This is a genomic window from Bifidobacterium choloepi, assembly GCF_010667615.1.
Taxonomy (GTDB): Bacteria; Actinomycetota; Actinomycetes; order Actinomycetales; family Bifidobacteriaceae; genus Bifidobacterium; species Bifidobacterium choloepi.
Genome location: NZ_VYSG01000002.1, coordinates 57,672 through 115,342, shown reverse-complemented (window position 1 = coordinate 115,342; position 57,671 = coordinate 57,672). Strand labels below are relative to the sequence as shown.

At 66.3% G+C, this 57,671-nt stretch carries 46 protein-coding genes, 1 other RNA gene and 1 pseudogene (2 of these 48 cut by a window edge); 5 read left to right on the top strand and 43 right to left on the bottom strand.

From position 1 onward, the window contains the following. The 30 genes and pseudogenes from F6S87_RS05695 to F6S87_RS05555 form a co-directional block, all read right to left on the bottom strand. A protein-coding gene (locus tag F6S87_RS05695) for a prephenate dehydratase (protein WP_163227693.1) crosses the window boundary here: on the bottom strand, positions 1–919 show its 5' portion. 125 nt of this gene lie to the left of the window's left edge; only the first 919 of its 1,044 coding nucleotides appear in the window; it begins with the start codon at positions 917–919; the stop codon falls past the left edge of the window. 108 nt (positions 920–1,027) lie between these two features. Continuing rightward, positions 1,028–1,477 carry an alcohol dehydrogenase gene (locus F6S87_RS05690; RefSeq protein ID WP_163227692.1) on the bottom strand — a complete coding sequence of 150 codons (450 nt, stop codon included), beginning with the start codon at positions 1,475–1,477 and terminating at the stop codon, positions 1,028–1,030. Positions 1,478–1,565: 88 nt separating this feature from the next. Beyond that, positions 1,566–3,500, bottom strand: coding sequence for a translational GTPase TypA (gene typA, locus F6S87_RS05685; protein WP_163227691.1), 1,935 nt, complete (start codon positions 3,498–3,500; stop codon positions 1,566–1,568). 107 nt (positions 3,501–3,607) lie between these two features. After that, entirely contained in the window at positions 3,608–4,447 is an 840-nt protein-coding gene (locus tag F6S87_RS05680; protein ID WP_163227690.1) for a ParA family protein, read from the bottom strand. Positions 4,448–4,578: 131 nt separating this feature from the next. Then, positions 4,579–5,499, bottom strand: a complete 921-nt coding sequence (xerD, locus tag F6S87_RS05675; protein WP_163227689.1) for a site-specific tyrosine recombinase XerD — start codon at positions 5,497–5,499, stop codon at positions 4,579–4,581. 150 nt (positions 5,500–5,649) lie between these two features. After that, positions 5,650–6,033, bottom strand: coding sequence for a 50S ribosomal protein L20 (gene rplT / locus F6S87_RS05670; RefSeq protein ID WP_163227688.1), 384 nt, complete (start codon positions 6,031–6,033; stop codon positions 5,650–5,652). A 95-nt stretch (positions 6,034–6,128) separates the two neighbouring features. Then, positions 6,129–6,323 carry a 50S ribosomal protein L35 gene (gene rpmI, locus F6S87_RS05665; RefSeq protein WP_163227687.1) on the bottom strand — a complete coding sequence of 65 codons (195 nt, stop codon included), beginning with the start codon at positions 6,321–6,323 and terminating at the stop codon, positions 6,129–6,131. A 55-nt stretch (positions 6,324–6,378) separates the two neighbouring features. Then, the gene (infC, locus tag F6S87_RS05660) at positions 6,379–7,107 is read right to left on the bottom strand and encodes a translation initiation factor IF-3 (RefSeq protein ID WP_163227686.1); all 729 of its coding nucleotides are present in this window, start codon (positions 7,105–7,107) and stop codon (positions 6,379–6,381) included. Positions 7,108–7,464: 357 nt separating this feature from the next. Further along, positions 7,465–8,523: a type I glyceraldehyde-3-phosphate dehydrogenase gene (gene gap / locus F6S87_RS05655; protein WP_163227685.1), complete on the bottom strand. Its 1,059-nt coding sequence runs from the start codon at positions 8,521–8,523 to the stop codon at positions 7,465–7,467. Between the two features lie 122 nt (positions 8,524–8,645). Further along, the gene (locus F6S87_RS05650) at positions 8,646–9,506 is read right to left on the bottom strand and encodes a thiamine diphosphokinase (RefSeq protein WP_163227684.1); all 861 of its coding nucleotides are present in this window, start codon (positions 9,504–9,506) and stop codon (positions 8,646–8,648) included. A gap of 143 nt (positions 9,507–9,649) precedes the next feature. Next, positions 9,650–9,724: a 50S ribosomal protein bL37 gene (locus F6S87_RS08965; RefSeq protein ID WP_003817083.1), complete on the bottom strand. Its 75-nt coding sequence runs from the start codon at positions 9,722–9,724 to the stop codon at positions 9,650–9,652. Between the two features lie 140 nt (positions 9,725–9,864). Next, positions 9,865–10,827, bottom strand: a complete 963-nt coding sequence (locus F6S87_RS05645; protein ID WP_163227683.1) for an aldose 1-epimerase family protein — start codon at positions 10,825–10,827, stop codon at positions 9,865–9,867. Between the two features lie 166 nt (positions 10,828–10,993). After that, positions 10,994–11,500: a Cys-tRNA(Pro) deacylase gene (gene ybaK, locus F6S87_RS05640; protein ID WP_163227682.1), complete on the bottom strand. Its 507-nt coding sequence runs from the start codon at positions 11,498–11,500 to the stop codon at positions 10,994–10,996. Between the two features lie 85 nt (positions 11,501–11,585). Then, complete coding sequence (locus F6S87_RS05635; RefSeq protein WP_163227681.1) at positions 11,586–12,674, bottom strand: 4-hydroxy-3-methylbut-2-enyl diphosphate reductase; 1,089 nt, start codon at positions 12,672–12,674, stop codon at positions 11,586–11,588. Positions 12,675–12,835: 161 nt separating this feature from the next. After that, positions 12,836–13,840: pseudogene (locus F6S87_RS05630) on the bottom strand (lipid II:glycine glycyltransferase FemX); the annotation flags it as partial. A 61-nt stretch (positions 13,841–13,901) separates the two neighbouring features. Beyond that, a complete protein-coding gene (locus F6S87_RS05625; protein ID WP_163227679.1) occupies positions 13,902–15,443 on the bottom strand; it encodes a UDP-N-acetylmuramoyl-L-alanyl-D-glutamate--2,6-diaminopimelate ligase in 1,542 nt (513 codons plus the stop codon). Positions 15,444–15,602: 159 nt separating this feature from the next. Then, on the bottom strand, positions 15,603–16,022 hold the full coding sequence (locus F6S87_RS05620; protein WP_163227618.1) for a hypothetical protein: 420 nt from the start codon (positions 16,020–16,022) through the stop codon (positions 15,603–15,605). Further along, a complete protein-coding gene (locus tag F6S87_RS05615; RefSeq protein WP_231129416.1) occupies positions 16,019–16,927 on the bottom strand; it encodes a sigma-70 family RNA polymerase sigma factor in 909 nt (302 codons plus the stop codon). Before F6S87_RS05615 ends, F6S87_RS05620 begins: the two co-directional genes overlap by 4 nt. 201 nt (positions 16,928–17,128) lie before the next feature. Further along, positions 17,129–18,904 (bottom strand): bifunctional folylpolyglutamate synthase/dihydrofolate synthase, encoded by a 1,776-nt coding sequence (locus F6S87_RS05610; protein ID WP_163227852.1) that lies wholly within the window; start codon positions 18,902–18,904, stop codon positions 17,129–17,131. A 245-nt stretch (positions 18,905–19,149) separates the two neighbouring features. Next, on the bottom strand, positions 19,150–19,665 hold the full coding sequence (locus tag F6S87_RS05605; RefSeq protein WP_163227678.1) for an NUDIX hydrolase: 516 nt from the start codon (positions 19,663–19,665) through the stop codon (positions 19,150–19,152). 2 nt (positions 19,666–19,667) lie between these two features. Continuing rightward, positions 19,668–21,248, bottom strand: coding sequence for an aminopeptidase P family protein (locus F6S87_RS05600; RefSeq protein WP_163227677.1), 1,581 nt, complete (start codon positions 21,246–21,248; stop codon positions 19,668–19,670). 407 nt (positions 21,249–21,655) lie between these two features. After that, on the bottom strand, positions 21,656–22,036 hold the full coding sequence (locus tag F6S87_RS05595; protein WP_163227676.1) for a VOC family protein: 381 nt from the start codon (positions 22,034–22,036) through the stop codon (positions 21,656–21,658). Positions 22,037–22,230: 194 nt separating this feature from the next. After that, positions 22,231–22,374: a hypothetical protein gene (locus F6S87_RS05590; protein ID WP_163227675.1), complete on the bottom strand. Its 144-nt coding sequence runs from the start codon at positions 22,372–22,374 to the stop codon at positions 22,231–22,233. A gap of 373 nt (positions 22,375–22,747) precedes the next feature. Next, the gene (locus F6S87_RS05585) at positions 22,748–23,353 is read right to left on the bottom strand and encodes an NAD(P)H-binding protein (RefSeq protein WP_163227674.1); all 606 of its coding nucleotides are present in this window, start codon (positions 23,351–23,353) and stop codon (positions 22,748–22,750) included. A 131-nt stretch (positions 23,354–23,484) separates the two neighbouring features. Further along, positions 23,485–25,257, bottom strand: coding sequence for a dipeptide ABC transporter ATP-binding protein (locus F6S87_RS05580; protein WP_163227673.1), 1,773 nt, complete (start codon positions 25,255–25,257; stop codon positions 23,485–23,487). Continuing rightward, entirely contained in the window at positions 25,257–26,558 is a 1,302-nt protein-coding gene (locus tag F6S87_RS05575) for an ABC transporter permease (RefSeq protein ID WP_163227672.1), read from the bottom strand. The genes F6S87_RS05580 and F6S87_RS05575 overlap by 1 nt, the downstream gene beginning before the upstream one ends. A 1-nt stretch (position 26,559) precedes the next feature. Beyond that, on the bottom strand, positions 26,560–27,657 hold the full coding sequence (locus F6S87_RS05570) for an ABC transporter permease (RefSeq protein WP_163227671.1): 1,098 nt from the start codon (positions 27,655–27,657) through the stop codon (positions 26,560–26,562). A 184-nt stretch (positions 27,658–27,841) separates the two neighbouring features. Beyond that, positions 27,842–29,491 (bottom strand): ABC transporter substrate-binding protein, encoded by a 1,650-nt coding sequence (locus tag F6S87_RS05565; protein ID WP_163227670.1) that lies wholly within the window; start codon positions 29,489–29,491, stop codon positions 27,842–27,844. Positions 29,492–30,133: 642 nt separating this feature from the next. Continuing rightward, positions 30,134–31,405 (bottom strand): N-acetylglucosamine-6-phosphate deacetylase, encoded by a 1,272-nt coding sequence (locus F6S87_RS05560; protein WP_163227669.1) that lies wholly within the window; start codon positions 31,403–31,405, stop codon positions 30,134–30,136. A 177-nt stretch (positions 31,406–31,582) separates the two neighbouring features. After that, positions 31,583–32,395, bottom strand: a complete 813-nt coding sequence (locus tag F6S87_RS05555) for a glucosamine-6-phosphate deaminase (protein WP_163227668.1) — start codon at positions 32,393–32,395, stop codon at positions 31,583–31,585. Positions 32,396–32,753: 358 nt separating this feature from the next. Between F6S87_RS05555 and F6S87_RS05550 the strand changes: the two genes are divergently transcribed. After that, on the top strand, positions 32,754–33,893 hold the full coding sequence (locus tag F6S87_RS05550; protein ID WP_163227667.1) for an ROK family protein: 1,140 nt from the start codon (positions 32,754–32,756) through the stop codon (positions 33,891–33,893). A gap of 393 nt (positions 33,894–34,286) precedes the next feature. Here F6S87_RS05550 and F6S87_RS05545 read toward each other — a convergent pair whose 3' ends face one another. From F6S87_RS05545 to F6S87_RS05515, 7 genes are all read right to left on the bottom strand, one after another. Then, entirely contained in the window at positions 34,287–35,258 is a 972-nt protein-coding gene (locus F6S87_RS05545) for an ROK family protein (protein ID WP_163227666.1), read from the bottom strand. Further along, the gene (locus F6S87_RS05540; protein WP_231129400.1) at positions 35,255–36,988 is read right to left on the bottom strand and encodes a galactose-1-phosphate uridylyltransferase; all 1,734 of its coding nucleotides are present in this window, start codon (positions 36,986–36,988) and stop codon (positions 35,255–35,257) included. The genes F6S87_RS05545 and F6S87_RS05540 overlap by 4 nt, the downstream gene beginning before the upstream one ends. A gap of 1 nt (position 36,989) precedes the next feature. Continuing rightward, on the bottom strand, positions 36,990–38,120 hold the full coding sequence (locus F6S87_RS05535; protein WP_163227665.1) for a phosphotransferase enzyme family protein: 1,131 nt from the start codon (positions 38,118–38,120) through the stop codon (positions 36,990–36,992). A 105-nt stretch (positions 38,121–38,225) separates the two neighbouring features. Beyond that, positions 38,226–40,562, bottom strand: coding sequence for a 1,3-beta-galactosyl-N-acetylhexosamine phosphorylase (gene gnpA / locus F6S87_RS05530; RefSeq protein ID WP_163227664.1), 2,337 nt, complete (start codon positions 40,560–40,562; stop codon positions 38,226–38,228). A 74-nt stretch (positions 40,563–40,636) separates the two neighbouring features. After that, positions 40,637–41,644, bottom strand: coding sequence for a carbohydrate ABC transporter permease (locus F6S87_RS05525; RefSeq protein ID WP_163227663.1), 1,008 nt, complete (start codon positions 41,642–41,644; stop codon positions 40,637–40,639). Then, positions 41,641–42,507, bottom strand: coding sequence for a carbohydrate ABC transporter permease (locus F6S87_RS05520; RefSeq protein WP_231129415.1), 867 nt, complete (start codon positions 42,505–42,507; stop codon positions 41,641–41,643). Before F6S87_RS05520 ends, F6S87_RS05525 begins: the two co-directional genes overlap by 4 nt. A 406-nt stretch (positions 42,508–42,913) precedes the next feature. After that, the gene (locus F6S87_RS05515) at positions 42,914–44,221 is read right to left on the bottom strand and encodes an extracellular solute-binding protein (RefSeq protein WP_163227662.1); all 1,308 of its coding nucleotides are present in this window, start codon (positions 44,219–44,221) and stop codon (positions 42,914–42,916) included. Positions 44,222–44,818: 597 nt separating this feature from the next. Between F6S87_RS05515 and F6S87_RS05510 the strand changes: the two genes are divergently transcribed. From F6S87_RS05510 to dtd, 4 genes are all read left to right on the top strand, one after another. After that, positions 44,819–46,624 (top strand): right-handed parallel beta-helix repeat-containing protein, encoded by a 1,806-nt coding sequence (locus tag F6S87_RS05510; RefSeq protein ID WP_163227661.1) that lies wholly within the window; start codon positions 44,819–44,821, stop codon positions 46,622–46,624. Positions 46,625–46,864: 240 nt separating this feature from the next. Further along, positions 46,865–48,061, top strand: coding sequence for an ROK family transcriptional regulator (locus F6S87_RS05505; RefSeq protein WP_163227660.1), 1,197 nt, complete (start codon positions 46,865–46,867; stop codon positions 48,059–48,061). Positions 48,062–48,249: 188 nt separating this feature from the next. Then, a complete protein-coding gene (locus F6S87_RS05500) occupies positions 48,250–49,158 on the top strand; it encodes a carbohydrate kinase family protein (RefSeq protein WP_163227659.1) in 909 nt (302 codons plus the stop codon). A 210-nt stretch (positions 49,159–49,368) separates the two neighbouring features. Then, positions 49,369–49,830: a D-aminoacyl-tRNA deacylase gene (gene dtd, locus F6S87_RS05495; protein ID WP_163227658.1), complete on the top strand. Its 462-nt coding sequence runs from the start codon at positions 49,369–49,371 to the stop codon at positions 49,828–49,830. Between the two features lie 339 nt (positions 49,831–50,169). On the opposite strand, the gene F6S87_RS05490 is transcribed toward dtd, so the two are convergent. The 6 genes from F6S87_RS05490 to F6S87_RS05465 form a co-directional block, all read right to left on the bottom strand. Beyond that, positions 50,170–51,393: an MFS transporter gene (locus tag F6S87_RS05490; protein WP_231129414.1), complete on the bottom strand. Its 1,224-nt coding sequence runs from the start codon at positions 51,391–51,393 to the stop codon at positions 50,170–50,172. 390 nt (positions 51,394–51,783) lie between these two features. Further along, positions 51,784–52,635: a carbohydrate kinase family protein gene (locus F6S87_RS05485; protein WP_163227850.1), complete on the bottom strand. Its 852-nt coding sequence runs from the start codon at positions 52,633–52,635 to the stop codon at positions 51,784–51,786. Between the two features lie 872 nt (positions 52,636–53,507). Further along, positions 53,508–53,905, bottom strand: a transfer-messenger RNA (tmRNA) gene (ssrA, locus tag F6S87_RS05480). 106 nt (positions 53,906–54,011) lie between these two features. Continuing rightward, positions 54,012–55,520, bottom strand: a complete 1,509-nt coding sequence (locus tag F6S87_RS05475) for a cell division protein FtsQ/DivIB (protein ID WP_163227656.1) — start codon at positions 55,518–55,520, stop codon at positions 54,012–54,014. Continuing rightward, positions 55,520–57,247 carry a UDP-N-acetylmuramate--L-alanine ligase gene (locus F6S87_RS05470; protein ID WP_163227655.1) on the bottom strand — a complete coding sequence of 576 codons (1,728 nt, stop codon included), beginning with the start codon at positions 57,245–57,247 and terminating at the stop codon, positions 55,520–55,522. Before F6S87_RS05470 ends, F6S87_RS05475 begins: the two co-directional genes overlap by 1 nt. 154 nt (positions 57,248–57,401) lie before the next feature. After that, positions 57,402–57,671, bottom strand: the end of a protein-coding gene (locus F6S87_RS05465; RefSeq protein WP_163227654.1) for a UDP-N-acetylglucosamine--N-acetylmuramyl-(pentapeptide) pyrophosphoryl-undecaprenol N-acetylglucosamine transferase. 1,005 nt of this gene lie beyond the right edge of the window; the window shows 270 of its 1,275 coding nt (coding positions 1,006–1,275); its start codon lies off the right edge, out of view — the gene reads right to left on this strand; the stop codon is at positions 57,402–57,404.

Below are 57,671 nucleotides of genomic sequence, written 5' to 3'. Positions count from 1 at the left end.
CCCAGTCACCGTGGCCGAGAATCTCCCCGAGCGCGGCGCGGAACCGCGGTTCCCACGGCGCGGCGTCGAGCGTCGCCGTGAAGTTGTACGTGCCGTCGTGGCCCTTGATCGGCCGGGAGATGAAGCTCGTCATGTTGAGGCCGGCGTCGCGCAGCACGTCGAGCAGGTCGGCGAGGACGCCGGGGCCGGTGACGAGCGGAATGAACGTGACGATCGATTCGAATTCGGCGTCGGGCCTGCGGCGGATGTCGCCGAGCAGGCCGGCGACGTCGTCCCGCCGCGCGACGACGAGGAAGTCGGTCTTCGCCGAGGCGTAGTCCTGCACGCCGAGCTCGACGCGCCTGAGCCCGTAGAGTTCGCCGCAGATCGCCGGGCCGAGCGCGACGGCCATGTGGTCGAGCGTCGCGAGGTCGCGGCAGGCGGCGGCGTTCGACGCGGCCGGCACCGGCTCGAGGCCGTGGTCGCGGGCGAAGCGCCGGCACTGCGCGAGGCCGTGCGGATGGGCGTGGACGGTCGTGCAGGCGTCGATGACCATCGTGTCGACGTCGTCGTCGGAGCACGCGAGGCAGACGCCCTCGAGGTCGGGATTGCAGTCGACGACGGCGTCGTAGGTTGCCGGCGTGACGAACGCGTCGAACGCGATGTCGACGGACGTGCGGGCGAAGCCGGCGACGCCGGTCGAGTCGATCATCATGTCGAGGTTCGGCACGACGTAGCCCTCGACGTTGTTCTCCCAGGCGATGACGCCCCAGCCGTCGCCGTGCTCCGCGGCCCCGAGGATCCGGCGGACGTCGTCGCAGGCGACGTAGTCGAAGTCGTCGCCGAGGCCGGCGGCCGCCAGCCTCGCGGCGGCATCGATCGCCGCCTGGTGCGTGAACGTGCCTTCCGGCCCCAGATAATACAGTCGCTGTCGTGCCATCGTCGTCGTGCTCCCCCGCCGCGGAAGAATCGTCGAGAATACGAAAAAGCCGAACGATTCTTCCGCCGGATCGTCCAACTTTTCAGCCTATTGCGCCGGCGTCACTTGCTATTCCGCCGGCACGATCGAGAACCACCGCCGCGGCAGCACGAGCATGACGATCTGCAGCACGACGACGCCGGCAAGCCAGATCAGGCCGACTTTCTGCGAGAAGAACGGCAGCGTGTCCGTCGAGAAGCCGATCGGGACCATCGCGTCGCCCATCGGGCCGTACATCGCCATCATCCAGACGACGCCCGACGACGTGATCAGGTGGACGGCCAGTCCGATGACGCCGTCGCGCGAGCGCGCGCACCATGCCGAGCAGCCGAGCAGCACGAACGCGAGCAACAGGCCATAGGGCAGGTTCTGCCACGCGCCCATGCGGTGCGCGAGCGTGCCGACGACGCCGGCGCCGATGCCGGCCAGCGCGTCGATCAGGATGCGCACGGCCACGGGCTGCCGGTGCGACCACGGCAGCAGGCGGTCGTAGCTTTCAGTGCTCGTCGTATTCGTCATGGTGCCCAGTCTATCGGCCGGCTTGACGTGACAGACGGGAAACGCCCCGCCGGCATTGCCGGCGGGGCGTTTCATGCGGCGGGACAACTCACTTGTTGCCGTTCGCCTGGTTGTTGGCGCGGCGCTGCTTGGCGCGCCACTTGTACCAGTCCTCGCGGCCGAGGATGATCTTGCGCACGCGGATGGACTCCGGCGTGACCTCGACGCACTCGTCCTCGTTGGCGAAGTCGAGCGATTCCTCGAGGCTCATCTTGATCGGCGGCGTCAGCGTCTCGAGGACGTCGGCCGTCGACGAACGCATGTTCGTCATGTGCTTGGCGAGCGTGATGTTGACGTCGAGCTCGTCCGGCTTGTTGTTGATGCCGACGACCTGGCCTTCGTAGACCGGCGACTGCGGCTCGACGAAGAAGTTGCCGCGGGCCTGCAGGCGCTGCATCGCGTACGGCGTGGCCGTGCCCTGGCGGTCGGAGACCATCGAGCCGTTCTGGCGGGTGACGATCTGGCCGGCCCACGGCGCGTAGCCGGCGGAGATGGAGGCGGCGATGCCGGTGCCGCGCGTGGCGGACAGCAGCGCGGTGCGGAAGCCGATCAGGCCGCGGGACGGGACGGTGAACTGCAGGCGGATCCAGCCGGAGCCGTGGTTCGACATCGACTCCATGCGGCCCTTGCGGTCGGCCATCAGCTGCGTGACGGTGCCCATGTACTCTTCCGGCACGTCGATCGTCGTGGATTCCATCGGCTCGCACAGCTCGCCGTCGATCGTCTTCGTGACGACCTGCGGGCGGCCGACGGTCAGCTCGTAGCCTTCGCGGCGCATCTGCTCGGCGAGGACGGCCAGCGCCAGCTCGCCGCGGCCCTGGACTTCCCAGGCGTCCGGACGCTCGGTCGGCAGGACCTTGATCGAGACGTTGCCGATGAGCTCGCGGTCGAGGCGGTCCTTGATCATGCGGGCGGTGAGCTTGTGGTCCTTGCCCTCGGTGCCGGCCAGCGGCGAGTCGTTCGTGCCGAACGTCATCGAGATGGCCGGGTCGTCGACGTGGATGAGCGGCAGCGGGCGCGGATCATTCGGGTCGACGATCGTCTCGCCGATCATGATGTCGTTGACGCCGGCGACGGCGACGATGTCGCCGGGGCCCGCGGACTCGACGGGCGTGCGCTCGAGGCCCTGCGTGCGCAGCAGCTCGGAGACGCGGAAGTTCTCGATCGAGCCGTCGACGCGGGACAGGCCGTACGTCTTGCCCTTCTCGAGCGTGCCGTTGTAGATGCGGACGAGGCCGAGGCGGCCGAGGAAGTCGGACGAGTCGATGTTGGCGACGTGGGCCTGCAGCGGGGCGCCCTCTTCGTATTCCGGCGCCGGGATGTTCGAGATGATCGATTCGAACAGCGGCTCGAGGTCCTCGTTGTCCGGCAAGCCGCCATCGGCCGGCTGGTTGACGGACGCGTAGCCCGCCTTGGCGGCGCAGTAGATGACCGGCAGGTCGAGCAGCGAGTCGAGGTCGAGGTCGATGCCTTCCTCGATGACGTCCTGGGCCAGGCCGAGCAGCAGGTCGGAGGCCTCGCCGACGACTTCCTCGATGCGGGCGTCCGGACGGTCGACCTTGTTCACGCACAGGATGACCGGCAGCTTGGCCTCGAGGGCCTTGCGCAGCACGAAGCGGGTCTGCGGCAGCGGACCCTCGGACGCGTCGACGAGCAGGACGACGCCGTCGACCATCGAGATGCCGCGCTCGACCTCGCCGCCGAAGTCGGCGTGGCCCGGCGTGTCGATGACGTTGATCGTGATGCCCTCCGGGTGGCCGTACTTCTCGGCCAGCGGACCGGTGTACTGGACGGCGGTGTTCTTGGCGAGGATGGTGATGCCCTTCTCGCGCTCCAGATCGTTGGAATCCATCACACGATCCGGCACTTCCTCGCGCTCGTTGAAGACGTGGGACTGCTGGAGCATTGCGTTGACCAGCGTCGTCTTGCCGTGATCGACGTGCGCCACAATTGCAACATTACGGATATCGCCGCGAACCGCCATGAAAAAGCCTCTCCTGTCAGAGTTGTTGAATTTCGCGAAAGAGTTACTCGCACACAAACATTCCCATGGTACGCACTCGGCCAGACAGGGGCGGTGACCACGAAAGGTCAGGCGACAACGCCCTTGGCGACGAGTTCGCGGGCGACCTCGCGGTATTCCTTCGCCGTCTTGTGGTTCGGCGAGTAGATCGTGATCGGCGCGGCGGCGACATTGGCGTCCGGCAGCTTGATCGAGCGGGAGATGACCGAGTGGAAGACCTTGTCGCGGAACGCCTCGTAGATGCGCTGCAGCACCTCGTCGCAGTGCAGCGTGCGGGTGAACATCGTGACGAGCACGCCGTAGACCTCGAGCGACGGGTTGATGCGCATCTGCACCTTCTCGATCGACTGCATCAGCAGCGCGACGCCGCGCAGCGCGAAGAACTCGGCGGCGACCGGGATGATGACGCCGTCGGCTGCCGTCAGCGCGTTGACGGTGAGCAGGCCCAGCGACGGCTGGCAGTCGATGATGATGAGGTCGTATTCGTCCTTGATCGGCCGCAGCACGCTGGCGAGCACCTGCTCGCGCGCGACTTCGGTGACGAGCTGCACCTCGGCGGCCGACAGGTCGATGTTGGCCGGCATGATGTCGAGGTTCTCGAAATGCGTGTGCTGGATGACGTCGTGGACGTCCATGCGCGGATTGAACAGCGCCGTGTAGACGGTGTTCTCGAGCGCGTTCGCGTTGATGCCGAGGCCGACGGTGGCGGCGCCCTGCGGATCGAAGTCGACGATGAGCACCTTGCGGCCGTACTGCGTCAGCGCGCCGGCGATGTTGATGGAGCTCGTGGTCTTGCCTACGCCACCCTTCTGATTGCACATGGCGATGACCCGGGCCGGGCCGTGCTGCTGCAGCGGTTTCGGCGCCGGAAACGTCGTATATTCGCGTCCAAGCAAATCCGTAGGCATAGATCTCACTTTATCAGTTCAGTTGAGAATCGTTCGTTTTCTTCCCTATAGTGTACTGCCATTTTCCGGCAGTCTGTTCATTTTGGCATGTTCTGGTGAGGTTGGCCGTTCGATTGTGTGCGATTTTCGCGTCAACGCGCACGCGGATGGCTGAGCAGGTACGTTTCCTTGAGCGTCTCGGGGCTGACGTGCGTGTAGACCTGCGTCGTGCGCACCGACGCGTGGCCGAGCAGCTCCTGCACCGAACGCACGTCGGCGCCGCCCTGGATCAGGTGCGTGGCGAACGTGTGGCGCAGCGTGTGCGGATGGAGCGGGCTGGTCAGGTGCGCCTTCTGCCCGGCGTTCGACAATACTTCCCAGACCGACTGGCGCGAGATGCGCCGGCCGCGCTTGTTGAGGAAGACGGCACGGCGTTCCGGCGACGCCGTCTTGCGATTGACGTTCGCCTCGAGCGAAGGCCGGCCGTGGTCGAGGTACTCCCCCAGCGCCGCCGCCGCGTACTGGCCGAACGGGACGAGCCGCTGCTTGGCGCCCTTGCCGGTGAGCCGCACCACCCGTTCGTCGAAGTCGATGTCGTCGAGGTTCAGCGCGCACAGTTCGGAGACGCGGGCGCCGGTCGCATAGAGCAGTTCCAGCATCGCGGCGTCGCGATATTCGACGGGCTGGCCGGAAACCGGCCTGACGGCGTCGAGCAGTCGCGTCACCTCGTCGACGGTCAGCGCCTCGGGAAGCCGCTCGGCCGATTTCGGGGCGCGCACCTGGGCGGACGGATCGTCCGCGGCCAGCCCCTCGCCGACGAGGAAACGGTGGAACATGTGGACGGCGGCGAGCCGGCGGGAGCGCGAGCCGGACGACTGGCCGTCGTCGGCGAGGTCGGCGACGAACGACTCGACGTCATCGCGGCGGATGGCCGACGGCTCGTCGATGCCGTGCCGTTGCAGCCAGTTGCAGTACAGCTCGAGGTCGGACCGGTACGCGGCGACCGTCGCCGGCGACAGGCCGCGTTCGATGTCGATGTGCGCAATGAACCGGTCGACGAGTTTCAACAGCATACCGGCCACCTTACCGCAGTCCGGCCGAAACCGCGGACGCTACGCGACGGCGGCCCGCATGATGGCACATATGACAAGATGTCACGAACCCGGGCTCGAGGCTCGGGTTCGTGACATCAAGATAAGGTCAGGTCAGGCTTGACGCGACGCTCAGGCGTTGACCGGGGCGTTGACGTCCTCCGGGAGGGCGGCCTTGGCCTGCTCGACGATGGCCTTGAAGGTCTCCGGATCGGACACGGCGATCTCGGCGAGGGCGCGACGGTCCAGTTCGATGCCGGCGAGACGCAGGCCCTGGATGAAGCGGTTGTAGGTCATGCCTTCGGCGCGGACGGCGATGTTGATGCGCTGGATCCACAGCTTGCGGAAGTCGCCCTTGCGAGCCTTGCGGTCGCGGTAGTTGTAGTTGAAGGAGTGCAGCAGCTGTTCCTTCGCCTTGCGGTACAGGCGGGAACGCTGGCCACGGTAACCGCTCGCGCGGTCGAGGACAACACGACGCTTCTTGTGGGCATTCACTGCGCGCTTGACACGTGCCATATTTCTTTCCTACTTTCTAAAGTCTGTTTTCAAATTCCGTCCGGGAAGAGTTGCGTGGTCGGGACCGGGGATTGAACTGAAGGTCCCGTCGCGACTCAGCGACCCAGCAGGCCCTTCATCTTGCGAGCCTGCGACGTGGCGAGAGCGGTCTCTTCCTTCAGCTGACGGCGCTTGCGAGCCGACTTGTGCTCGAGGTTGTGGCGCATGGAGCAGCCTTCGTGCATCACCTTGCCAGTGGAGGTCACGCGGACGCGCTTCTTGGCGGCGGAATTGGTTTTCATCTTCGGCATTGCTGCCCTCCTTGGTTTTTCTTCTGTTCGGAAGTCTGGAAGAACGTCCGGTCGCTCAGATCCTGGCCGCGGCCTCGGCGTCCTTGACGGCCTTCTGCTCGGCCGCCGGGTTCTCGGCCTCGACGGCGCTCTTTGCCTCGGCGGCGGCCTTGGCTTCGGCTTCCTTCTTGGCGGCCAGTCGGGCGGCCTGACGGGCCTGGCGCTCGGCACGGGACTCGGCGCCGCGACGGCGCTGTTCCGACTGCGTGTGCACCTTCTTGCCCTTCGGCGCCAGCGTCATGATGATGTTGCGGCCTTCCTGCTTCGGAGCGGACTCGATGGAGCCGTACTCCTCGACTTCGTCGGCCAGGCGCTGCAGCAGTTCGACGCCGCCGATCGGGCGGGACTGCTCGCGTCCGCGCAGCATGATCGTGACCTTGACCTTGTCGCCGCCGCTCAGGAAGCGGATGACATGGCCCTTCTTCACGTCGAAGTCGTGCTCGTCGATCTTGAGGCGGAAGCGGATTTCCTTGATTTCCGCGGTGCTCTGGTTGCGACGGGCTTCGCGCTGCTTGACCTTCTCGTTGTACTTGAACTTGCCATAATCGATCAGCTTGGCGACCGGGGGCTTCGCATTGGGCGCCACCTCGACGAGATCGAGGTTCGCTTCCTTTGCCAGGTTCAGTGCGACGGAAGTCGCGATGACCCCCACCTGTTCGCCATTCGGTCCGATAAGGCGCACCTGGGAGACGCGAATCTCGTCATTGATCCTTGGTTCGTCGCTAATGATGACTCCAATCCTCAAAATGTTCGGTCGCGGGAATCGTGCCGAAAACACTTCGCGGAGCCAAGTCGCAAGGATGCCGCCGACGTCGTCGGATGACGCCGGGTTTCGTCGTCGTTCCGTTCGTTGACGACGGAACGATTCGCCCGCACAATCCGGCGCCGCTCGTCGCGACGGTCCAGCAGGGGCCGTTCAGGCATTGCCTCGGACCCGAAACCATGAAGGGTTTCCAGGTGGGTTTCCCACTTTCTTGATTTCTCAAGCCTTTGCGATAATAGCACGCCCCCTGACAATCGGCGTGTTGGATCGCAAAAGGCGGCAGTTCCGCGAACGGAACTGCCGCCTTTCCAGCGACTGTCGCCAGTTACTTCGTCAGGCTCACTCGGAGATCTCGGCGAAATACAGCAGCGTACGGATCATGTTGGAGGTGAAGCCGTACTCGTTGTCGTAGAAGGAGACGGTGCGGACCATGTTCACACCGTCGACCTCGTTGACATCGGTCTGCGTCGGATCGAAGACACCGCCGTGGGTGTCGCCGATGATGTCGGAGGACACGATGTTGTCCTCGTTGTAGCCGTAGTACTCGCAGTTCTCGAAGGCGTCCTTGAAGGCGGCGTTGATCTCGTCGACCGTGGCGGACTTCTCGAGGACCGTCGTCAGCTCGGTGACCGAGCCGTCCGGGACCTGGATGCGCTGGGCGTGGCCCTGCAGCTTGCCGTTGACGGACGGGACGACCTTGCCGATGGCCTTGGCGGCGCCGGTGGAGTGGGCGATCGTGTTGATCGCGGCGGCGCGCAGGTTGCGGCCGGTCTTGGTGCCGCGCGGGCCGTCGAGCAGCATCTGGGTGCCGGTGTAGGCGTGGATGGTGGTCATGAAGCCAGCCTTGATGCCCCACTTCTCGTCGAGCAGCTTGACCATGGCGGCCATCGAGTTCGTCGTGCAGGAGCCGGCGGAGACGATGACGTCGTCGGCCTTCAGGATCTCGTGGTTGACGCCGTAGACGACGGTCGGGGTGGTCTCGTCCTTGGCCGGGGCGGAGATCAGGACCTTCTTGGCGCCGGCGTTGATGTGAGCCATCGACTTCTCGGCGGAGGTGTAGAAGCCGGTGCACTCGAGGACGTACTCGACACCGTCGTTCTTGACCCACGGGATGTTGTTGGCGTCCTTCTCGGCGTAGACCTTGTATTCCTTGCCATCGACGATGATGGAGTCTTCGGTGGACTGGACATCGACCGCGGTGCCGTCATCGTGACGGAAGACGCCGTGGGTGCTGTCGTACTTGAGCAGGTAGGCGAGCGTGGCCGGGGTGGTCAGATCGTTGATGGCAGCGACTTCGATGCCGGCGGCTTCGCCACCGCGAGCCTGCAGCTCGAAGATGCGACGGAAGGCCAGACGACCAATGCGGCCAAAGCCGTTGATACCAATCTTAACAGTCATGTAGTTCTCCCTTACGGAAATTGGCGGTTTGTAAACCAACGGTTCCTACTCTAATTGTTCTGCGTGACGAACGGCAAGCCCTCTGGCGCGTTTCGGCGGCGATCCGACGCCGTTCTGTCGCATTAGCGCGCGTCGTTTCGTTCACGTTCACGGGCACTGGTCCGTTCCCCCGTCGTCGCCCGCGAGGACAGCGCGGCCGAGACCTCCGTGCACACGTCGCCGATCGTGCCGCCCGGTTCGCGGTGACGGCGCCAGTCCGGTCGCGGCGTGCCGACCGGATAGCTGACGAGCAGCGTGCCGTCGGCGACGTCGATGGTCGCCGGGACATGCGGCAGGAATTCGTTCGAGACGCCGTTGACCTCGCTGTTCGTCATCGTCGCGCCGGCGAGTTCGTATTTCATGCCCGGCTCGCTCACGCCGCGGGCCTCGTCGCTGTGGGCGAACACGGAGACCATGCGGTTGCCGGCGGGCTCGTGGGCCGGGAAGTCGAGCGCCGCGTCGGTGATCGCGACGACGACGGTGCCGTCGCCGTGCAGGAACACCAGGCCACCGTGCAATGACACCAGCGCCGCGCACTGCAGCGCCGAAATCGTGTGGTCGATTCTGCCGCCGAGCGCCCCGTACACGTCGAAGACGCGCGCCCCCTCGCGCCAGCCGAGCTTGAGCGCCGACAGCAGGTCCGGATCGTCCTTCTCCCTCGGCAGCACGATCGTATGCGCGTCGTCGGCGGCAACCGGCGAGGACGCGACATCCGAGACGGAATCGAAGTCGCCGACGACGAAGTCGGGAACGATGCCGGCGTCGCGCGCGTGGTCAAGGCCGCCGTCGGCCGCGACGACGAACGATTCGTCCGCCAGCACCGACCCGTCGGCCGCGACGGCGTCGCCGGTCGCGATCGCCTCGCCGTAATACTCGCCGGCCGCCAGCACGACGCAGTGGCGCGGCACGGCGGACCCGGATGGATGCACTGGAGCACTAGTCATAAGCCATCATCATATTCTCCCGGTGTCACGAACCCGGGCTGACAGCCCGGGTTCGTGACACCAGGAGAAGGAGGCGGACCGCCGGGCAACGAAAAGACCCGCCGGGATTGGCCGGCGGGTCTTCGACAGTTGTCGCGTCAGGATCAGGCGTTCGGGCGCTTGCCGTGGTTGGCAGCCTTCTTGCGACGATCCTTGCGCTTGCGTCCGCGCATACCCATGATGGTCTCCTTTACGATAACGATTGGTAAGCCTTCGGGATTATCTCACACCGACGCGACGAGCGTCCGTATCAGGCCGGTCGCCGGGGCGGTCGCGGGAGCCGTTGCGGTCCGTCGCGGGAATCGTTCCGGCAATGTCCTCAGTCGGCGACGACGCCGATCAGCAGGTCAGTCTCGCTCGACGTGCCCGGCTCGATGACGATGAGGTCGTCACCGGTCTTGAAGGCGTTCGCGTAGGCCGTCTGCGGCTCGACGGCGACGCCGGCCGGGTGCGAGTCCGGAGGGAAGCCGGTGCCGTCGCACACCTGGAACGACGTGATCGTCTCGTCGCCGACGATGCGGATCTTCAGGCCGTCGGGGCGCGTGAACAGCGCGGTGACGGTGCCGTCGGCCTCGTGCTCGACGTCGGTCAGCGCGTCGTCGTACGGCTGGTCGTCGAGCAGGCGGCCGCCGTCGGCACGGAAGTCGAACTTCGTGCCGTCGACGGGCTCGAGGCCGGTCGGAATGAGGTTCCCGTTGACGACGACATGCGTCTTCGCCGGAATCTGCAGGCGGCAGCGGGCGTTGTCGGCGTCGATGTCGTCGCCGTGCTTCCAGCCGCCGTTCGCGAGCCACGGGTGCATCGCCAGCGCCCACGGCGCCGGCTTGTCGTCGTTGTTGTAGGCGTCGAAGTGGATGTGCAGGCCGTCGTCGTCGAGGCGGTAGGTCAGCGTCACGACGACGTCGAACGGATAGCCGGCGAGGTCGGGCACGCGCCACCACAGCGTCACTTCGTCCCCGGACAGGCTGTCGAGGTTCCAGTAGCTGCGGTAGCCGTAGCCGTGGATGGCGTTGTTGCGCTCGTGCTCGTCGATCGGCAGTTCGTAGTCGACGCCGTCGAACGTGTAGGTGCCGCCCTCGATGCGGTTCGGGAACGGGATGAGCGGCTGGCCGGCGCAGCAGTTGACCAGCTCGTCGGCGCCGAACGACGCGAGGATCGGCTCGCCCTTGTACGTGAGCTCGCGCAGGATGGCGCCGAGCTGGGCGACGGTCGCCCTGTAGTCGCCGTGGACAATCGTGTACTGCTGGCCGGTGCGCGGCGGCAGGTTGCGTTTCGTGGTCATATGCACCTTCACTTCGTTGTGTCGTGGTTCAAATCGGCGGAAACCCGCGGCCGGGAACGTTCACGGCCGCCGTCGGTTTCCCTGTCGTGAACGATTCTACCGCGCCGTCGCCAGACCCCGGTGTGAGGAGTACTCCCCCGCACGCACAGGAAGAGAAAGGAAGAGGTCACCACGTCGCGATCGGGGCGCTCGTGGCGTCCAGGACGGCGAGGAGGTCGGCGGGGTTGATGCCGATGTCGAAGCCGCGCTTGCCGCCGGAGACGAGGATGACGTCGAAGTCCATCGCGCTCTCGTCGAGGACGGTGCGGTGGCGCGTGCGCTGGCCGAGCGGCGAAATGCCGCCGACGACGTAGCCGCTTTCGCGCTGCGCGACCTTCGGGTCGGCCATTGTCGCCTTCTTCGCCCCGACGGCGGCCGCCAGGGCCTTGAGGTCCATGTGCCCGGACACCGGCACGATGCCGATGACGCGCTCGGCGCCGATGTCGGCCATCAGCGTCTTGAACACCTGCCGCTCGTCGTAGCCGAGCTTCTTCGCGGCCTCGACGCCGTAGCCGTCGGCCATGTCGTCGGAGGAATGCTCGTATTCGTGGGTCGTGAACGGGATGCCGGCCTTCTCCAGCATCACCGTCGCCGGCGTGGAGCCAGCCCCCTTCTCGTGCTTCTTTTTCGCCATGCCGCCCACTATAGGACGTCATCCGCATGTCGCAAACCCGGACTGGCAGCCCGGGTTCGCGACATGCGGGACAAGCCGGAAGCAACTATGCGCCGGTCGGGCGGAATCGGCGTACGGCAGGAGGCAGGACGAAATGCATGTCCTCCTTCGTCGTCGCAATGGTCTCGACATCGGTGAAGCCGAGCGACTCGAGCTTCTCGATGACGCCGGCGACCAGCGCGTCGGGCACGCTCGCGCCCGACGAGATGCCGACGGCCTCGACCGGTGTGCCGGACTGCGCCATGTCGTGCGGATCGTGCGGGACAAACCAGTCGTCGTCGAGTTCCGACGCGTCGTCGACGCGCCAGGCGCGGCCGCGCAGGCCGCGGGCCGACAGCGCCTCGTCGGCGACTTCCATCAGCCGCACGGTGTTCGACGAGTTCGCCGAGCCGACGATGACCATGCAGTCGGCGCGCTCGGCGACGGCCTTGACGGCGGCCTGCCGGTTGCTCGTCGCGTAGCAGATGTCGGAGTTCGGCGGCAGCTCGATCCACGGGAACCGGCGGCGCAGCGCAGCGATCGTCGAGGACGTCTCGTCGACCGACAGTGTCGTCTGCGTGAGCAGCACGAGCTTCGTGTCCGGACCGAAGTCGAGCGAGTCGACGTCGCCTTCGTGCTCGATCAGGTGGACGTGCTCCGGCGACTCGCCGACGACGCCGACGGCCTCGTCGTGGCCGCGGTGGCCGATATAGACGACCTCGTAGCCGCCCTTGACAAACCGCAGCACCTCGCGGTGCACCTTGCCGACGAGCGGGCACGTCGCGTCGACGACGTCGAGGCCGCGGCGCTTCGCCTCGGCCTGGACGGCCGGCGAGACGCCGTGCGCCGAGAAGACGACGGGAACGCCGGCGGCGGCCGCCTCGTCGGGAATCTCGTCGAGCTCGTCGACGAAGACGGCGCCGCGCTCGCGCAGCTGCTCGACGACGTGCCGGTTGTGCACGATCTGCCTGCGCACGTAGACCGGCGGCAGCGCCGTGGCCGGTTGCGTCTCCTGATCCGGCGCGATTCCGGCGCCACAAGCCGCCTCGGCGTCGTCGCCGGCCGCGCCGTCGAGGATCGTCTGCACCGTCAGGATGGCGCGGTCGACGCCCGCGCAGAATCCGCGAGGATCCGCGAGCACGATTCGTTTCGTCACTTGGTGGCGTTCTCCTTGCTGTCCTTGCCGCCCTTGCCGTCGGCCCCGGACGCCTTGCCGGCGCGGTTCGGGTTGTTGTCGGGGCGCTGGCCGGCGGCTTCCTTCCAGTCCTTGTTCGTGCCGCCCTTCTCGTCGACCCTGATGTCCTTCTTCGCGTCGCCGCGCAGCCTGGCGCGCAGGTCCTTCATCAGGACGAGCGACCGGTACAGCGTCTTCTTGATCGGGAAGTCGTGGCCGGCGGCGACGGCCGTCGTCTCCTTCGTGAACTTCGTCTTGAATTCGTTGAGGGGCTTCAGCGACGGGGCGAAGTCGTTGCCGATGCCCATCAGGTCGAGCTTCTCGAGTCCCTGCTCGCCGAGCATGCAGGCGACGGTGAACAGCAGCTTGTCCGGCACGTGCAAGCGGCGGACGGCCGACAGCATCGACGCGTAGTAGTAGACGGCGGTCTTGCCGTGCATCGCGACGATCGACCACGCGACGACCTTGTCGTCGATGCGCGCCGCGAACACGCGGCAGTGATCCGGGCCGAGCGCCTTGATCATGTCGGTGTAGTCGCTCATCGGCGCCGGGTTGAAGCCGTCGCGCTGCGACGTCTCGACCATGACGTGGTAGTAGTCGGTGAAATCCTGCGTCGCCTGCGCGGTCTCGTCGGCGATGTCGGCCGGGCATTCGCGCAGCGCCTTGCGCACGTCGCGGCGGCCGCGCGACTTCATCCTGGACAGGATGCCGTCCTCGCCGCCCTCGAGGTCGAGGACGACGGTCTCGCTGTACGGCACAGTGGACAGCACCGGATACTGGTCGTCATCGTCGTGCCACGTGTCGATGCGCAGGAACGCGACCTGCTTGTCGTGGATGCGGACGAACTTGAGCAGCGCCTGCACGGCGTCGTTCTCCTGCTCCTGCGTCGGCCTGGAGGCCCAGGACGGTCCGTGGATCGAACGCAGGTAGTGGTAGCCGTGCGTCTCCATGTCGATCAGCGAGATCACCGCGACGACGTCGCCGCCGTTCGCGTTGTCGCGGATCAGCAGCGATCCCCACGGCTTGCGTCCCGGAATTCCGCTCTGGAAATCGGCCCAGACCGCGGTCTGCTCGATCGGCAGCTCGATGCCGGCCTCGGCCGCCTTCTGTTCCATCGTCGCCGGCGTCACCCGTTCGATCACCATCATCTTGTCTTCACTCCCAACATTCGTGGTTTCGTACGATTCACCCTACACGAGGCGTTGCCGATCATTCGGCGAAGACCCGCTCGACGATCCTGTCGTCGCCCTCGTACGGGACGTGGCGGTTCTCGACCTTGACCCAGCGCTCGTTGCCCTTGCCGATCGCGAGGACGACCTGCAGGTGTTCCGGATCGTTGGCGGCGCGGGCGTCGTTCAGGGCCGTCTCGAGCGCCTCGGTGCGGTTGAGGATGATGCGCGCGTCGAGGTCCTCGTTCGTCACGCTGGCAAGCATCGTCTTGCACACGTCGAGGATCGACTCGGTGTCGGTGTCCTCGTGCGTCAGGATCAGCCGCGCGATGCGGTCCTGTGCCGCCTCGACGATCTCGGCGCGGCGGTCGTACGCCTTGTTGCCGGCCGAGCCGGTGACCAGCGTGACGACCGGATGCCGGTCGCCGAACCGCTGCTCGACGAAGTCCAGCAGCGCCTTGACGGATGCGTAGTTGTGCGCGTAGTCGACGATCGCGAGCGTGTTGGAGGACGGATCGTGAAACTCCTCCATGCGGCCGGAAATCCTCACCGACCCGAGCGCCTCGAGCATCGAGTCGTCGACGGTCAGGCCGACGGCGGCGACGAGCGCGACGGCGGCCGCGGCGTTCGCGTAGTTGAAGTCGCCGTCGATGGCGAGCGAGACGTCGCCGACATGCTGACCGAACGCCGTGACGGCGAAGCGGCGGTGCGACTCGTCGACCGGCATCGCGACGACGCTCGCGTCGGCGTGTCCCTCGGCGAACGTCGTGACCGGCACGCCGTCGAGCGCGGCGTCGTCCTCGATCAGGTTGCGGTGCTCGCAGTCCTCGCCGAGCACGAGCGCGTTCGTGTTCCTGACGATCTGGCGCTTGCAGTACAGGTAGTCCTCGAACGTCGGATGTTCGATCGGGCTGATGTGGTCCGGCGAGATGTTGAGGAAGCCGGCGGCGTCGAACTGCAGGCCGAAGACGCGGCTGACCTTGTACGCCTGCGACGAGACTTCCATGACGAGGTACTGCATGCCGTTGTCGGCGGCCTCGCGCATCATGCGGAACGCGTCGAGCGATTCCGGCGTCGTCAGGTCGCTCTCGACGAACGTGTGGCCGTCGACGCAGTTGTCGACCGACGAGAACAGCGCGGCCTTGCCGCCGCTGGCCGCCGACAGCATGGCGTGCGTGAAGTATGACGTCGTCGTCTTGCCCTTCGTGCCGGTGATGCCGATGACGGTCATCTCGTCCTGCGGATAACCGTAGAAAGCGGCGGACAGCAGCGCCATCGCCTTGCTCGCGTCCTCGACGATGAGGCCGGGAGCCTTCGTGTACGCGCCCATGTCGCTCGTCGCGACGTAGGCGGCCAGGCCGTTCCCGTCGGCGCCGTCGAGATATTCCGGCTTGAATCGTCCCTTGCAGAACAGCAGCGATCCCGGCACGATTTCCTTCGTGCTGTAGGTGACGGCGGCGAACGGCACGTCGCTGCCGTCGACGTCGGCCGGATTCATTGTCCACAGGTCGCCGGCGATGATCTCGCGGAGCAGGTGGTGTTCATAGAGCAACGTGGCCGCCGACTGCAGCGTAACTGACATGGCTTTCCTCGTGTTTCTTTCTGTCGGGATTGATACTGACGAATACTGGCGGACATTCTACCGCCGTCGACCAACCTCCGGAAAAACGGCAAGATGTCGCAAACCCGGGCTTCCGGGCCCGGGTTTGCGACATCTTGCGAATTCCGTACGACTGGCAGGTCAGTACTGCCGGTGGACGATCGTCGTGCGCACGACACCGTCGTCGGTGACGGTCGTGCTCGACGTCACCGTCGTGACCGACGTCGCGCCGGTCGCCGTGACCTGCGTGACCGGCAGGCCGGGCTGGCCGGCCGCGCGGGCGACGGCGGCCTGCTCCTCGACGCAGCGGTCGAGGGCGGCCTGCAGCCGGTCGTACAGCGACGTCGGCGCGGCGAGCGGGCGCAGGTAGGCGCGCATCGCCGCGATGACGAGCCGCTCGGTCTCGTCGCAGCAGCAGCACGGGTCGAACCGGTCGCCGGCGACGACGGTGCTGCCTTCCGGCTCGTCGTCGCCGTAGTACGGCTGGTCGTCGAGCTCGTCGGTCCCGGCGGCCCCGTCGGCGAACGGCACCGCGTTCATCATCGATTCATCTCCCGTCATGCTTCCTCCCCTGTCGCGGCGGCCGTCGCGGCCTCGCCGATCCTGTCCTTCGTCGTCTTGAGATCCGGCGTCTTGATCGCCGGCGCATTGTCGGGGTCAATCCACTTGGTCGCGGCTTTATTCGGCGTCGTGTCGGCCCTGCCCGGCTTCTTCACAACCCGCGCGGCGTCCGCCTGCGACTTCGTGTTCGGCTTCGCGGCCGATTTCGCCGGCTTCTTCGGCGTCGTGGTCGCGGCGGCCTTCGTCTTCGGCGGCCGGCCGCGGCGTCGCGGCACCGGCGCACCGTCCTCGCCGATCTGCGGCTTCGGGGCCTCGTAGCCGCGTTCCCTGGCATAGTGTTCGAGTTCGTTGCGCAGCTGTGTCCTGGCACGATTCAGCCGGCTCATCACGGTGCCGATCTTGATGCTGTGTTCCTCGGCGACCTGCTTGTAGGGCTTGCCGTCGATCGCGGCGTCGATGAAGACGCGGCGGCGTTCCGGCGACAGCTTGTCGAGCGCGGCCATGATCTCGGCCGGCGCGAACGCCTCGAGGTATTCCTGCTCGGCCGACTTCAAGCCGGCGGCCGTGTGGCCGGAGGCGGCGTAGATGTCCCAGTCATCGTATTCGCCGGTGGAGCCGTTGGCGCGCTTCGGACGGCGCTTCATCTTGGCGTACTGGTTGAAGAACGCGTTCTTCTCGATCGTCGTCATCCACGCCTCGAAGTTCGATCCGGGGCGGAACGAGTCGAACGCCTTGAACCCGCGCTCGAACGTGTCCTGGACGAGGTCCTGCGCGTCGTCGGGATTGTTCGTGTATTTCATCGCGAGCCGGTACAGCGAGTCGACGGCCGGAATCGCCAGCGACTCGAACCGCTTGCGCTTCTCCTCCATCGTCTCGTTCGCGAACGGATTGACGTACTCCTCCATCGCCTCGGCCCCGTCGGCCGAGGTGGAGTCCCCGTCGATGTCCGGCGTCACGGCGTCGGCCGGCGCCCCACCGCCGGCATCCGTCTGTTCCAAAGTCTCATCATTCACAAGGCATATTCTACCGGCCACTGCCCGACCGGCAGTCATTGCGCCAACCGTAAAGCGCGGGCGACAGCACGGCGCGGGCAGCGGCCACGGCGATCAGCCCTCGTCGGTTTCGGTCTCGGCGACTTCGGGGGCGTCCTCGATGTTGTCAAGTTGCTCGTCGGACAGGCCGCTGTCGGCGTAGATGTTCTCGTCGACCTCGACGTCGCCGGCGGCGTCGGTCGAGATGTCGAGGACGTTGAAGACATCGAAATCGGTGTCGGTGTTCGTCTCGTAGTCGAGCTCCGCCTCGTCGGTCACGTCGAAGTCGTCGGGGTTGGCGCCGGCGGACGAATCGTGCGCATTGTTCCGCAGCGATTCGGCGACTTTCCTGCCGTCCGGATCGACGTTCGGCCGGTGGATGCGCTCCTCCTTCGTGAGCTTCAAGTCCGGATGCACCGACTCCTTGAGCAGCAGGCGCGCGTCGCCGGCCGTCACGAAGCTGCCGCAGATCAGCACGCCGTGGCCGTAGCCGACGCCGAGCTCGTCCTCGCTGTCCACGCGGTCGACGGCCGCCTGGATGGCGTCCGGCAGATCCGGCACGACGGTGACGCGCTCGGCACCGAAGACCTTCGCCGCGATCTTGCCGAGCTCGTCGGCCGGCATGCAACGTTCCTTCCACGAGTTTTCCGTGACGATCAGCTCGCTGACGACCGGCTCGAGCACGCCGAGATACTCCTCGACCTGCTTGTCCCCCATCATCGCGACGACGGCGACGAGCTGCTGGAAGTCGTAGTTCTCCTCGATCGCCGCGCGCAGCGCCTCGGCGGCGTTGACGTTGTGGCCGCCGTCGATGATGATCGTCGGCGACGTGCGGATCTGCTCGATGCGCCCCGGAATCTTCACCGAGCTCAGCGCCTCGGCGACCAGGTCGCCGTCGAGCGGCCCGTTAACCGGAATCACGGCCTCGGCCGCGCAGAGCGCCGCGAGCGCGTTGTGCGCCTGATGCTCGCCGAACTTGGCGACCGGCACGTCCTCGTAGGTGCCGGTCGGCGTCGAGAACGTGCACAGCTGGCCGCCGACGGCCGGCGTGCGCGTGACGACCTCGTCCTCGGCGACCCTGACGCCGCGCGACTGCAGCTCGGCGACGCCCAGACCGGTGTCGTCGGCGAGCTGCTCGAGCGACGTGACCGGCGTGCCGTCGGCGCCCGGGTCGTAGATCAGCGTGGCGCCGTGCTCGGCGACGGCCTGCTCGATGATCGGCATGACCTCGTCCTCGTGCGGCTGCGGCTCGACGACGACGGTGCAGCCGTCCTTGATGATGCCGACCTTCTCGCCGGCGATGTCCTGCACCGTCGGGCCGAGCCACGCCATGTGGTCCATGTCGATCGGGCCGAGGACGGCGGCGTCGGCGTCGAGCACGTTCGTCGCGTCCCAGCGGCCGCCCATGCCGACCTCGACGATCGCGACGTCGACCGGCGCGTCGGCGAACTTCCAGATCGCCATCGCCGTGAGCACCTCGAAGAAGCTCATGCGCGGACTGCCCTCGGCGTCCATCTTCGCGTCCACGAGCGCGACGAGATCCCTGACCTGCGTCCAGAGGTCCACGAAGTCGTCGTCGGCGATCTGCTGGCCGTCGATGGCGATGCGCTCGTTGACATGCTCGAGGTGCGGCGACGTGAACAGGCCGGTGCGCATGCCGTACGCGCGGCACAGCGCCTCGGCCATGCGGGCCGTCGAGCCCTTGCCGTTCGTGCCGGTCACGTGAATGACGCGGAACGATTCCTCCGGATGGCCGAACACGTCGAGGATCATCTTCATGCGCCGCAGGTCGAGGTTGGTCGTGTTGCGCTCGCTGGGCCGCGACATGATGTCGCGCTCCACCTCGCGCATCGTCAGGGCGCCGTCTGGACGTTCAAGGGACATGCGTTCGCTTCTTTCGCTGAGGATAAAGATATGTTGTCATTGTAGGAGGAGGGGACGCACTGGATTTTTCATCGTTTCGGATCCGGTGCGTTTTCGCACAAAACCGCACATTCGCATGTGCCGGGAAGCCTTGGAATACCAGGGTTCTGGAGAGTGGTGCGAAATGAAGAACGCACCGGATTTTTCAGGCGGAAAAATCCGGTGCGTGCTTCCTATTGCAATGCACTCGCGAAGAGCGCCCGCGGGTTGCCGGCGGCGGCGCGCCTGAGGTACTCGTCGACGATCGCCATGCGCTCGACGGTGCTCCTGGCGAGCGGCGACGGCAGCGCGTCGAGCGGGAACCAGCCGACCGACAGGCTTTCCTCGTCGCCGACGAACGGGTCCGTGTTGCCGTCGGGGTTGGCATGGGCGAGGAACAGGTGGTCCATGTACATCGTCCGGTCGCCGTTGGCGTACGTCGTCACGCGGTTGTCGGAGCGCACGTCGACGAGGTCGGTGACGATCACGTCGACGCCGGTCTCCTCCTTCGCCTCGCGGATGACGGTGTCGGCCGGCTGCTCGCCGGGCTCGTTGATGCCGTAGACGAGCGCCCATTCGCCGGTGTCGGAACGCCGGCCGAGCAGCACCTCGCCGCGGTCGTTGACGATGTAGCCGGTCACGCCGGCCAGCCACAGCAGTTCGTGGCCGATCTTTCCGCGCAGTGACAGGATGAAGTCGGGAGTGGGCATGGTCAGCGGGCGCCTTCCGCGGCCATCGCGGCCATCCAGGCCTCGACGTCGTCGATTTCCTTCGGGATGGCCTTCGAGATCCATTCCGGACCGTCCTCGGTCATCAGCACGTCGTCCTCGATGCGGATGCCGATGCCGCGGTATTCCGGCGGAATCAGCAGGTCGTCCTCGCGGAAATACAGGCCCGGCTCGATCGTGAAGATCATGCCCGGCTTGATCTCGGCGCCCTGGTAGCTCTCGTAGCGGGCCTGCGCGCAGTCGTGCACGTCGAGGCCGAGATGGTGGGCCACGCCGCAGGCGTGCCAGCGGCGCAGCTGCTGGCCTTCCGGCGACAGCGCCTCCTCGATGTCGACGGTGAGGATGCCCCAGTCGTGCAGCGAGTTCGCGAGCGAGCGCATGCAGGCGTGGTGGATGTCGGAGTAGGTGCGGCCCGGCTGCGCGGCCTCGAAGCCGGCCTTCTGCGCGTCGAGCACGGCCTGGTAGAGCTTCTTCTGGAAACCGGTGAACTTGCCGCCGGTCGGGAACGTGCGCGTGATGTCGGCCGTGTACAGGCTGTCGACTTCCACGCCGGCATCGATGAGCAGCAGCTCGCCGTCCTCGACGGTGCCGGTGTTGCGCATCCAGTGCAGGATCGGCGCGTGGGCGCCGGACGCGATGATCGTGTCGTAGCCGACCTCGTTGCCTTCCTCGCGGGAAACCGAGTTGAAGGCGCCCTCGAGCATGCGTTCGGAACGCGGCTTGCCGATGACTGACGGCAGGCGGCGCAGGATGTTGTCGAAGCCGAGCTTCGTGGCGGCGACGGCCTTGCGGACCTCGTTGATCTCGTAGTCGTCCTTGATCATGCGCTGCTCCGACGCGAACTCCTTGAACTTGTCGTCGGCGGCGCCGTTGGCGGCCGGGTCGCCGTGGCCGGCGGCCTGGCGGACCGTCTCGACCATCGCGGTGACCTGCGGGTCGGTGTCGGCGATGACGCGCACCTGCACGCCGTCCTTGCCGATCGCGTCGGCGAGCTGGGCGATGTCGGCGGTCTCGATGCCGGTCATCGCCTCCATCTCCTTGACGCCGGCGCGCGGACCGACCCAGTACTCGCCGTAGTGGGCGTCCTTGAAGAAGTCCTGCGTGTAGTGGTTGGCACGCGGCGCGACGAACAGCTGCGGCGTGTGCGTGGCGCCGCCGGCGGCTTCCGGCGACTCGGGGTCGACGGGGTTGAGCACGAGCACGGCGCCGGCTTCGTAGTCCTGGCCGAGGCCGGTGTAGTAGACGAACGCCGAGTCGGGACGGAACATGTAGTCGCAGTCGTTGTTGCGCACCTTCGGCTGGCCGGCCGGGATGACCAGGCGCTCGCCGGGGAACGCCTTGCCGAGCGCCTCGAGTCGCGCCGGCGTGTACGCGGCCGACTCGAGCCGCTCGGCTTCCGGCTCGTTGTCGTCCCAGCCCTGCGACATGAACTCGACGAACGCCGCCGACCGCGGGCTCAGCGTGCGGTTGTTGACGCGGTCGCCCATCGCCTGATCATTCCCCGGCGCGGCGGCCTCCTCTTCCTTCTGGTATTCGCGGTCGCGTTCCGTAACGACATCACTCATGATGAACGATCCTTCCCCTCAAGACAGTGTTGCAAGCCATCATAGTTTCTCCCTGCCCCCGACCGTGGCGGGGGCAGGGAGAATCACCTCCTAACTCCCTCTTTAGAGGCTGAGCCGTGAAGCAAACAGCCCTGTGGGCTGTTTGTAGGCGAAGGCGAGCGATAGCGAGCAAATGATGAGTCTCGCCAAAGGCGAGTCCATACTTACAGGAAGGTCGGCGAGAGCGAAGCTCGAGCCGGTGGGAGTCCGCGAGCGGCGAAGCCGCGAAGCGGTACGGAGCGCAAGGAAATCCATAGAACTTGAGTTCTACGGGGGAATCTTGCGTTCCTACCAGCTCCGCGACTTCGTCGCAGGTCCGTGCTGTTTGCGGGCAGCCTTTTTATCTTGGCGAAGGGCAGACAGCCGGATCACACGGTGATTTCGACGTGGTTGCCGTCGGCGTCGAGGACGACGGATTCGTAGTAGCCGTCGCCGGTGACGCGCGGACCGCTGGCAACCACATACCCATCGGAACGCAGACGCTCCGTCAGCTCGTCGACGGCGTGGCGGGAGCCGACGGAGAAGGCGACATGGGCGTAGCCCAACGCACTGTCGTCAACGGCGCCATTCACGGCGTCATTGTGCGAAACCTCCAGCCGCGCCCCGGAATCGAACGTCAGGAAGTATGACGAGAATCCCGTGCGGGGATTCTCGTACCGTTCCCCGCGCACGCCGCCGAAATACGTCTCGAAGAACCGGGTTCCCCGTTCCAGATCACCGACAAAGACACCAACATGTTCAATATGCATGGTCGCCATTCTCCCCTCCTCACATGACCGTGCCTTCATCTCAAGAAGAAAACCAGTACGCTTCACCCCCGCCTAGGGCGGGGGCAGGATGAGGCCGCGTCCCGATCCGCTCCGCGACTTCGTCGCTCCGCGGACTCCCACCAAAAGCCGCTTCGCGGTTTTTGACTCCCTCTGAAGTAGGGAGTCGGGGAGGTCTACTCCTGTTCGTATGGCGCCAGATCCACCGGCTGGCGGCGCTGAATGTAGTTGGTCATTCCCGGGACCGTGAAGGAGACCACGCCATATTCGCTTTCGTAGACCAGGCCGGAGGCGATGAGTTCGTTCTTGACGGCGCTCACCCTCGAGCCGCTCAGCCCCGTTCTTCATAGATGTTCTGGGTCTTTCACCCATCTTCGCCCATCTTCATATATCTTTTGGCACTTTCACCCTTCTTCACCCATATTCACACTTCTAAACAGTTGAGTGTCCAAGAAAGAAGACCACCTCCTAACTCCCTCTTCAGAGGGAGCCGGCGAGAGACGCGAAGCGTCTCGAGCCGGTGGGAGTCCACCGCTGGAACGTAAGAAGTCCCGTAGAACTTGAGTTCTACGGGACCTCATGCGTTCCGTACCGCTTCGCGACGAAGCCGCTCGCGGACTCCCACCAAAAACCGCTCCGCGGTTTTTTACTCCCTCTGAAGAGGGAGTCAAGGGGCACTCCCCTTAGGAGGTTCTACTTCGTGATCGTCAGCGTCTCGCCCTTGTGGGAGTCGTTGGTCAGGATGTCGGTGACGATCGTGGCGACGGACGGGACGGAGACTTCGGTCTCGTCGGACGGCGCGGCGGACGTCGACAGCTCGTACTCGACCGAGTCCTCCTCGTTGACCCACACCGGCTGGATGATCGTGTAGTCGAGATCGGACTCGCGCACGACCTTGGCGGCCTCGGCGTGGTCGACGAGGATCTTGCCCAGGTCCTTGTCGTTCCAGACGGCGAACTCGTCGGGCGCCTTCGAGTACTTCGACAGCGTCGACGTCCACAGCAGGCGCTTGACGCCGTTGGCGTCCATCGACTTGACGAGGACCTGCGCCATCTCCTTGATGTCGTCGCCGCCGAGGTCCGCCCAGACCTTGTCGACGCCGAGCTTGAGCGCGGCGTTCACGGTCTCGATGTCCTTCTTGTCGCCCTCGACGATGGTGACGCGCTCGTTTTCGCGGATGTCGCGGTCGACCTTGTGCGGCTCGCCGGTGACGAGCACGATTTCCGCGCCCTTGGCGAGCAGCAGCGGCTCGGCGAGCTGGACAAGCTTCATGCCGGAACCAAGAATGGCAACCTTCATCACAATCCCCCTTGCATGGTGGTTCAACTGTTTGCCGCCATCGTACCCAGCACGAGCTGGAAGCAATCCCCGTTCACGCTTTTGGCGCAACGGAAGCGCACCGGGCAAGCTCCCCGGAAGGGAGCCCGCGATTACGCTTCCTCGGCGAGGATGGCCTTCAGTTCCTCGCGGTGGAGGCGCTGCTCGATCGGATCGGGAACGGGCAGGGACGCCAGCAGCTTCCTCGTGTAGGGGTTGCGTGGATGCTCCATGATGTCGGCGGTGTCGCCGTGCTCGACGATCTGGCCCTTGTGCATGACCATGACGCGGTCGGCGAGCATGTCGACGACGGCCAGGTCGTGCGTGATGAACAGGCAGGCGAAGCCGATCTCGGCCTGCAGGCGCCTGAACAGTTCCAGCACCCTGGCCTGCACCGAGACGTCCAGCGCCGACGTCGGCTCGTCGGCGATGAGCAGCTTCGGGTCGAGCGCCAGGCCGCGCGCCAGCGACGCGCGCTGCCGCTGGCCGCCGGACAGCTCATGCGGATAGCGGTCCATGTAGGCGCGCGGCAGCTGCACCATCTCGAGCAGCTCGGCGACGCGCTGCTTCGCGTCGGCCATCGACGAGGCGCGCCTGTGGACGAGCAGCGGCTCGGCGACGTTCTCGGCGATCGTCATCAGCGGATCGAACGACGAGCCCGGATCCTGAAACACGAAGCCGATGTCGGCGCGCTTCTTCTTGAACACGCGCTCGCGCACGCCATGCATCTCGACGCCGAGTACTTCCAGCGAGCCGCCGGACACCTTCTCGAGTCCGGCGATCGCGCGGCCGGTCGTCGACTTGCCGGAGCCGGATTCGCCGACGAGGCCGAGCACCTCGCCTTCGTGGATCTCGAAGTCGATGCCGTTGACGGCCTTGAACGCCGGCTGCAGCATGTGCCCGGGATACGTCACCGTCAGTCCCCGCGCGCGGACGGCGACCGGCGCGTTGCGCCAGTCCGGCACCTTGCGCGGAATTTCGGCGCCGGTCGCCGGATCGCGGACGACCAGTTTCTGGCCGATCCTCGGCACGGCGGCGAGCAGCCTCTTCGTGTAGTCGGCGCTTGGCCGGTGGAAGATCTGCTCCACGCTCCCCTGCTCGACGACGTGTCTGCGGTACATGACGACGACCTCGTCGGCGACGTCGGCGACGACGCCCATGTTGTGCGTGATGATCAGCACGGAGGCGCCGAATTCGTCACGCGCGTAGCGCAGCAGGTCGAGGATCTCGGCCTGGACGGTGACATCGAGTGCCGTCGTCGGCTCGTCGGCGAGGATCAGTCCGGGATTGAGCACGAGGGCCATCGCGATGACGATACGCTGCTTCTGGCCGCCGGAGAACTGGTGCGGATAGTAGTCGACGCGGGTCGCCGCGTCGGGGATGCCGACTTTCCCGAGGATCTCGATCGCCTTCGCGCGGCGTTCCTTCTTGTCGGTCACGCCGTGGGCGCGCAGGCCCTCCTCGATTTGCCAGCCGATCGTGTAGACCGGGTTGAGCACCGAGCCGGGCTCCTGGAACACCATCGCCGCCTCGCCGCCGCGCAGTTCGCGCAGCTGCGCGCCGGAGACGGACAGCATGTCGACGTCGGCGGTTTCGCGGGCGGAATCGTTCGGGCCGGTGGAATCGTTGCCGCCGCGGGCCGACAGGATGACGGCACCGTGCGCCGTCGCCGTCTCCGGCAGCAGCTTGATGATCGAGCGAGCCGTCACCGACTTGCCGGAGCCGGACTCGCCGACGACGGCGACGATGCCGCGGCGCGGAATCGTGAACGAGACACCGTCGACGGCCTTGATCGGGCCGGCGTCGGTCATGAACGAGACGCCGAGATCGTCGATCGTGACGAGCGGGCGCTCCGCTTCGACATTGGTGTTGTTGTCGTCGGACATCAGCGTTCCTCTCCTTCCGTATCGTCCGGAACATTCCTCGAGACGACGGCGATTTCCGGGTCCTGCTGCGTTTCGAATTCCTCCGCCGCGAACCCGTCGGTCGCCGGCCGCTCGGTCGCGTCGGTCTCGGCGGCGTCGACGGCCTCGGCGAGCGCCGCGTCGTTGCCGGTGGCCAGCGCAATCGCGACGTCGGGCGTCGCCTCGGCTTCCTCGGACGCGGAGATTTTCGACGATTCGTCCGCGTCGACCGACGTGTCCTCGATCGAGCCGACGACTTCGCCGGCGGACTTGCGGGCGCGCAGGCGCGGGTCGGCGAGATCGTTCAACGATTCGCCCACCAGCGTGATGCCGAGCACGATCAGCACGATCGCGAGGCCCGGGAACACGGCCGTCCACCAGATGCCGGCCGTGACGTCGGAGACCGAGCGGTTGAGGTCGTAGCCCCATTCGGCGGCGGCCGTCGGCTCGATGCCGAAGCCGAGGAAGCCGAGGCCGGCCAATGTCAAGATCGCTTCCGACGAATTCAATGTCAAGATGACCGGCAACGTGCGGGTCGAGTTGCGCAGCAGGTGGCGGAACATGATCCGCCACGACGAGGCACCGACGACCTTGGAGCTCTCGATGAACGCCGAGTCCTTCATGCGCACGACTTCGGAGCGGATCGTGCGGAAATACTGCGGAATGTAGACGACGGTGATCGAGATGCCGGACGCGAGCAGGCCGCCCCACAGCGATGACTGGCCGCCCGAGATCATGATGGCCATCAGGATGGCGAGCAGCAGCGACGGGAACGCGTAGATGGCGTCGCAGATGACGACGAGCACGCGGTCGAGCCAGCCGCCGAAGTATCCCGACACCAGCCCGAGGAAGACGCCGGCGAACAGCGACAGCACGACGGCGACGACGATGGCGATGACGGCGGTGCGGGCGCCCCAGACGACGCGCGAGAACACGTCGAAGCCGCCGACCGTCGTGCCCCAGATGTGCTCGGCGGACGGCGCGGCCTGCGTCGGGAACGCGACGCCGTCGGCGGACTTGGTCTGCGCGTAGCCGTACGGCGCGATGAGCGGCGCGAAGATCGCGACGAGAATGAAGAAGGCGCACAGCACGAGGCCGACGACCAGCATCGTCTTCTGCCAGCCGACGGCGATCTTGAGGTCGCGGACGATCGGCAGCCTGGCGAAGCGGCCCGGCTTCTTGTCGAGCTGGCCCTGGATGTTGGCGAGCCGTTCGTCGTGCGAATCGTTCGCATTGGAACGATTCGGCGATGCGACGGGAGTTTCCAGCGTGGCGTCGCTCATGTCAGTACCTCACTCTCGGGTCGACGAGCGCGCTGACGACGTCGACGATGAAGTTGACGACGGACACGATCAGCGCGATCAGGATGACAATGCCCTGGACGGCGACGAAGTCGCGGGCCTTCAGGTAGTTTGACAGCATGAAGCCGAGGCCCTTCCACTCGAATGTCGTCTCGGTGAGCACGGCGCCGGCGAGCAGCATTGCGACCTGCATGCCCATGACGGTGATGATCGGGATCAGCGACGGCTTCCACGCGTGCTTCTTCATCAGCCGCTTCTCCGAAACGCCGCGCGAGCGCGCCGCCTCGATGTAGCCAGTGTTGAACGTCGAGATGACGTTGGTGCGCACCAGGCGGACGAAGACGCCGGCCGTCAGCAATCCCAGCGCCAGTGCCGGCAGGATGGCGTGCTTGAGCACGTCGAGCAGCACGGACATGTCGCCGAGCTGGATGGCGTCGACGATGTACAGGCCGGTCGGGTCGTTGAGGTTCGAGAACTTGAGTTCCGAGACGAGCGACGCGCGGCCGGAGCTCGGCAGCCAGTCGAGCAGCACCGAGAAGACGAGTTTGAGGACGAGACCGAGGAAGAAGACCGGCGTGGCGTAGCACAGGATGGCGAAGCAGCGGATGCCGGCGTCGGCGGCGTGGTCGCGGTGGCGGGCTGCCACGCGTCCGAGGCCGATGCCGACAATCAGCGCGACGATCAGCGCGAGAATGGCGAGCTCGAGCGTCGCGGCGCCGTAGTGCAGCAGGATGTTGACGACGGGCTGGTTGTCGGTCAGCGTCGTGCCGAGGTCGCCGTGCAGCAGGCCCTTGAGATATTCCCAGTACTGCACGATCAGCGGTCGGTCGTAGCCGGCCGCGTGGATGCGCTTCTGCAGTTCGGCCTGCGTCAGGCGGCCGCCCATCGCCGCCGAGATCGGGTCGCCGGTCGCGCGCATGACGAAGAACACGACGGTGACGAGAATGAACACGGTCGGAATGATGAGCAGGAACCTGCACAGCACGAACTTGAAGAAGCCGGCGGAGAGGTGGTTTTTCCTGGCCTTCGGAATGGCCGTTTGTCCGGAGTCTGCCGGACTGACAGGGACAGCAGCACTCACTGTGGTCTCCTTAGTTTTTACAAAATAAAGAAAATAAAAGATTGACGAAAAGCGAGATAAAGACGTTCTCTGCGGCCGGAGCGGATGTCGAACTCGAGCGTAGGCTTGGCCGAACGGCCTCGAGTGTCTCGAGTTCGACATCCGCTCCGGCCGCCCACGCTGGAAGCGGGCGCCGGTTACTTCATCACGACTTGACGACGCTTGCGTACCTGAACCGGAACGACGCGTCGAGGACGACGCCGGAGATGCCGGAGCGGACGACGGCGACCTGGTCGCCCTGGAGCAGCGGCAGCGTGGAGAGGTCCTCGGATTCGAGCTCCTGGATCTGCTCGAGGATCTTCTCGCGGGCCATCTCGTCGACAGTGCCGGCTTCCTGGACGATGAGCTGGTCGATCTCGTCGTTCGAGTAGCCGTTCTCGACGAAGTTGCCGCTGCGGAAGAACGGCGACAGGTAGTTGTCGGCGTCGGAGTAGTCGGGGAACCAACCGAGCTGGTAGACCGGATAGCTGCCGGTCGAGTCGTCGGTGACGACGCGCTCCTTCGAATACTGCGTCCACTCGGTCTGCTGGAGGTCGACGTCGAACAGGCCGCCGTCCTCGAGCTGCGACTTGATCGCCGCGTATTCGTCGGCCGACGACGCGCCGTAGTGGTCGCCGTTGTACTGCAGGTCCAGCTTGATCGGCGTCGAGGTATCGATGCCGGCGGCCTCGAGGACCTTCTTCGCGGCGTCGAGGCTCGGGCCGCCGTTGCCGTCGCCGTAATCGGCCTTGAGCGTGTCCTCGTGGCCGGACAGGCCGTCGGGGATGAACGAGTACAGCGGCGAGTAGGTGCCCTTGTAGACGGTGTTGGCGAGTTCGTCGCGGTCGATGAGGTCGGCGACGGCCTGACGGACGGCCTTCGCCTTCGCGGCGTCGGGAGTGTCGGTGGCCGTGCCGTACGGCATGATCTCGAAGTTGAACGCGAGCATGCGCACCTCGCCGCCGGGGCCGGTGACGACGCTGACGTTCTTCGTCTTCTTGAGGTCGGCGATGTCGGTCGGCGTCAGCGACCGGTAGGCGACGTCGACCTGCCCTTCCTGCACGGCGAGCTTGAGGTTGGAGGCGTCGGCGTAGTACTGCACGAGCACGGCGGCATTCCGCGCCGGCGTCAGGCCGTCGTAGTTCGGGTTCGGCTCGTAGGCGGCGTCCTCGTTGAGCGTGAACGCGACGAGCCGGTAGGGACCGCCGAACGCGTTGGCTGCGACGATCGTGTCGGCGTCGGTCAGGCTGGTGGCGCTGAAGACCTCGTCGTCGACGATCGGGCCGGCCGGGCTGGAGAGCACCTGCTTGAGCGTGACGTCGAACGGGACGGACGTGTGGAAGACGACGGTGAGGTCGTCGGGCACGTCGATCGAGTCGATGTTGGCGAGCAGCGAGCTCGGGCCGTTCTCGTCGTTGATCGTCTTGACGCGGTCGAACGAGAACTTGACGTCGTTGGCGTCGAGCACGTGGCCGTTCGCCCACTTCTGGTCCGGCTTGATCTTGACGGTGAATTCGGTGCCGTCGGCGCTCCACGTGCCGTCGTCGGCGGCGAGGTCCGGCGACAGTTCGCTCGTGTTGTAGTCCTGGGCGTACAGGAACGGGAACACCTGGATCTGCACGGCGTACGATCCGTTGTCGTAGCTGCCGGCGGGGTCGAGCGACGTGATCTTGTCGGTCGTGCCGACGAGGACGGTCTTGTTGATGTCGGCGTCGAATCCGCCGGGTTTCACGCCGCCGCAGGCCGCCACGGCCGCCGTCATCGCGACGGCGGCGACGGCCGCGGCGACAGTCTTCGCGAGTGTGCGCACACGCATGAATCGTTCACCTTCCGGTTGCTCTGCTCTCGTTGGCAATCGGCGATGCCGGCGACCGGACAAGTTGCAGCGGACGCCCGAAGGCGCGGACGGCCACGCATGGTTGCGGCTCCCGCTGTGCTTCTTCGGACGGAGGGTTGCGCGCTTGGAATCCGCCGGTTCATCGGTTTTCCTGGTACGACAAGGTACGAGTGACAGGCGGCGGGACGGGACGGATCGAGGTTCTCGGGCGGCGGATGCCATGGAAAGTGTTCGGCGGAGGCGAAACCCGAATAGACATCACCTCGTGTCTTGTTGGACAGGATAGCAGCACGGGGGTTGCCCCGACGACCTCGCGACACGCCGGCGTCCGCCGGTTGCGTTCGCCATATCACAATCGGTTCGATATTTCCAGCGATCAATCATTTTTGAACGATTCATGCATGGTTTTCGCTGTAATTCCGCCGTTTCCAAACCGTATTACATGAACGATTCGCCCGCCTCTTCATCAACCGAACCTATACATTGCTATAGATTTTTCAAATACCCCCGACTGCAATATTTACGCTCCCGACGAACTCTCGGGGCCATCGGAGCGCTCTTCTTGCGGATGTCGCAAACCCGGGCCGAAAGCCCGGGTTTGCGACACCTTGAATACGCCAGCTATCGGATACGTCGACCGGCGGCGTAGACATGCCGTGGGGTCCAGGTGGCCGGGTCGAGCAGCAGGACGTCGGCGGCATGGGACGGCGCGAGCAGGCCGAGCGGGGCGCCGGTGACCAAGTTCGGGCGGTCGAGGCGCAGCGCGCGGGCCGGTGCGAGCGTGGCGGCCTCGACGGCGCGGGCCGGGGCGATGCCGAGTTCCAGCACGGCGCGGCCGACAGCCTGTTCGACGAGCAACGTCGAGCCGGCGATCGCGCCGTTCGAGACGAGCCGCGCGTGACCGCCGACGACGTCGACGTCGAGACTGCCGAGCTTGTAGCGGCCGTCGGGGCAGCCGGTCGCGGCCATCGCGTCCGTGACGAAGACGGTCCGCTCCCCCGCCAGGTCCATTGCGAGGCGCACCATCGGATCGTCGACGTGGAAGCCGTCGTTGATCAGCTCGACGTGGACGCGCTTGTCCTCGATGGCGGCCGGGATCGGGCCGGGCTCGCGGTGGTGCAGGCCGTTCATCGCGTTGAACATGTGCGTCATCAGACCGGCGCCGGCGTCGAACGCACGTTTCGCCGTCGCGTAGTCGGCGTCGCAGTGGCCGACGGCCGGCACCGTGCCGGCGGCGGCGAACGTGCGGATGGCCTCGAGGCCGTGCGGCAGCTCGGGCGCGATCGTGATCTGGCGCAGCGTGCCGTCGGCGGCCGCCAGCAGCGCCTCGACGTATTGCGGTTCCGGATCTTTCAGGCATTCGGGCGCATGGGCGCCCTTGCGGCTCATGGCGAGGAACGGCCCCTCGAGATGCGAGCCGAGAATGTCCGGCCGCGACGGCATCAGCGCGCGCACCGTCGCGAGGTTGTCGCACATCTCGTCGAGCGGATTCGTGATCAGCGACAACACCTGCCGCGTCGTGCCGTTCCACATGTGTCCGGCGCGGGCGCGCCGGATGCCGGCCTCGCCGTCGTCGAACGAGCTGCCCCATGCGCCGTGCGCGTGGATGTCGACGTAGCCGGGCACGGCGATCATGCCGGCGGCATCGACGACGTCGGCGTCCGCCACGCCGGCTTCGCGGCGCGCGGCATCGAACCCGTCGCGGCCTGTGCCGGTCGCGAGGATCGTGCCGTCGTCGCCGGCGACGATCCATCCGTCGCTTCCCCGCCCGTCATGGTGGCCGACGACGCCGCGGGCGTCGACCAATGTCGCGCCGGCGATCGCGAAGGCGCGCGGCGGCGCGGCCATCGCCTCGTCGACGGCGCGGACTCGTTGTTCTATCGTTTCGTTCATCTTCGAACCTTCCAGCGGCGGACTCCCACCGAAAATCCTCCGGATTTTCGACTCCCTCTGAAGAGGGAGTCCGGCAACAGTCACCTTCCAGCGGCGGACTCCCACCGAAAATCCTCCGGATTTTCGACTCCCTCTCAAGAGGGAGTCTGCGCTCGATGAGTATTCCTCTTTTTTCGGTCAGATGCCCTGCCAGGCGGGCTTGTGATCGTAGGCGTAGCGGTAGTAGTCCTTGTGGCGAAGGCGGGAGGCGGCAGCCTCGTCGACGATGACGGTGGCGTGCGGGTGCAGTTGCAGCGCCGATGCCGGACAGAACGACGAGACGCCGCCTTCCACGGTTTCCTCGATGGCCTCGGCCTTGCCGGCGCCGAACGCAAGCAGCACCAGGTGACGGGCCTTCATGATCGTGCCGATGCCCTGCGTGATGCAGTGGGTCGGCACCTTGTCCACGTCGTCGTCGAAGAACCTCGCGTTGTCGAGGCGGGTCTGCTCGGCGAGCGTCTTGACGCGCGTGCCCGAGGCGAGCGACGAGCCGGGCTCGTTGAAGCCGACGTGGCCGTCGGTGCCGATGCCGAGGATCTGCACGTCGATGCCGCCGGCGGCCTCGATCGCGGCGTCGTAGGCCGCGCCGGCCGGCGCGACGAGCGCCTCGTCGGACAGCGGCGCGCCGTCCAGCGCGTCGCCGGGCACGTGGACGAGCGCCGGGTCGAGGCCGAGCGGCCCGACGACGGTGCGATGAATCGTGCTGTGGTAGGATTCCGGATGGTCGAGCGGCAGGCCGATGTACTCGTCGAGCGCGAAGCCGCGGACCCTCGAGACGTCGAGGCCGTCCTTCCCGATTTCGCCGGCGAGCGCCCGGTAGGCGGCGAGCGGACTCGATCCGGTCGCCAGCCCGAGCACGGCGTCGGGCTTGCGGCGGATCAGCTTCGCGACGCATGTCGCGTAGAGCCGTCCGGCTTCTTCCTCGTCGCGGACAATGATGATTTCGGCCATGGTGTCCTCCGTCCCGCGGTCATGCGGCCGCCGGTTCGCTGGGTGATTGCGATTGCTCGGCATTGTGGTTTCGTCGGCCGGCACGATTCGCGCGTCGCTGCGCATCCTCGGACCGGGCCGGTCCGGCCGGTCGCGACGGGGGTATAATCCCGATATCGCGAGCAGCCTTTCGGTTTCCATTTGTTAAGTATACTTACATAAAAGGATTTTAGCTAATTTACGGCGTTTTTAAACTTGAAATGACGAGACTTCGACTCTATAATGTTAACTATCTTTGCTATGGATCGTTCCTATGTATTGCACCATATTGCAACGATTCCCGCACGCCAACGACGCACATGAGTAGAGGGAGCGCACCGTGTCCGATCCGACCACCGGCATCCTGACATTCGACACGAAGGGGCAGAAGGCGAGCCCGTCGGATGTCCGACGGAAGAACCGGTCCGTCATCTTCTCGCTGCTGTTTCCGAACACCGACCGCTCGCGCGCCGAGCTCGGCCGGCTGACCGGCCTGAGCCGTGTCGCCGTCAGCGACGTCGTCTCCGGCATGCTCGACGCCGGACTGATCCGCGAGAGCGGCTTCGAGTCGAGCTCGACCGGCAAGGGCAAGCGTGCCACGCTGCTCGGCGTCGACACGACGCGGCTGCGCATCATCAGCCTCGACCTGTCGCAGGCGCAGCTCATCCAGTGCGCCGTCACCGACCTGCTCGGCCGGCCGCTCGAGCGCATGGAGGTCGCGCTCGGTCCCGACAACACCGTCGAGGTCGACGCGATCATCCAGCTCGTCGACCAGCTGCGCGCCGACGTCGACCGCGGCAACATCATCGGCATCGGCATCGCCGTGCCCGGCGTCGTCGAGGACGGCGTCATCCGGCAGTCGACGCAGCTCGGCTGGCGCGACGTCGACTTGCGCGGCCTGCTCGAGACGAGGTTCGGCGTGCCGGTCACGATCGTCAACGACACCGTCGCGTCGATGCTGGCCGAACGATTCTTCGGCAGCGCCGGCCCGAACCTGCTGTTCATCAAGAACGACCGCGGCATCGGCGCCGCGACGCTGATCGACGACAAGATCGTCGTCGGCGACAACCACGCCGCCGGCGAGATCGGCCACGTCGCGATCGATCCGGTCGACGGGCCCGACTGTCCGTGCGGCAAGCGCGGCTGCCTCGAGATGCTCGTCTCCGCCGTCGCGATCCGCGAACGCCTGCGCACGGCCTCGTCCGAGGACGAGCGCATCGCGCTGATCGAGGATGCCGGCCGCCGCTTCGCCGCCGCGCTGGCGATGCCGATCGGCCTGCTCGACATCGCCGATGTCTGCGTCTACGGGCCGCCGGACGTCATCAACAACACGTTCCTCGACGCCGGCAACGAGGAATTCAAGCGCACCTCCGCCTCGATGTTCCATCCCGACACCTCGATGCGCCGCTGCCAGCTCGGCGCCGACATCGCCCTGCGCGGTGCCGCCATCGCCGTCGTCCGCGACTACATCGCGCAGTGAGCCGCCAAGGGAACGGTTTGCGCGCGGAGGGCTCCGCCCTCCACTTGCAAACCGGCGTTCGGCTCCGCCGAACGCGTCGACCCTCAGGCCGCTTCGCGGCCAGCCCCCTTCCAGGGGGCTTTTCGTCTTGCGAAGGCTTTCTTCCGGCGAATATCTTCTATTCTTGGAATTCCGTGGAGAAGTACCGGCAAGAAGCCCCCTGGAAGGGGGCTGCCGAGCGGAGCGAGGCTGAGGGTCGACGCGAACGCGAAGCGTTCGCCGGGTTTTGAGTGGTGGGTGCTTCTTTGGGATGTTACAAACCCGAGCTGTTAGCTCGGGTTTGTAACATCCCAAAGAAGCACCCACCGCGAGGAAACCGTTCCCCTAAGCGAGAAGTCCCCCAAGCAAGAAGGCTTACGCTGCGAGTGCCGCTCCCAGCGCGCCGACCGGGGCGTCGGCGGGGGCGAGGACGAGGCGGTTGGCGATGTTCAGGCCTCTGAGGAACGGGCAGTCGGACTCGCGCAGCGCCAGTTCCTCGCGGATGACGTCGAGCAGCGGCTCGCCGGTCTTGGCCATGCCGCCGCCGATGACGATCCGCTGCGGATCCATCGTCTGAACGACGAGCTGCAATGCGTCGCCGATCGCGTGCGTGACGATGCCGAGCACGCGCAGCGCGCAGGCGTCACCGTCGCGGGCCGCCGCGATCAGCGCCGGCATCGGCGCCGTCGGCGCTCCGTCGGCACGGTCGCCTTCGCCGGTACCGCCATCGCCGGCAGTGTCGACGCCGACTGGCCAGAGGCGCGCGACCGCCGACCCCGAGCAGACGGTTTCCAGGCAGCCGCGCTGGCCGCACGGGCAGTCGAAGCGGTTCGGGTCGATCGGCACGTGGCCGATCTCGCCGGCCGAGCAGCTGTAGCCGTGGTAGATCCGGCCGTCGTTGATCACGCCGGCGGCCAGTCCGGTGCCGAAGTTCAGGAACACGATGTTCGGCGGCATGCCACCGGCCTCGTTGCCGGCGGTGTCGTCGACATGCAGCAGGTGCGCGGCGCCGAGGGCGGCGGCGTTGACGTCGTTCTCGACATGGACCGGCACGCCGCCGAGGCCGGCCGAGACGCCGCTCGCGAGCGGCACGTGGTCGATGTCGAGATTGACGATGTTGCGCACGTCGCCGCTCGCCATGTTGACCTGGCCCGGCGTGCCGATGCCGACGGCCGTCACGAGGTCGAGCCGGTCGTCGGCGACCGTCTTCACCAGTGCGGTCACGTCGTCGATCAGCGCGTCGGCGCCGGACCGGGCCGGAACGCGCCGCCTCGCGAGCACGGTGCCGCCGGGGCCGGCGAGCACCGCCTCTATTTTCGTGCCGCCCACGTCCACTCCGACAATCATCGTGGCCCCCTTTCGTTGTCCGGATCGTCGTCGACGGTCCTGCCGGCTCCCTCGCCGGGCTTGCCATCGTCGCATGAATCGTTCATGTTGCCCGCCTCGCCGCCGACAAAGCCGAGCGAGCGCAGGAATCCGTCCATCAGCTCCGGCGTCTTGAAGACGGCGGTATTCTCGAGAATCCGGTAGCAGACCGCACCGAGTTCGTCGCGCAGCGCCGCGCGGACGGCCGGCCGGTCGAACGATCCCGCCGTTGCGAGCCGGTCGCGCACTTCGGTCCAGACGAGCGTGAACTCGCCGACCGGTTCCGGCAGTTCGGCGAGCAGGCCGCCGGTCACCAGCGCATCCTCGAGGATGCCGAGCTGCTCGACGAGCCGGCCCGGCAGCACGAACAGGCCCTGCGCCTCGATGAGGCCGATCGGCTCCTGCTTGACCGGCCAGTATTCCGGATGGGCGTGGAAGACGCCGAGCGGATACTCGTCGGATACGGCATTGTTGCGGAAGATCAGCATCATTTCGTAGCCGCGCGATGTCTTCAGCACGCTCGGCGAGACGGCCGACCTGGGACCGTCGGCGTCGGCGTGCAGGATGCCGATCGCCGGATTGTCGTAGGCGACCCACCCCTGCCGAATGGTTTCCGCCGTCTCGACGACGGCGTCCCGCGAGCGCGAGACGACGCGGACGGCGGTGCCGGGCCAGTCGAGCGTCTCGACGACGACGGCGCTGTCGGAGGCGGCACCGCCGGCAGGGTCGCCGTTCCGGGGAACGTCCTCCCCCGCCGATGTCGCCGGCCGGCACGTTCCCGGCCGGTACGTTCCGGTGGTCGCGGCGCGGAACATCGGCAGCGGCTCGCCGCCGCCCTGGTAGTGGTCGTGCGCGAGCACCGAGCCGCCGATCCGCGGCAGCGCGGCGTTGCAGCCGAGGAAGTATCCCGGGAACCGGTCGACGAAGTCGAGCAGCCTGGCGAACGTGCGGCGGTCGACGTGCATCGGAACATGGTCGTCGTTGACGCAGATGCCGTGCTGGTGGAAGTAGCCGTATGGCGAGAACTGCCAGAACCACGGGTTGCCGTCGAGCGTGACCGGCACCGTGCGCAAGGTGCGCTTGTCGCGGCCGGCGAAGCCCTCGTTGTCGCGGCAGATCGTGCATGCCGGGTAGCCGTCGCCGACGGCGTTGCCGGCGGCCGCCGACTTCATCGTCTTGAATTCCGGCTTGGCGAGGTTGATCGTGATCGTCAGGCCGTGGCTGTCGAAGCGCGGATTGCGTTCGAGTTGGGCCAGCTTGACGTAGGTGTTGTCGACCGAGTAGCGGTACAGCATGTCCATCGCGGCCATCGCGCCGCGGTCGGCCTCGACGGCGGCGAACCGGTCGTCGAGCGCGGACGGCGGCAGGCTGAGGATGCCGAAGACGACATCGGTCAGCGACTGCTTCGTCCAGCGGCCCGGGGTGGCGTTGTCGGCGGCGGTCTCGCCGGCCAGTCCGGCAGCGACCATCGCGTGCCACAGCCGGTCGGCCAGCTCGTCGGGGCCGGCGGAGCTGCCGGTGGCGTCGGCGTGGCCGGCCGGCTGGCCGTCGACGCCGACATGCCGGTAGGACGGCAGGTCGAGCTCGTCGAGCAGCCGGTTGCGCGTCCACGCCAGGTCGCGCGGGTCGAGGCCGAGCCGGTCGGCGGCAAACTGCAGCAGGTCGTCGAGCGTGGCGTAGACGGCGTCGAGAGCGTCGCGGGAATCGTTCATCTCAGGCCGCCTCCCCGCACTGTTCCACGGACGTTTCACGCATGACGTCGCGGACGATCGCGGCCATGTCGTCCCACTGCTCCTCCATTTCCTCGACGAGCTTCATCTGCGTGTGCGCGCGGACGAGGTTGTGTTCCGGATACTTCGTCGCGAAGTAGTGGTCGCCCTCGAGATAGTCGGTCAGGAAGCGCATGCCGCATTCCATCGTCATCATCTTCGCGCCCGTCGGCAGCAGTTCGAGCTCGCGTTCGGTGATCGATCCGCCGACCTTGCCGAGGTAGCCTTCGGTGTACGCGCGGAACAGTTCGGCCGAGAAGTGGACCTTCGACAGGTCCGGTTCGTCCTCGAGCGCCGTCGACGCGCCGAAGCGGATCGAGTCGCCGTAGTCGAACAGCAGCGAGCCGGGCATGACGGTGTCGAGGTCGATGATCGCGCGGGCGTCGCCGGTCCCGGCATCCATCAGGATGTTGTTGAGTTTCGTGTCGTTGTGGGTGACGCGCAGCGGGATCGTCCCGTCGGCCAGGCCGTCCATGATCGTCGCGAACTCGTCGGCGCGGCCCATGTAGAAGCCGATTTCGCCGCGGACGCCATCGGCGCGGCCGGCGACGTCGTTGCGGACGGCGGCCAGGAAGTTGCGGTAGCGGTTCGGCGTGTCATGGAACCGCTCGATCGTCTCGGTCAGCAGGCTCGCGTCGAACTCGGCGAGATCGTTCTGGAACTGCCCGAACGCGGCGCCGGCCGCGCGGAAGATCGCCGGCGTCTCGGCGAGATTGTACGACGTCGTGCCCTCGATGAACCGGTAGAGCCGCCACGCGCCGGCGTCGTTCTTCAGGTACGATTCGCCCGTCAGGGCCGGCACGATCTCGAGCGTCTCCTGCCCGCGATCCTTCAGGAACGCCGTGACGAGCTCGATGTTGTGCATCAGCCTCGCCGTGTCCGGGAACGCCTCGGTGTTCATCTTCTGCATGATGTAGCGCGGCCCGGATGTCACGTTGCCGTCGTCGCCGGCGACTTCGGTCGTGACGAGATAGGTGACGTTGATGTGCCCGTCGCCGTACGGCTGCACGTCGGCGACGTCGCCGTCGAGCCGGAACTGCCCGGCGACGTCGCGCAGGGTGGTGATGTCGGTCATTGGAAACCTCTCAAAAATCTTGCGAACAGTGGTCGGTCGGACATGGAACCGGCTGCCCGCCGGAGAGCTCCGCCCTCCGCGGGCAGGCCGTTTCCCGGGCGCGACCTACTCCAGGCGCCGCCATTCCAGGCCGCTGGCGGCGAGCCGGAAGTCGACGGCGGTGCCGCCGGGAAGCGCGACGGTGGTGGCCTGCGGACGGTCGGTGTTGTTGACGACGCAGTACCAGCCTGTCGTCGGGAAGACGGCGACTTCGCATTCGGGATTCGTCGAGCTGTAGGCGGCGTAGTTGGCTTCGCGACCGGCGGCCCAGAACAGCGCGCGTTCCAGCAGCCTCGCGTTCGCGGCCGAATACGGCAGGCCGGAGACGTAGACGCCGCGGCCGCGGCCGTATTCGTTGGCGGCCAGCTGGACCTGGTTGCCGTGCGCCGACAGCAGCGTCGTACGCTCGGATACCGGATAGGTGTTGAGGATCGGCTCGCCGAAGTCGATCGCCGGGCCGGCGTAGTCGCCGGGCACCTTGCCGGGGATACCGGTGGCCGCGGCGGCGGCCGAGTCGGCCGCACCGTCCGACAGCGCGCCGCGGTCGGCGTCGGCAACGATGAAGTGGTCGGCGGTGACCGGCGGGAAGTACTTGTCGACCGACAGCGTCTGGAATCGTTCCTCGTCGACGCCGAGGATATCGGCAAGCTGGAAGAACCGGTCGCCGCGACCGGCCATCGACGACGGTTCGCCGACACCGATCAGCGCGCCGCCGCCGCGCACCCATGCGCGGAAGCGTTCGGCCAGGCGCCCGTCGGCCCACGTCGCCGCACCGCCGGAGAATGCCGTCTCGACCGGGCCGCCGGTGATGACGACGTCGATGTCGCCGTCGTCGAGCCGGCCGGCCAGCACGTCGTCGAAGCTGATGAACTTGACGTCGACGCGCATGCCCGACAGGGCCTCGAGAATGCCGTAGTACGAGTACGTCTGCTTGTTCGGCAGCGCGTGGGCGACGGTGTAGGCCATCCACGAGCGCATTTCGCCCCAGCAGTTGGCGATGGCGACGGTGAGCGCCGGCGCGGCGCCGCGGCCGTGCGTCTTCGCGTGCATGTCGCGGAACTCGTCGGCGATGTGCCCGACGGCGTCGACGAACTTCGGGAACTTCGCGGCGAGCGACAGGTAGCCGCCGTAGCCCATGCGGGCCACCGGGCTCCTGAGGATCGCGCGGCGCGCCTTGCGCCAGTTGTCCCAGGCCTCGATCGACGGATCGTTGCCCTCGTAGAACGTGTCCGGGAAGAAGTACGGCAGGAATCGTCCCTCCGTGTACCTGACGCCCTTGATGTCGCTGATCATCCGCAGCGTCGTGCCGTCGCCGACCGACCCGACGACGGCGTCCAGTCCGAGGCCGGCGAAGTCCGGGCGGTACGGCTCGGTGCCGATCCACTGGTCGCCGAGGAACATCATCGCTTCCTTGCCGGCGTCGTGCGCCATCGCCGCCATCGTCCTGACATTCGCGCGGACGAAGTCGGACAGGAATTCGATCCAGTCGAGCAGCTGGCGACTCGGCACGCGCCATGCGGAGTTGTAGCAGCCGGCGTCCACGAAGTCTTCCGGGCGCATGCGGTAGCCGTAGCGGGCCTCGAAGTCGTCGAGGGCGGCCGGCGAGACGGTGCAGGCGCAGCCGAACCAGTCGACGACCTTCTCGCGATGCTTCTGGTCGAACAGCAGCGTGAACTGGTAGAAGAACGTCGTGAACCTGACGACGTCGGTCTCCGGATTGTCCGCAAGCCATTTGGCGAACGTGTCCATGACGAACTGGCGCGTGGCCGGATGGTAGATGTCGAACGGAATCTCGTGTTCCTTGTCGCCCCAGTCGTTGGTGAGGTGGTTGTACATCTCGACCGGATCCCAGATGATATAGGCGAGGAACGTCGCCGTGTATTCGTGCATCGGGACGGCGGCGGCCGCGTCGACGGTGAGGGTGCCGGCATCGCGGTCGAACGACCAGCCGGCCGGGTCGACGACGTCGCCGGTCGTCCGGTCGACGACTTCCCAGTACCGCTTCGGGTCGGCGTCCCAGTTCGGCGTCAGCTGCTCGGCGAAGAACGTCGCCATCAGGTCGATCGTCACCGGGGCGGCGGCTCCGTCGGCCGTGACATCGGCCGCGGCACCGGCCACGGCACCATCGTCGGCAGTGCCGCCGGCGGCGAACTCGGCGAGCACGCGCTGCGTGAGCAGGTACACCTGCGGCGTCTCGTCCATGTGCAGCGTGATCCACTCGTTGTGGGCGCGGGTCGGGAAATACGCGCTGTAGATCTTCTTCCCCAGCTTCTTCACTTCCTCGTCGAGCTCGGTGCCGTCCGAGTTGCGGATGGCGTCGGCGCCCCACAGCCCGGCCAGTTCGGCGGTCTTGTCGGCGAAGTTGCTCTCGCTCGGCAGCGTGAATCGTCCTGAAGTAGTCATCGGTTCTCTTTCTGCTACTAGGTTTCCGTACTAAATTTCCGTGCTCATTTCCGTACTGAATGATTCCCGCCTTGTCAGCCCTTGACCGAACCGGCCGCGAGGCCCGACTGCCAGTAGCGCTGCAGGAACAGGAACAGCACGATGACCGGCAGGACGCCGAGCAGGGCGCCCATCATCAGCGCGCCGCGATCGGTGAACGTAGCCAGCGAGACCATGCCGTACAGGCCGAGCGTGACCGGCTGCAGCGAGCTGTCCGAAATCATCATCAACGGCAGCAGGAAGTTGTTCCACGTCGCGACGAACAGGAACAGGAAGATCGTGACCATCGCCGGTGCCAGGATCCTCAGCACGATCGTGAAGAAGATCCTCGCCTCGCCGGCGCCGTCGATCCTCGCGGCTTCCAGCAGTTCGTCCGGCACCGAGCTCTGCGCGTAGACGCGGCCGAGGAAGAAGCCGAACGGCGAGACCGAGCACGGGATGATGATCGACAGCATCGTGTTGTCGAGGCCGAGCGTGTTGAAGATCGAGTACTGCGGGATCGTCATCAGCGCGGCCGGCATCAGCATCGAGGCCATGATGACGCCGATGATGACGCCCTTGCCGCGGAAGTTGAACTTGGCGGTCGCGTAGCCGGCCATGACGGCGACGACGGTGCCGATCAGCGCCGAGGCGCCCGAGTAGATGAGGGAATTGAGCACCCAGCGCCAGAATTCGCCCTTCGTCCAGCCGAGCAGCTTCGTGTAGTTCGTCGCGATGGCGTTCGGCAGGTCCTGCAGGCCGACGGCGAACCACAGGCCGTTGCTGCCGGTCAGCTGCGCCGGCGTCTTCGTCGACGCGATGATGGCCCAGTAGATCGGGAACAGGAAGTAGATCAGCACGACGACGAGGACGATGACGGTGATCGTCTTGACGAACCTGTTCGGCTGCATGGAGCGCGGCAGGTCGTGTTCGGCCTTCTCGCGAATGCGATCCGCGCGCTTTGCGGCCCTCGCCTGCGCCCTGTGGCGGCGCTTCGCCTCGTGCTCGGCGTCCTTCGCGGAGCGGGTGGATTCGCTGGAAGCGGGATTGATGACGGTCGTCATGACTCGTTCACCTTCCTTTCGACGAGGGCGTAGATCATGGCCAGGATGCCGGCGATGAACGCCATGACGATGGCGATGGCGGATGCTGGGCCGTCGCCCTTCGGAGTCAGGAAGCCGCGCGACGTGTTGAGGGCCATCATCATCGGCGTGTACGAGGACGAGATGCCCGGGTCGGCGGTCTGCATGACCTGCGGTTCGTTGAACAGCTGGATGGTGCCGACGATCGACAGCAGCATGGCGAGCAGCGCCGCGCCGCGCACGTTCGGCAGCTTGATCTTCATCGCGATCTGGAAGCCGTTGGCGCCATCGATACGTGCGGCCTCGTAGAGATCGTGCGGAATGGCCTGCAGCGAGGCGAGGAAGATCAGCATGTTGTAGCCGGTGAACGTCCACGTCGTGATGTTCGCCATCGACGCGAGCACGACGTTGTTCGCGAAGAAGTCGACGTTGATGCCGAGGGCGGCCAGGCCCTTGACAATCGGCGAGATCTGGCCGTTGTAGAGGAACACCCAGATGATCGAGGCGACAACGCCCGGAATGGCGTACGGCAGGAAGTAGCTCAGGCGGAACACGGTGACGTGCTTGACGAGGAACGAGTCGAGCAGCATCGCGAGCGCGAGCGCGGCGATGATCATGATCGGCACCTGGATGACGGTGTAGATCAGGACCCTGCCGATGCCGGCCCAGAAGTCGCCGGACGTGATGACGTACTGGAAGTTCTGGAGGCCGACGAACTGGTTGACGAGCTGTCCGCCGCCGTAGGCGCCGCCGCCGACGGCGACCTGCTGGTAGAAGCTGGACTTGATGGCCCAGATGATCGGGATGATGAAGACGATGGCGAAGAGGATGACGAACGGCGCCATGAACGCCCATCCGGTGCGTTCGGCACGCTTGACGGCGTCGGAGCGCTTCGCCTTCTTCTTGCGCCTGGTCGTGACGGCTTTCGGGCCGTCGAGGGCGGCCGGCACGGCGGCGCCGGCGGCACCGTCGGGTTCGGCCCTGTTGAGCACGGCGTCGGCGGTCGACGTCATGGCCTGCGTGGGAGCTGACATTTCGTTCCCTTCCTTTCCGCCCGGGCATGAACTGGGGACGTGGGTGACACGGGGATATTGCTGTGGGAAGGCCGGAGGGCATGAAAAATGGAACGACTCCTCCGTCCCGGGGATCGGGACCACGATCCCCTGTGCCGGAGGAATCGTTCCAAATTCTTGCTGTTTCGGCGATTCAGACGATTGCTGGCGAGGCTTGCCGGAGGCTACCGGCGGCCGGTCATTCGCTGACCGACAGGCCGTAGTCCTTCAGCGTCGCGATCGACGTGGTCTGCGCGTCGGTGAAGATCTGCTCGACGGTCCCGGAGCCGTCCGCCGCCTTGCTGGCGGCGTTCGTCATCGCGGTGGCGACGGCCGAGAAGCCCGGAATGTAGGTGAAGTCGCCCATGTTGTCGTTCGCCTTGATGAACTCCTGCATGATGTCCTGGCCGGAGAAGTATTCCTTCCAGCTGTCCGGAGTCTTCGCGTCGGAGGTGTTCGCGGCGACGACGAGGCCCTGGCTGATCAGGCCGTCGACCTGGGTGTTGAACCAGTCGAGGAACTCCATGGCTTCCTTCGGATGCTCGCAGCCCTTGAGGACCGCGACGCCGGAGCCGCCGTCGGGGCCGGTCTTGCCGCCGTTGTCGAACCAGTCGCCGAGCTGGGCGACGGCCCAGTTGCCCTTGCCGGAGTCACCGATCGAGTCCATCAGCAGCGGGGCTTCCCAGGCGGCGCCGATCGTGCCGATCAGCGTGCCGTCCTGCAGCGCGGCGTCGAACGTCGGATCCCAGCGCGGGTAGGTGGTGACGGCCTTGTTGTCGAGGAGCGTCTGGTAGACGGAGGCGACGGCCTTCGAACCGTCGGTCTCGGTGTTGACGACCCATGCGTCGTCCTTGATCGTGTACCACGAGCCGGAGGCGCCCGCGAGGCCGGAGAGCATGTTGCCGGCCTCGTCGGCCTGGAACGACATGATGTACTTGCCGGACTTGGCGGCCGTCTCGGCTTCGGAGATCAGCTCTTCCTGCGTGGTCGGCACGGTCAGGCCGAGCTCGTCGAACGCGGCCTTGTCGTAGAAGTAGACGAGCGGGCCGGTATCCTGCGGCAGGCCGTAGGTCTTGCCGTCGACCTGCATCAGGCTGTACGGGCCGGACGCGAAGTCGTCCTTGTACTGCTCGGCGTATTCGGTGACGTCCTCGAGCATGCCCTTCGTGTAGACTTCCGGCAGCTCGGCGTAGCCGACCTGAGCGAGGTCCGGCGCGTTGCCGGCGTTGACGTCGGTCTCGAGCTTCTTGATCATGTCGGAGGCGTTGCCGCTGAACTTCGTGGCCGTCACCTGGATGTTCGGGTGCGCCTTGTTCCACTGGGAGACGATCTCGTCGACCGTCGTCATGCCGTCGGAATCCGGCAGGCGGTGCATGTAGGTGATCTTGACGACCTCGTCGCTGCTGGAGCTGGAGCTCGAGTCCGAGCCCGATCCGCAGCCGGCCAGTCCCATCGCCAGCGCCGCGACTGCGGCGACTCCCGCGATCATCTTCTTCGTGGTTCTCATGGTTCTTCTCCTCGTTGAGAATGACGGTTCCGGCCGGTCATCGCGGTGGTCGCGCTGGCCATCCGGCTTCCGCCCGGTATGAATCGGTATGGTTGGTTCCCCGCCGTTTCCGTTGGTTCTTCTTGGTAGTTCTCTTCGTCGCTTCGTCGCTGAAGGACGGCCGCCACAACTCCGTGGCAACTACTGTTCAGTGTAGAAATCGTGAACTTAAATGTCAACTACCTTTACATTAATGGCGTGTTGCTTGGAATTTCAACGATTATCACGGTTTACAATGCGTAAGCATAGCGATTTCTGTCGCTTATTGTTAAGATTCCTAACAAGAACGACCCTCGCGCCTTGACTTCCCCTCGGCGGCACCGTTGCCACCCCGGGTCACCCCGGTAAACCGTTAAGCCACCAGCATACCTGAGAGCACGCTGAAAGCCAATACGGATTCGGTGTCACGCCGGATCCATCAACAGGGTGCAGGAACGGGAGATTTCCTCCGGGCACCGGCAACGGAAGACCCCCGGAGGAAACTGCCAGGCGAAGCGAGGCCAAGGGTCGGCACGGCCGGCACCGGCCGGCCGTCAACCCGACCACGCAAGGATTCCGATGACCACCTATTACGTATCCGCCCGCGGCAACGACGCCGACGACGGCCAGACTCCGGAAACGCCATGGCAAACGCTCGCGAAGGCCTCCACGCTCGCGCTCCGCCCCGGCGACCAATTGCTACTGGAACGCGGATCCGCCTGGCACGGCGAGGCGCTGCACCTGACCGGCAAGTTCCGCGACGACGACAAATCCGACACTCCGGCCCCGATCGTCGTCGCCGACTATGGCGACCCCGCACTCCCCCGGCCCGCCATCCACGCCGACGGCGCCGGAATCTGGCACGAGGACTACGGCGTGCCGATCGGGGGCGCCCCGCACCGCAACCGGGGCGACGTCTCGACGGCGCTGCTGATCCGCGACCTGGGCAACATCGAGGCGAGGAATCTCGAGCTGAGCAACCGCTGGCCCGACTGCACGCCGGAACAGCGCGCCGGGCGCCGGCACCGGTTCGCGGCGATCGACGCGCCGGACCGCACCGGCGTCGCCGTCGTCGCCGAGCGCGCCGGCACCGTGCGGCATGTCGTCCTCGAGAACCTGTTCATCCACGACGTCGAGGGCAATATCTACGACAAGCACATGGCCAACGGCGGAATCCAGGTCATCGCGCACTGGAATCCGGACAGGTTGCCGAGCATGGCGCGTGAATCGTGCACGGCCGCCGCCGCAGCCGCCGGCCCGTCCGCGGGCGACGACGACCGGCTTCCGCGCGGTGCCACAACGGACGAATCGTCCCACAATCATCCCGACGGCGGCGCGCCTGTCGCCCGATTCGACGACGTGACGGTGCGTGGCTGCCATGTCGCCCGCGCAAGCCGCTGGGGCATTTCGGTCGGCTACACCGGCTACCTGAACGTCATCGACGGCGGCCGGCGCGGCGCCGACGGCCGGTTCGACAACACGTTCGACTACGGCGACGGCACGATCGACGACGGCCTGCTCGCCCGCTACGGCGCGACGAACGTCATCGTCGAGGACAATGTCGTTGACGACGCCGGCGGCGACGCGATCACCGTCCACTACTGCCTGCGCCCGCTCGTCCGCGGCAACGTCTCGCGCCGCGCGGCCCGCTGGATCCGGCGCGATGTCTACACGGCGACCGGCCGCGACCGCGTCGCCGCCGCGATCTGGCCGTGGCGCTGCAAGGACGCGCTGCTCGAGCACAACCATGCGTTCGGGACGCTCAACGCCGGCCTCGGCAACGGCGACGGCCAGGCGTGGGACGCCGACTACGGCGACGGCACCGTCTACCGGTACAACTATTCAGCCGGCAACACCGGCGGCACCGTCATGGTCTGCGGCGAATTCGCCGTCAACACGACGTTCCAGTACAACACCGCCGTCGACGACGGCGCCAATGCCGACTACTCGCGCACCGGCTGCCAGACGCAGGCAGGCGCGGCCGGCAATACCGGCAACGCCACGACGGCCGGGCAAGGCGAAGCGCCCGAAGACGGCGACGGCACGCTCGGCTGCATCGACCTGCCCGGCAACCCGATAGCCATCGTCGCCGACAATGTCTTCGTCATCCCGCCGACCGGCCGTCCCCTGCGCGAGGAACGCTGCACCGGCACCGCCGTGATCGAACGCAACACGTTCGTCTTCCGCGGCCATTCCACGGCCTCCGCAAATGCCGTTCCCGGCACCATCCCCGACGAGCTTGTCGGCAACGCCACTGGCGACGCTGCCGACAAGCTCCTCCCCGGCAAATCCGCCACCCGTACCATCGATGCCGCCGGCAAAACCCTTCCCGACTGGTACCCGTCGGGATCCAGCCTCGCCTACCGCGGCAACATCCTCCTCTGACGTGACTGTCCGTCTCCTCCCAAAAGAAAAGGCGGACAGTCGCAACCTGGCGGACGTTTTCCCCAGAGCCGGCCCAACCATCCTCCCGTCTCCGAAACCCGACAGAACGCCGGAAATTGGAGATTCTGTTTGGACGACACGCTGAAGCGCTTAAGTATCTTTAATTGCGTTAATATATAAACGAAGTTAATCAAGAAGCGGTTATCCGACGGCGGAACCGCTGGGCACGGGGAGGAAGCGATGGCGGAACCAACGCAGGCGACGTTGTCCGAGCACAATCGTTCGAGAATCCTGTCGCACCTCTACCATCACGGCGTCGAGAGCCGCGCGTCGATCGCGAAGGCGCTGGAACTGACGCCGGCGGCGATCACGAAGATCACGGCGAAGCTGCTGGAAGCCGGCGTCATCGACGAGACCGGCGACATCGGCGGCAGCCGCAACCGCCGCTCGATCGGCCTGACGCTCGACAAGTCGCGCTTCCACGTCGTCGGCGTCAAGTTCGCGCGCTCGCTCGTCGAGATCGGCGTCTTCGACCTCGCCGGCAAGCAGCTCGCCGACCGCGAGATCACGGCGATCGACCCGGAGGACATCCCGTCGGCGATCGCCGACGTCCACCGGATCGTCGAGTCGCTGCTCGCCGCCGACGACGGCATCGTCGCGATCGGCATGGCCGTGCCGGGCCCGTACCTGCGCAACATCGGCCGCACCGCCGTCGTCTCGTCGATGGAAGAGTGGCGCAAGGTCAACTTCCTCGACGAGTTCTCGGACGCGTTCAGCGTGCCGGTCTTCGTCGAGCACGACGCCCGCGCCGGCGCGCTGGCCCAGCACCTGTTCGATCCCGACTGCGACACCGGGTCGCTCGCCTACTACCTGATCGGCGAGGGCGTCGGTCTCGGCGTGCTCGAGAACGGCAGGACGATCAACGGGTCGCAGGGCGCGGCCACCGAGATCGGCCACATCAGCATCGACGCGAACGGCGAGCGCTGCGAATGCGGCAACTACGGCTGTCTCGAGTCGATGTGCTCGGCCGTGACGATCCACCGGATGCTCGTCGAGGACGGACGGATCGTGCCCGATGCCGCATCGATGACGCATCGCGACGCCTGCAACGCGCTGTTCGCGGCGGCGGCCAGCGGCAACGCCGACGCGCGCGGCCTCGTCGAGAAGATCGGCACGATCGTCGGCTACGGCGCCGTCACGATCTTCAACGCGTTCAATCCGGAGCGAATCGTCCTCGGCGACATCGTCGCCGGTGCCGGCCAGCCGCTGCTCGACGCCGTCCAGCGGGTCGTCGACGAGCGGGTCATTCCGGAGCTCGCCGAGCACACGACGATCTCGCTGTCGAGACTGCCGGCCGACGCCGCCGTCACCGGCGCCGCGGCCGTCGCGATCACGCAGTTCCTCGCCAACCCGTCGATGTTCTTCGAGATCGCCTGACCAACCAGACCACAGTATCCGCGGGTTCCATGGCCTCCATGGTTTCCGCCAGTCCAGCCCCGACGATTCCGGCGCGGGAATCGTCCAGAAGATGTCCCGGCTTCCGGTGACCGACAACGACTGTCGGCCGCCGTTCGCCGGACCAAACCCACCACTCCCCCAACACCCCTGTCCAGAAAGGTGACATCATGCCCCAACCCACCGTCGTCTCCCTCGGCGAACTGCTCTGGGATATGCTGCCGGACGGCAAGCGGGCCGGCGGCGCGCCGGTCAACTTCGCCTACCACGCGATGAAGAACGGCACCGAAAGCCACTCGATCTCGGCGATCGGCAACGACGAGCTCGGCGACGAACTGGCCACCGCGGCCGCGCAGGCCGGCATCGACGCCGTGCTCCAGCGCAACGCCTGGCCGACCGGCACCGTCGAGGTCGCGCTCAGGAACGGCATTCCCGAATACACGATCGTCGAGGACGTCGCCTGGGACCATCTCGAGGCGACGCCGGAACTCGAGGAGCTCGTCGCCCGCGCCGACGCGATCTGCTACGGCACGCTCGGCCTGCGATCCCCCGCCGCCCACGACGCGATCGTCGACCTGCTCGCGGCCGCGAAGCCGGAGGCGCTGACGTTCTTCGACATCAACCTGCGCGGCGACTTCTACTCGAAGGAGCTCATCGAGGAGCTGCTCGGCTACGCGAAGGTCTTCAAGATCAACGACGAGGAGCTCGAGATGCTGCGCGGCATGTTCGGCTTCGAGGACGGCCTGTCCGACGACGACATCGCCCGCCGCTTCATCGAGCGGTTCGGCCTCGACTACCTGATCCTGACCGGCGGCTCGACGTTCAGCTCCGTCTACGCGAAGGACGGCTCGGTCTCGACGCTGGCGACGCCGCTCGTCGAGGTCGCCGACACCGTCGGCGCCGGCGACTCGTTCTCCGGCACGTTCACCGGCCGGCTGCTTACCGGCTCGTCGATGGCCGAGGCGCACCGCGCCGCCGTCAACACGGCCGCCTATGTCTGCACGCAGACCGGCGCGTGGCCCGACTATCCGGCGGAGATTCCCGACTACCTGAAGATGAAGGAAGACGGCCTGCTCTGACGCGGGCGATCCAGCTGTCCGCCGGCGGAACCCATTTTCTCTGCACCCGGGTTCCGTCGGCGGATTTTTTTCGCACGATTCTTCCGTACGATTCTTCCGTGTACTCCCCGGCGTTTCCCTTCGTTCCCTTTGTTTCCCGACATTCCCCGGTGTTTCCCGGCATTTCCCGTCCGGAAGGTTCCCGCCACCCCGCCGGCTACGATGAGTCCCATGAAAGTTGTCCTGCAGAAAGTTTCGCAAGCATCGGTCGACGTCGTCAACGAGCTCGGCACGCCGGACGTGACGTTCGAGCCGCAGCAAATCGGCCCCGGCTACCTGCTGCTCGTCGGCGTGGCCGACGGCGACGGCGACGAGCAGATTTCCTGGCTCGCCCACAAGATCCTCAACCTGCGCGTTTTCGAGGACGAACACGGCAAGATGAACCGCTCGATCCAGGACATCGGCGGCGAGATCCTGTCGATCTCGCAGTTCACGCTGTTCGCCGACTGCCGCAAGGGCAACCGGCCGAGCTTCGTCGGCGCCGGCAAGCCGGAGCATGCGAACCTGACGTGGATCAAGTTCAACGAGGCGCTGCGCAGCGGCGGCATTCCGGTGAGGGAAGGCCGGTTCGGCGCCCACATGCGCGTCGGCCTCGTCAACGACGGTCCCGTCACGATCGAACTGGAACGATAGTCACGGTCCGGACGAAAAAATCGTTACGAATCGTCCCCGATTTTTCAAGAGGAACAATTCGTAACGTTTTCCGGCACCGAACCGTTACGAATCGCCCCTCATTTTTCGAGACGGACAATTTGTAACGATTTCCGGCGCCGAACCGTTACGAATCGCCCCGAATTTTTTAAGACGGACAATTTGTAACGATTTCCGGCGCCAAACCGTTACGAATCGCCCCTCATTTTTCAAGACGGACGATTCGTAACGGTTTTCTATTAAAAAACGTTACGAATCGTTCCATTCGAGACGACATGGAACGATTCGTAACGATTCAGGGCGAAGGTAGCGGTACCGGGATCAGGCGGCGACGGCCTGCTCGCCGTCGGAAGCCGACAGCGAGGCGGCGGTCCTGTGGTTCTCGAGCACGCGGTAGCCGATGCCGACGACGAGGACGTAGACGCAGCCGATGGCCATGACGAGCACGGCGCCGAACTGGCCGATCGCGTCGGCGGCGGCACCCATGATCGGCGGGAAGATCGCGCCGCCGATCAGGCCCATCAGCATCAGGCCGGAGATCTCGTTCTGGCGGTCGGCACGGTAGTTGAGGCCGTGCGACAGGAACAGCGAGAAGACGTTCGAGTTACCGAAGCCGACGAGCGCGATGGCGAGCCAGAAGACCCACTCGAGCGAGACGGCGACGGAGGCCGGCGCAAGCGTGAAGATCGCGAAGCAGATGGCCGAGGTGGTCATGATCGTGCCGCAGATGACAAGGCCGATGCGGTTCGAGATGCGCGACAGCGCGAAGGAGCCGGTGAAGCAGCCGATCATACGGGCGATGAAGTAGACCATCGTGGCGCTCGTCGCCGTCGTCAGCGCGACGTCGGTGTGCTCCATCAGGATGCGCGGCGCCTGGGCGTTGATGCCGACGTCGACGCCGACGTGCGCGATGATGCCGAGGAAGCAGAGGAAGACGACGCGGTCGGAGAACAGCAGCTTGAAGCACTTGCCGATCGTTGTCGTGCCGTTATCGGGCGCCGGCTCGTTGATCTTGTCGAACGCGAGCAGCAGGTAGGAGAGCACGCCGATGACGAAGTAGATGACGAACAGCATCCACCACTTGTCGGCGAAATGCTGGAAGCCCCAGGCGGCGATGTACGGCGCGAACAGCGAGGCGAAGGCCTTGACGAACTGGCCGGTGGTCAGCGTCGAGGCGAGCTTGTTGCCGCTGACGAACGACGTGAGCAGCGGGTTGAGCGAGACCTGCATCAGCGTGTTGCCGATGCCGAGGAACGCGAACGAGATGACGATGAGCGCCAGGCGCGCGTTGCCGTTGAACATCGTGTAGGCGATGATCGGCAGCGCCATCGCGACGAGCGTGACGAGGATGGAGCCGAGGACCGTCTTGCGGCGGCCGATCTTGTTCATGAGCACGCCGGTCGGCACCGACAGGATCAGGAACCAGAAGAAGACCATCGTCGTGAACAGGTTCGCGGTGCTGTTCGACAGGTTGAATTCGGTCTTCACGTAGTTCGTGGCGGTGCCGACGAGGTCGACGAAGCCCATCACGAAGAACGCGAACATCACCGGCGCGATCTTCGCGAAGCCGGCTTGCTTGTTGGCGGCTCCGGCGGCCGCGGTGCCGGTGGCGACGTCGCCGCCGGCCTTGATTTCATTACTCATCGTTTGTCCCCTTTGATGTGAAATGAGATGAAAAAGTTGGATGGTGTGGATTGGGTTGTGCTGTGTGTTGGAGTGTGCTGTGTTGAGTTGAGTTGTCTTGTGTTGGCCAGAAAGGAAGGAAAGAGAAGGAGAGGGGTGGTTCCTCCCCGGCCGATCGAACCGGGAAGGACCGAACTGACGGAGGCGTCTCGCCGTTCCTGAAAGAAAAGAGGAAAGGGAAATTCGGCACGATGCTTCCGCCAAGCGTGATGGCGGCGGCCTGCAGCCTGTCCCGGCTGCCCGCCCCGCGCGTTACCGGGCCACGGTCAGCGTGTAGTCCGGCATCGCCGCCGGATACTCGGGCCAGGCGCCGGACTGCGTGCAGACGTAGGCGGCGGTGTTGACGGCGCGGCGGTGCGCGACGGGCAGCGGGTCGCCGAGCAGCGTGCGGGCGGTGAAAACACCGGAGAAGGAGTCGCCGGCGCCGACGGTGTCCGCGACGACGACCTTCGGCGTCGGAACCGTCGACGACTCGCCCGTGCGGCTGACGATCGTCGAGTAGTCGGCGCCGGCCGTCAGGATGACGTAGTCGAGGTCGTAGTTGTCGATGAACCAGCGGCAGGCCGCGTCGTCGGAGGTGCCGCGGATGTCGAACATGTCGCGCACGAGCAGCAGTTCCGCGTCGTTGATCTTGAAGACCGTCGAGTAGTCGAGCAGCTCCTCGATGAGCTCCTTCGAGTAGTGGTCGCCGCGCAGGTTGACGTCGAAGAACGTCATCGCGCCGGGCTTGACCGCCTTGAGCAGCTCGATGATCGTGTCATGCGTTTCCTGCGAGCGCAGCGCGAGCGTGCCGTAGCAGATCGCGTCGGCCCTGGAGACGACGTCAATGAGCTCGCGGGTGTAGGCGATGTGGTCCCAGGCCACGCCCTTGACGATGTCGTATTCGGGGATGCCTTCCTTGAGCTTGACAGCGACGGTGCCGGTCGGCCAGGCGTTGCGCTGAACGACGGTGTGGACGCCGGCATCGTGGGCCTGCTCGAGCAGTTCGTCGCCGAGCGCGTCCTCGCCGACGGCGCTGACGGCGTAGCTTTCGGCGCCGTTCATCATGGCGTGGTAGGCGAAGTTGACGGGAGCGCCGCCGGCGCGCTTGCCGGTGGGCAGCATGTCCCACAGCAGTTCGCCGAGCGCGACGACGACGGGCTTGCCGTTGCCGGCCGGCTCGGTCTCGGGAGCGGCGGCGGTCGCCGGTTCCGCGGCGGTCGTGGCAGCTGTCGGGGCGGACGGGGTGGCGGTCGTCGTCGTGGTCGTGGTGGTGGCGGCCGGGCCGGCGGCGGTCGGGGCGGCATTCTCGGCGGCGGCGCCGTTTGCCGCCGCCGGAGCGGTCGTGGTTGTCGTGGTGGTGGTCGTCGTCTCCCCCGCAGTTGGGTTTTCGGTCATTGTGGCTCCTTTGTCGCCGGCGTCGTCCCCGAGGGGAGGGGCGGTGCCATGTCCTTCTTGTCGTCTTCGCCAACTCACGCCCTCATGAGTTAACTGAGTTAATATTAACGCTGTTAATTCATGGTGGATTAGGCAGGCGAATGGCGTGTCGCCTAGTGAAGCGCTTGAGTTTCCAACAGCGTAGAACGATGCTTCCGCCGGTCACCTCTTCGAATCGTTGTCTAGTTTCGTGACCAACCGTCACGAATCGTGCCAACAGTACCAATAGTCACGATTTATGCATCCGAACCGTGACCGTCCGTCTCTTCCCGGCCCGACTTGACGATCAGTCACGATCCCCGAACCAAAACCATGACTATCCGTCACTTGCCAACCCAACCTGACGATCGGTCACGATTTCCGAGTCGAAATCGTGCCTAACCGCCACCTCCCGAACTAATTTGACGAACAGTCACGATCCCCGCGCCTGAACCGTGACCCGACGTCGCGTTCGCCGGCGAATGAAACGCGGGAACGCAACGGAACACAACACAACACAAAACAAAACAAAAGGGGCCCGGGTTCCGAATACTCCAAGTATTCGGAACCCGGGCCCCTACGGGTGGAGCCGCGGGGAATTGAACCCCGGTCCGGTGACCGTACCCCCGGTCTTCTACGTGCGTAGTCTGTTGACCATGATGGCAGTTTTTCGGCCCCTACCAATGCCACAGACGGCTGGTAGCAGGCCTATTCGCAGAAAAAGTCCCCGGACTGCCCTGCAAATCGGCAGTTCGGGCGAGTCTTCTTAACGACGCCCAGCATCTCCCCGAAGACACGGGAGAGTGGACGGAGTGCAACTCGCGGGTTAAGTCCTGACTTGAAAATCAGGCGGCGAGAGCGAACTCAGTGCGGTTAGATTTAGCACTTATTCTGTTGTAGAGGACATCACGAGTGGACTCTACGTTCTCGGCACGCTTCCCCGGGACGAACAGGTCACCGTCGAAACCAAATCGACCCCAATCTTGAATTATCAAGCTCGCCGTCCTTCAGGTGGACAGCTTCTCCACTATACGGCACGATTCGCGGGAAGGCAAGTGCCTCACTTCTCACAAGTGCCTCACTTCTCACTTGATGATCGGGCGGCTCGGGGCGCTGACGTCGACCTGGGTCTTGTCGCCGATGACGGACGAATCGTTGATGATCTTGTCGACGATGGCGGCCTTGAGCTTCATGTCGGCGGCGTCGCCCCAGACGACGGTGATGCCCGAGTCGAGCGTCGTCGTCACCGAGTCCTGCGTGTCCGCGGTGACCGTCGTGATCGACTTGCGCATCGTTTCCGACAGGTCGTTGAGGATGGTCAGCGCGTTGAGGACGGCCTTGTTCTTCAGCGCGTCCTGGACGTTGTCGACGGTGATCTGCGGGATGCCGTCGGTTGACGTGCCGGCGGCGACCGAGTTGAGCACGCGGCCCTGGCTGTCGACGGCGGTGAGTTCCGAGCTGCCGTCGACCTTGAGCATGGCCGCCGGCCGCTGCGCCGTCACGGTGACGGTCAGCGAGTCCGGGAAATGCTTCGTGACGGTCGCGTCGGACACGCCGGGGATGGCCTCGAGCTCGGCGATGACGTCGCCGTCGGAGACAAGCAGCAGCGACTTGCCGTCCTGCTGTTCGGCGATCGACAGGATCTGCTGTTCGCCGACCCACTCGTTAGCGCCCTCGACGGTGATGTTGCCGGCATCGAGCCGCAACACCGGCGAGAAGAACAGCAGCCAGACGAGCGCGACGACGACGGCGACGACTGCCGCCGCAATGCCAGCGCGGATGGCGATGACGCGCGTCGCCGCGCGCTTGCGTTCCTTCTGGCGCGCCTTGAAGTCGATGACCTTCGGCCTGGTCGCCAGGCCGATGCCGCCGCTCGTCTCGCTGAGCGTCTTCGCGACGACGTCCTCACTGGACAGTCGCCGGGCGTCGACGAAGCCGCCCGGCTTCGAGCTCGACTCGCCGGCCGGCGCGGCGAACCGGCTGCCGGCCGTCCGCGGACGCCGCTGCGTCGCCGCCTCCGCCCCGCGGCCACGGCGCACGAGGCCGAACAGGCCACCGGACCGGCGCTTCTTCTTCGTCGAGGTCGCGGCACTGTTCTTCGCGGCCCCGGACTTCGCAATACCGGCCTTCGCGACACCGGATGTGCCCAGGGATGTATTGGGGGATTTGCCAGGGGCTGTGCCGCCGGAAGCGCCTACCCTGCCGGCGGACGTCCTCGCCGGAGTCTTTCCGGCAACGCCTCTACTCAAGGATGTACCGGAAGATTTGCCGGCCGCCGGATTGCCGGCCGCCGTGCGGCGGTGCGCCTGCGCGGCGGTCTGGCGCGACGTGTTGTTGCGGATGCGGCGCACGCCGGACGCACCGGCGCGGCCGGTCGCTGCGAACTGGCCGGTCGCCGGCGAGCGGCGCGCGGCCGACGTCGACGATCGCGGCGTGCGCGCGGACGCCGCGGCATTGTCGGCAACGTGCGAATCGTTGCGGCCCGACGACTGTGCGGAACGGGCGGAGCGGCGCTGCTTGCCGGCGTTCCCGGCCGAGCCGTGGTCGGAGTTCTTGCCGGAGCCGTGTCCGGAACTGACGGTGCGGCCGGCCATCACTGGTCCTGACCGGCGAAGCGGGCCTCGAGCGCGTGCAGCAGGACCGGGCCCATCGACGTGATGTCGCCGGCGCCGACGGTGAAGACGACGTCGCCGGGGTCGGCGCGCAACGCCATCATCTGGGCCGCCGTCGCCATGTCGCCGTGCACGCAGATCCAGTCGTCGCGGCGCGGGGCCGGCGACGCCGGCTCGCTGACGACCTGCTCGGCGACGACGTCGTCGCCGATGACGGCCTCGAGCACCGTCTCGGCGTCGGCATCGGCGCTCTCGGCGACGTTGTCGCCGTCCTCGCGCAGCTCGAGCGCGGCGTCGACGATCGTCTCGGCGCCGACGCCCGGGAAGTCGACGGCCTTCTCGCGGGCCGGATAGACGTCGGTGACGATGACGTCGTCGGCGATGGCGAGCGCCTCGGCGAACTCGCCGGCGAAGAACTTCGTGCGGGAGAACAGGTGCGGCTGGAACAGCACGTGGATCGTCGCCTGCGGGTAGCGACGGCGGGCGGCCGTCAGCAGCGCGGCGATCTCGGTCGGATGGTGGGCGTAGTCGTCGACGACGGTGACGCCGCCGACGGTGCCGCGGACCTGGAAGCGGCGGGCGGCGCCGAGGAAGCTCCCGACGGCACGGGCGGCATCGGCCGGCGCCATGCCGAGCATGACGGCGGCGACGATGGCCGCGGCGGCGTTGCGGGCGTTGTGGATGCCGGGCACGTCGAGCGTGACGGGCTGGCGGACCGGCTCGCCGGCGACGGCGGCCGGCAGCGCGAGCGTGAACGATTCGGCCCCGCTGCCGGTGGCCTCGCGCTCGGACTCGATGACGACGGCCGGCACGGCGACGCCGTTGACCGTGACGGTGGCGCCGGTGTCCGCATGGGCCGCGGACGGGGCGGCACCGGACGAATCGTTCCCGTCGAGCAGCGACGGGTCCGTCGTCGTGACGATCGTGCGCGACAGCACATCGGCGGGCAGTCCGGCGAGCACTTCGCGGGCGCCCTCGTCGTCGTAGCTGACGATGACGGCGCGGCGCGCGTGGCCGGCGTGCTCAACGAACGCGTCGCGGTAGTGTTCGGCGTCGCCGTAGTGGTCGAGGTGGTCGGGTTCGGTGTTCGTGACGATCGCGATTTCCGGACGGTACTTCTCGAAGCTGCCGTCGGATTCGTCGGCCTCGGCGACGAGCACGTCACCGCTGCCGGCGTGGCCGCCGTCAAGAATCGCGCCGTCGGGTCCCTGGATGGACGCGCCGATCGCGTAGCTCGGGTCGGCGAGCGGCGTGCCGTCGGCGGCGCCGTTCGTCAGGATGTGGGCGAGCATCGAGCTCGTCGTCGTCTTGCCGTGCGCGCCGGCGACGGTGACGGCCTTCCGGCCGTTCATCAGCAGCGCGAGGATGTCGCTGCGGTGGACGATTCGCGCGCCGGCGTCGGCGGCCGCGACGATTTCCGGATTGTCCGGCTTGATGGCGCTCGAGAAGACGACGGTGTCCGCGCCGGCGACGTTGCCGGCCTGCTGGCCGATGAACACCGGGATGCCGAGGCTCTCGAGCTTGCCGGTCTTCGCGTTGGCCTCGCGGTCGGAGCCCTGGACGGCCACGCCCTGTTCGTGCAGCATTTCGGCGAGCACGCTCATGCCGGCGCCGCCGATGCCGATGAAGTGGACCCGTCCGAGCGACTCCACCGTCTCGTCGTCGCCGAAGCCCTTCGCCGTTGGATCCAGCACAATCTGCGCGCTCATCGATTCTCCTTGCCTGCGTCACGCCTGCGTGTATTGCCTGCGTCTGTCATTCTGGCGTCCCAGCTTACCCACGTTCGCCGATAAAGTGCAGATACAGTCTTGGGATGGTACAAACCCCGGCTTGAAGCCCGGGTTTGTACCATCCCAATGCGATTCAGTGGTTGCGGTGGGCGATGTCGAGGATGCGGACGGCCATGCGGTCGGCGGCGTCGCGGATGCCGTATTGCCAGGCGCGGTCGCCGAATTCGCGCAGCTTCGCCGGGTTGGCAAGCAGGCCGGGGACGTTGGCGCGCACCCAGTCGGCCGTGAAGTCGCGGTCGGCGACGAGCATGCCGCCGCCGGCCTCGACGACCGGCTGCGCGTTGAAGCGCTGCTCGCCGTTGCCGATCGGCAGCGGCACGTAGATCGCCGGCAGGCCGAGCGC

Bases quoted from the DNA above. Each gene is read 5' to 3' on its own strand.
- F6S87_RS05690 (WP_163227692.1), bottom strand. From the start codon at position 1,477: ATGACGAATACGACGAGCACTGAAAGCTACGACCGCCTGCTGCCGTGG.
- typA (WP_163227691.1), bottom strand. From the start codon at position 3,500: ATGGCGGTTCGCGGCGATATCCGTAATGTTGCAATTGTGGCGCACGTC.
- F6S87_RS05680 (WP_163227690.1), bottom strand. From the start codon at position 4,447: ATGCCTACGGATTTGCTTGGACGCGAATATACGACGTTTCCGGCGCCG.
- xerD (WP_163227689.1), bottom strand. From the start codon at position 5,499: ATGCTGTTGAAACTCGTCGACCGGTTCATTGCGCACATCGACATCGAA.
- rplT (WP_163227688.1), bottom strand. From the start codon at position 6,033: ATGGCACGTGTCAAGCGCGCAGTGAATGCCCACAAGAAGCGTCGTGTT.
- rpmI (WP_163227687.1), bottom strand. From the start codon at position 6,323: ATGCCGAAGATGAAAACCAATTCCGCCGCCAAGAAGCGCGTCCGCGTG.
- gap (WP_163227685.1), bottom strand. From the start codon at position 8,523: ATGACTGTTAAGATTGGTATCAACGGCTTTGGCCGCATTGGTCGTCTG.
- F6S87_RS05650 (WP_163227684.1), bottom strand. From the start codon at position 9,506: ATGACTAGTGCTCCAGTGCATCCATCCGGGTCCGCCGTGCCGCGCCAC.
- F6S87_RS05645 (WP_163227683.1), bottom strand. From the start codon at position 10,827: ATGACCACGAAACGCAACCTGCCGCCGCGCACCGGCCAGCAGTACACG.
- ybaK (WP_163227682.1), bottom strand. From the start codon at position 11,500: ATGGCGAAAAAGAAGCACGAGAAGGGGGCTGGCTCCACGCCGGCGACG.
- F6S87_RS05625 (WP_163227679.1), bottom strand. From the start codon at position 15,443: ATGTCAGTTACGCTGCAGTCGGCGGCCACGTTGCTCTATGAACACCAC.
- F6S87_RS05620 (WP_163227618.1), bottom strand. From the start codon at position 16,022: ATGACGGGAGATGAATCGATGATGAACGCGGTGCCGTTCGCCGACGGG.
- F6S87_RS05615 (WP_231129416.1), bottom strand. From the start codon at position 16,927: ATGGAGGAGTACGTCAATCCGTTCGCGAACGAGACGATGGAGGAGAAG.
- F6S87_RS05610 (WP_163227852.1), bottom strand. From the start codon at position 18,904: ATGCGCGAGGTGGAGCGCGACATCATGTCGCGGCCCAGCGAGCGCAAC.
- F6S87_RS05605 (WP_163227678.1), bottom strand. From the start codon at position 19,665: ATGCCCACTCCCGACTTCATCCTGTCACTGCGCGGAAAGATCGGCCAC.
- F6S87_RS05600 (WP_163227677.1), bottom strand. From the start codon at position 21,248: ATGAGTGATGTCGTTACGGAACGCGACCGCGAATACCAGAAGGAAGAG.
- F6S87_RS05595 (WP_163227676.1), bottom strand. From the start codon at position 22,036: ATGCATATTGAACATGTTGGTGTCTTTGTCGGTGATCTGGAACGGGGA.
- F6S87_RS05585 (WP_163227674.1), bottom strand. From the start codon at position 23,353: ATGAAGGTTGCCATTCTTGGTTCCGGCATGAAGCTTGTCCAGCTCGCC.
- F6S87_RS05580 (WP_163227673.1), bottom strand. From the start codon at position 25,257: ATGTCCGACGACAACAACACCAATGTCGAAGCGGAGCGCCCGCTCGTC.
- F6S87_RS05575 (WP_163227672.1), bottom strand. From the start codon at position 26,558: ATGAGCGACGCCACGCTGGAAACTCCCGTCGCATCGCCGAATCGTTCC.
- F6S87_RS05565 (WP_163227670.1), bottom strand. From the start codon at position 29,491: ATGCGTGTGCGCACACTCGCGAAGACTGTCGCCGCGGCCGTCGCCGCC.
- F6S87_RS05560 (WP_163227669.1), bottom strand. From the start codon at position 31,405: ATGAACGAAACGATAGAACAACGAGTCCGCGCCGTCGACGAGGCGATG.
- F6S87_RS05555 (WP_163227668.1), bottom strand. From the start codon at position 32,395: ATGGCCGAAATCATCATTGTCCGCGACGAGGAAGAAGCCGGACGGCTC.
- F6S87_RS05545 (WP_163227666.1), bottom strand. From the start codon at position 35,258: ATGATTGTCGGAGTGGACGTGGGCGGCACGAAAATAGAGGCGGTGCTC.
- F6S87_RS05540 (WP_231129400.1), bottom strand. From the start codon at position 36,988: ATGAACGATTCCCGCGACGCTCTCGACGCCGTCTACGCCACGCTCGAC.
- F6S87_RS05535 (WP_163227665.1), bottom strand. From the start codon at position 38,120: ATGACCGACATCACCACCCTGCGCGACGTCGCCGGGCAGTTCCGGCTC.
- gnpA (WP_163227664.1), bottom strand. From the start codon at position 40,562: ATGACTACTTCAGGACGATTCACGCTGCCGAGCGAGAGCAACTTCGCC.
- F6S87_RS05525 (WP_163227663.1), bottom strand. From the start codon at position 41,644: ATGACGACCGTCATCAATCCCGCTTCCAGCGAATCCACCCGCTCCGCG.
- F6S87_RS05520 (WP_231129415.1), bottom strand. From the start codon at position 42,507: ATGGCGCCGTTCGTCATCCTCTTCGCCATCGTCTTCATCATCCCGATC.
- F6S87_RS05515 (WP_163227662.1), bottom strand. From the start codon at position 44,221: ATGAGAACCACGAAGAAGATGATCGCGGGAGTCGCCGCAGTCGCGGCG.
- F6S87_RS05510 (WP_163227661.1), top strand. From the start codon at position 44,819: ATGACCACCTATTACGTATCCGCCCGCGGCAACGACGCCGACGACGGC.
- F6S87_RS05505 (WP_163227660.1), top strand. From the start codon at position 46,865: ATGGCGGAACCAACGCAGGCGACGTTGTCCGAGCACAATCGTTCGAGA.
- F6S87_RS05500 (WP_163227659.1), top strand. From the start codon at position 48,250: ATGCCCCAACCCACCGTCGTCTCCCTCGGCGAACTGCTCTGGGATATG.
- dtd (WP_163227658.1), top strand. From the start codon at position 49,369: ATGAAAGTTGTCCTGCAGAAAGTTTCGCAAGCATCGGTCGACGTCGTC.
- F6S87_RS05490 (WP_231129414.1), bottom strand. From the start codon at position 51,393: ATGTTCGCGTTCTTCGTGATGGGCTTCGTCGACCTCGTCGGCACCGCC.
- F6S87_RS05485 (WP_163227850.1), bottom strand. From the start codon at position 52,635: ATGCTGCCCACCGGCAAGCGCGCCGGCGGCGCTCCCGTCAACTTCGCC.
- F6S87_RS05475 (WP_163227656.1), bottom strand. From the start codon at position 55,520: ATGGCCGGCCGCACCGTCAGTTCCGGACACGGCTCCGGCAAGAACTCC.
- F6S87_RS05470 (WP_163227655.1), bottom strand. From the start codon at position 57,247: ATGAGCGCGCAGATTGTGCTGGATCCAACGGCGAAGGGCTTCGGCGAC.